46 protein-coding genes (1 of these 46 running past the window's edge) are annotated in these 57,671 nt (G+C 55.8%); 21 read left to right on the forward strand and 25 right to left on the reverse strand.

Going from position 1 to position 57,671, the window contains the following annotated elements; genetic code table 11:
- The 4 genes from LCM21_RS07250 to LCM21_RS07265 form a co-directional block, all read right to left on the reverse strand.
- Positions 1–1,212 carry the 5' portion of an FAD-binding oxidoreductase gene (locus tag LCM21_RS07250; RefSeq protein WP_224889999.1) on the reverse strand. The gene continues 204 nt to the left of window position 1, outside the view, so the window shows 1,212 of its 1,416 coding nt (coding positions 1–1,212); it begins with the start codon at positions 1,210–1,212; its stop codon lies beyond the left edge, outside the window.
- Positions 1,213–1,319: 107 nt separating this feature from the next.
- The gene (locus tag LCM21_RS07255) at positions 1,320–1,577 is read right to left on the reverse strand and encodes a DUF4242 domain-containing protein (protein WP_224890000.1); all 258 of its coding nucleotides are present in this window, start codon (positions 1,575–1,577) and stop codon (positions 1,320–1,322) included.
- 30 nt (positions 1,578–1,607) lie between these two features.
- Positions 1,608–5,147: an ATP-binding protein gene (locus tag LCM21_RS07260; protein ID WP_224890001.1), complete on the reverse strand. Its 3,540-nt coding sequence runs from the start codon at positions 5,145–5,147 to the stop codon at positions 1,608–1,610.
- 69 nt (positions 5,148–5,216) lie between these two features.
- Positions 5,217–6,530: a hypothetical protein gene (locus LCM21_RS07265; protein WP_224890002.1), complete on the reverse strand. Its 1,314-nt coding sequence runs from the start codon at positions 6,528–6,530 to the stop codon at positions 5,217–5,219.
- Between the two features lie 1,236 nt (positions 6,531–7,766).
- Here LCM21_RS07265 and LCM21_RS07270 point away from each other — a divergent pair.
- A complete protein-coding gene (locus tag LCM21_RS07270) occupies positions 7,767–8,411 on the forward strand; it encodes a GNAT family N-acetyltransferase (protein ID WP_224890003.1) in 645 nt (214 codons plus the stop codon).
- 147 nt (positions 8,412–8,558) lie between these two features.
- A complete protein-coding gene (locus LCM21_RS07275) occupies positions 8,559–10,301 on the forward strand; it encodes an adenylate/guanylate cyclase domain-containing protein (protein ID WP_224890004.1) in 1,743 nt (580 codons plus the stop codon).
- 60 nt (positions 10,302–10,361) lie between these two features.
- Here the strand turns inward: LCM21_RS07275 and LCM21_RS07280 are convergent, their stop codons facing one another.
- The 12 genes from LCM21_RS07280 to LCM21_RS07335 all read right to left on the reverse strand — a co-directional run bounded on the left by LCM21_RS07280 (position 10,362) and on the right by LCM21_RS07335 (position 26,298).
- Positions 10,362–10,973, reverse strand: coding sequence for a hypothetical protein (locus LCM21_RS07280; protein ID WP_224890005.1), 612 nt, complete (start codon positions 10,971–10,973; stop codon positions 10,362–10,364).
- Between the two features lie 107 nt (positions 10,974–11,080).
- Positions 11,081–12,376 (reverse strand): gluzincin family metallopeptidase, encoded by a 1,296-nt coding sequence (locus tag LCM21_RS07285; protein WP_224890006.1) that lies wholly within the window; start codon positions 12,374–12,376, stop codon positions 11,081–11,083.
- Between the two features lie 41 nt (positions 12,377–12,417).
- The gene (locus LCM21_RS07290) at positions 12,418–13,728 is read right to left on the reverse strand and encodes a TfuA-like protein (protein WP_224890007.1); all 1,311 of its coding nucleotides are present in this window, start codon (positions 13,726–13,728) and stop codon (positions 12,418–12,420) included.
- Complete coding sequence (locus LCM21_RS07295) at positions 13,725–14,930, reverse strand: YcaO-like family protein (RefSeq protein WP_224890008.1); 1,206 nt, start codon at positions 14,928–14,930, stop codon at positions 13,725–13,727. The genes LCM21_RS07290 and LCM21_RS07295 overlap by 4 nt, the downstream gene beginning before the upstream one ends.
- 488 nt (positions 14,931–15,418) lie before the next feature.
- A complete protein-coding gene (arcC, locus tag LCM21_RS07300) occupies positions 15,419–16,357 on the reverse strand; it encodes a carbamate kinase (RefSeq protein ID WP_224890009.1) in 939 nt (312 codons plus the stop codon).
- A 3-nt stretch (positions 16,358–16,360) separates the two neighbouring features.
- Positions 16,361–17,359, reverse strand: coding sequence for an ornithine carbamoyltransferase (gene argF / locus LCM21_RS07305; protein WP_068333151.1), 999 nt, complete (start codon positions 17,357–17,359; stop codon positions 16,361–16,363).
- Between the two features lie 53 nt (positions 17,360–17,412).
- Positions 17,413–18,639 carry an arginine deiminase gene (locus tag LCM21_RS07310; RefSeq protein ID WP_224890010.1) on the reverse strand — a complete coding sequence of 409 codons (1,227 nt, stop codon included), beginning with the start codon at positions 18,637–18,639 and terminating at the stop codon, positions 17,413–17,415.
- Between the two features lie 2 nt (positions 18,640–18,641).
- Positions 18,642–20,015 (reverse strand): amino acid permease, encoded by a 1,374-nt coding sequence (locus LCM21_RS07315; RefSeq protein ID WP_224890011.1) that lies wholly within the window; start codon positions 20,013–20,015, stop codon positions 18,642–18,644.
- A gap of 9 nt (positions 20,016–20,024) precedes the next feature.
- Positions 20,025–21,512: a YfcC family protein gene (locus LCM21_RS07320; protein ID WP_224890012.1), complete on the reverse strand. Its 1,488-nt coding sequence runs from the start codon at positions 21,510–21,512 to the stop codon at positions 20,025–20,027.
- A gap of 485 nt (positions 21,513–21,997) precedes the next feature.
- Positions 21,998–23,785, reverse strand: a complete 1,788-nt coding sequence (locus LCM21_RS07325) for a CHASE2 domain-containing protein (protein WP_224890013.1) — start codon at positions 23,783–23,785, stop codon at positions 21,998–22,000.
- A gap of 53 nt (positions 23,786–23,838) precedes the next feature.
- Entirely contained in the window at positions 23,839–24,465 is a 627-nt protein-coding gene (locus LCM21_RS07330; RefSeq protein ID WP_224890014.1) for a FecR domain-containing protein, read from the reverse strand.
- 252 nt (positions 24,466–24,717) lie between these two features.
- The gene (locus LCM21_RS07335; RefSeq protein WP_224890015.1) at positions 24,718–26,298 is read right to left on the reverse strand and encodes an FMN-binding glutamate synthase family protein; all 1,581 of its coding nucleotides are present in this window, start codon (positions 26,296–26,298) and stop codon (positions 24,718–24,720) included.
- A gap of 197 nt (positions 26,299–26,495) precedes the next feature.
- Between LCM21_RS07335 and LCM21_RS07340 the strand changes: the two genes are divergently transcribed.
- Together LCM21_RS07340 and LCM21_RS07345 are read left to right on the forward strand one after the other, a co-directional pair.
- Positions 26,496–26,903: a fluoride efflux transporter FluC gene (locus LCM21_RS07340; RefSeq protein ID WP_224890016.1), complete on the forward strand. Its 408-nt coding sequence runs from the start codon at positions 26,496–26,498 to the stop codon at positions 26,901–26,903.
- Positions 26,900–27,331 (forward strand): fluoride efflux transporter FluC, encoded by a 432-nt coding sequence (locus LCM21_RS07345; RefSeq protein ID WP_224890017.1) that lies wholly within the window; start codon positions 26,900–26,902, stop codon positions 27,329–27,331. The genes LCM21_RS07340 and LCM21_RS07345 overlap by 4 nt, the downstream gene beginning before the upstream one ends.
- A 32-nt stretch (positions 27,332–27,363) precedes the next feature.
- On the opposite strand, the gene LCM21_RS07350 is transcribed toward LCM21_RS07345, so the two are convergent.
- The 4 genes from LCM21_RS07350 to LCM21_RS07365 are packed head-to-tail and all read right to left on the reverse strand — an operon-like array spanning position 27,364 to position 31,355.
- Complete coding sequence (locus LCM21_RS07350) at positions 27,364–27,690, reverse strand: cytochrome o ubiquinol oxidase subunit IV (RefSeq protein WP_068333178.1); 327 nt, start codon at positions 27,688–27,690, stop codon at positions 27,364–27,366.
- Positions 27,683–28,315, reverse strand: coding sequence for a cytochrome c oxidase subunit 3 (locus LCM21_RS07355; RefSeq protein ID WP_224890018.1), 633 nt, complete (start codon positions 28,313–28,315; stop codon positions 27,683–27,685). The genes LCM21_RS07350 and LCM21_RS07355 overlap by 8 nt, the downstream gene beginning before the upstream one ends.
- Positions 28,312–30,396: a cbb3-type cytochrome c oxidase subunit I gene (locus LCM21_RS07360; RefSeq protein ID WP_224890019.1), complete on the reverse strand. Its 2,085-nt coding sequence runs from the start codon at positions 30,394–30,396 to the stop codon at positions 28,312–28,314. The genes LCM21_RS07355 and LCM21_RS07360 overlap by 4 nt, the downstream gene beginning before the upstream one ends.
- Positions 30,393–31,355 carry a cytochrome ubiquinol oxidase subunit II gene (locus tag LCM21_RS07365; RefSeq protein ID WP_224890020.1) on the reverse strand — a complete coding sequence of 321 codons (963 nt, stop codon included), beginning with the start codon at positions 31,353–31,355 and terminating at the stop codon, positions 30,393–30,395. Before LCM21_RS07365 ends, LCM21_RS07360 begins: the two co-directional genes overlap by 4 nt.
- A 186-nt stretch (positions 31,356–31,541) precedes the next feature.
- Between LCM21_RS07365 and LCM21_RS07370 the strand changes: the two genes are divergently transcribed.
- The 7 genes from LCM21_RS07370 (at position 31,542) to LCM21_RS07400 (ending at position 41,031) form a co-directional block, all read left to right on the forward strand.
- Positions 31,542–32,777, forward strand: coding sequence for a lytic murein transglycosylase (locus LCM21_RS07370; RefSeq protein ID WP_224890021.1), 1,236 nt, complete (start codon positions 31,542–31,544; stop codon positions 32,775–32,777).
- A gap of 397 nt (positions 32,778–33,174) precedes the next feature.
- Positions 33,175–34,803 (forward strand): peptide ABC transporter substrate-binding protein, encoded by a 1,629-nt coding sequence (locus LCM21_RS07375; RefSeq protein WP_224890022.1) that lies wholly within the window; start codon positions 33,175–33,177, stop codon positions 34,801–34,803.
- A 66-nt stretch (positions 34,804–34,869) separates the two neighbouring features.
- Positions 34,870–35,793, forward strand: coding sequence for an oligopeptide ABC transporter permease OppB (gene oppB, locus LCM21_RS07380; protein WP_068333192.1), 924 nt, complete (start codon positions 34,870–34,872; stop codon positions 35,791–35,793).
- An 11-nt stretch (positions 35,794–35,804) separates the two neighbouring features.
- On the forward strand, positions 35,805–36,734 hold the full coding sequence (locus LCM21_RS07385; protein ID WP_224890023.1) for an ABC transporter permease subunit: 930 nt from the start codon (positions 35,805–35,807) through the stop codon (positions 36,732–36,734).
- 1 nt (position 36,735) lies between these two features.
- Positions 36,736–38,541, forward strand: coding sequence for an ABC transporter ATP-binding protein (locus tag LCM21_RS07390; RefSeq protein WP_224890024.1), 1,806 nt, complete (start codon positions 36,736–36,738; stop codon positions 38,539–38,541).
- A 307-nt stretch (positions 38,542–38,848) separates the two neighbouring features.
- A complete protein-coding gene (gene galU / locus LCM21_RS07395) occupies positions 38,849–39,742 on the forward strand; it encodes a UTP--glucose-1-phosphate uridylyltransferase GalU (RefSeq protein ID WP_224890025.1) in 894 nt (297 codons plus the stop codon).
- Between the two features lie 212 nt (positions 39,743–39,954).
- On the forward strand, positions 39,955–41,031 hold the full coding sequence (locus LCM21_RS07400) for a DUF2793 domain-containing protein (RefSeq protein WP_224890026.1): 1,077 nt from the start codon (positions 39,955–39,957) through the stop codon (positions 41,029–41,031).
- Positions 41,032–41,064: 33 nt separating this feature from the next.
- Here the strand turns inward: LCM21_RS07400 and fcl are convergent, their stop codons facing one another.
- The 3 genes from fcl to LCM21_RS07415 form a co-directional block, all read right to left on the reverse strand.
- Positions 41,065–42,042 carry a GDP-L-fucose synthase gene (gene fcl / locus LCM21_RS07405; protein ID WP_224890027.1) on the reverse strand — a complete coding sequence of 326 codons (978 nt, stop codon included), beginning with the start codon at positions 42,040–42,042 and terminating at the stop codon, positions 41,065–41,067.
- Between the two features lie 10 nt (positions 42,043–42,052).
- Positions 42,053–43,177 carry a GDP-mannose 4,6-dehydratase gene (gmd, locus tag LCM21_RS07410; RefSeq protein WP_224890028.1) on the reverse strand — a complete coding sequence of 375 codons (1,125 nt, stop codon included), beginning with the start codon at positions 43,175–43,177 and terminating at the stop codon, positions 42,053–42,055.
- 205 nt (positions 43,178–43,382) lie between these two features.
- Positions 43,383–44,264 (reverse strand): phytanoyl-CoA dioxygenase family protein, encoded by an 882-nt coding sequence (locus tag LCM21_RS07415; protein WP_224890029.1) that lies wholly within the window; start codon positions 44,262–44,264, stop codon positions 43,383–43,385.
- A 103-nt stretch (positions 44,265–44,367) separates the two neighbouring features.
- Between LCM21_RS07415 and LCM21_RS07420 the strand changes: the two genes are divergently transcribed.
- A complete protein-coding gene (locus tag LCM21_RS07420) occupies positions 44,368–45,258 on the forward strand; it encodes a LysR family transcriptional regulator (RefSeq protein ID WP_224890030.1) in 891 nt (296 codons plus the stop codon).
- On the opposite strand, the gene LCM21_RS07425 is transcribed toward LCM21_RS07420, so the two are convergent.
- Positions 45,231–46,310: a helix-turn-helix domain-containing protein gene (locus LCM21_RS07425; RefSeq protein ID WP_224890031.1), complete on the reverse strand. Its 1,080-nt coding sequence runs from the start codon at positions 46,308–46,310 to the stop codon at positions 45,231–45,233. The genes LCM21_RS07420 and LCM21_RS07425 overlap by 28 nt on opposite strands.
- Before the next feature lie 249 nt (positions 46,311–46,559).
- Between LCM21_RS07425 and LCM21_RS07430 the strand changes: the two genes are divergently transcribed.
- From LCM21_RS07430 to LCM21_RS07445, 4 genes are all read left to right on the forward strand, one after another.
- Positions 46,560–47,591 carry an Ldh family oxidoreductase gene (locus LCM21_RS07430; protein WP_224890032.1) on the forward strand — a complete coding sequence of 344 codons (1,032 nt, stop codon included), beginning with the start codon at positions 46,560–46,562 and terminating at the stop codon, positions 47,589–47,591.
- 50 nt (positions 47,592–47,641) lie between these two features.
- Entirely contained in the window at positions 47,642–49,963 is a 2,322-nt protein-coding gene (locus LCM21_RS07435; RefSeq protein ID WP_224890033.1) for a Tex family protein, read from the forward strand.
- Between the two features lie 378 nt (positions 49,964–50,341).
- Entirely contained in the window at positions 50,342–51,100 is a 759-nt protein-coding gene (locus LCM21_RS07440) for a DUF4198 domain-containing protein (RefSeq protein ID WP_224890034.1), read from the forward strand.
- A 520-nt stretch (positions 51,101–51,620) separates the two neighbouring features.
- Positions 51,621–52,559, forward strand: coding sequence for a DMT family transporter (locus LCM21_RS07445; RefSeq protein ID WP_224890035.1), 939 nt, complete (start codon positions 51,621–51,623; stop codon positions 52,557–52,559).
- Positions 52,560–52,625: 66 nt separating this feature from the next.
- On the opposite strand, the gene LCM21_RS07450 is transcribed toward LCM21_RS07445, so the two are convergent.
- Positions 52,626–53,648, reverse strand: a complete 1,023-nt coding sequence (locus LCM21_RS07450; RefSeq protein ID WP_224890036.1) for a permease — start codon at positions 53,646–53,648, stop codon at positions 52,626–52,628.
- Positions 53,649–53,733: 85 nt separating this feature from the next.
- On the opposite strand from LCM21_RS07450, the gene LCM21_RS07455 reads away from it, so the two are divergent.
- From LCM21_RS07455 to LCM21_RS07475, 5 genes are all read left to right on the forward strand, one after another.
- Entirely contained in the window at positions 53,734–54,591 is an 858-nt protein-coding gene (locus tag LCM21_RS07455) for a LysR family transcriptional regulator (protein ID WP_224890037.1), read from the forward strand.
- Between the two features lie 417 nt (positions 54,592–55,008).
- Positions 55,009–55,902: a MotA/TolQ/ExbB proton channel family protein gene (locus LCM21_RS07460; protein WP_082677387.1), complete on the forward strand. Its 894-nt coding sequence runs from the start codon at positions 55,009–55,011 to the stop codon at positions 55,900–55,902.
- 3 nt (positions 55,903–55,905) lie between these two features.
- Positions 55,906–56,280: an ExbD/TolR family protein gene (locus tag LCM21_RS07465; protein ID WP_224890038.1), complete on the forward strand. Its 375-nt coding sequence runs from the start codon at positions 55,906–55,908 to the stop codon at positions 56,278–56,280.
- Between the two features lie 5 nt (positions 56,281–56,285).
- A complete protein-coding gene (locus LCM21_RS07470) occupies positions 56,286–56,669 on the forward strand; it encodes an ExbD/TolR family protein (protein WP_224890039.1) in 384 nt (127 codons plus the stop codon).
- Positions 56,666–57,595, forward strand: a complete 930-nt coding sequence (locus LCM21_RS07475; RefSeq protein WP_224890040.1) for a cell envelope integrity TolA family protein — start codon at positions 56,666–56,668, stop codon at positions 57,593–57,595. The genes LCM21_RS07470 and LCM21_RS07475 overlap by 4 nt, the downstream gene beginning before the upstream one ends.
- The last annotated feature ends 76 nt before the right edge of the window (positions 57,596–57,671 follow it).

Below are 57,671 nucleotides of genomic sequence, written 5' to 3' on the forward strand. Positions count from 1 at the left end.
GTCGTCCTTGGCGGGGTCTTCCCACCGAGTGTGCACATTCATGATGAAATGCGCCGATCGTTCCGGATACGCCGTTGCATCGGGGGCTACACGGGCCATTGCACCGCCGACATGAGCGATGAAAACCTCGGATGCCGGATCAGGCAGGGTCGCAATCCCTTCAAGCAGCTCCGAGATCGCTTTGGCGGGCAGGGTGCTGAAATCATGGCTTTTCCAATAGTTCCGCGCGCCCTCTGTCAACAGCGGGTCAAACGCCGCCTGCCAGTCGACAAACGCGTGGGGTGAGATCACATCCGCAATTGGATCGCCAAGGCTGCGCAATCCTTCAAGGGCCGCTTCACCATCTGCTATCGGGCCTGCATAGCACGCCGCAAAAATCAGCACCTCGCGCCCGTGCCATTCTTCGGGCAGAAAGGGGAGAGGAGGGGCTTTTCGCATCACGCTCCAGACGGTCAGTTCATCTGGCGCAGCGTCGGCTATACGGGCGTATTCCGCCAGCAGGCCGGGCGCTTCCTCAATCGGGTGGACCACAAGCCCCGATAGGACCTCGGGTCCAAGGGGGTGCAATTGAAACTCGAACGAGGTCACCACGCCAAAATTACCGCCCCCACCGCGAATGGCCCAAAACAGATCAGGGTGGCTGCTGTCTGACGCAGTCACAATGGATCCGTCTGCCGTGATCACTTCGGCGGATATCAAATTGTCGATGGTCATGCCGAATTTGCGGGTCGTCCAGCCGAATCCCCCGCCAAGGGTCAGGCCAGCGATCCCCGTGGTGCCATTGATCCCAACCGGCACCACCAACCCACGCGCCTGTGTTTCGCGGTCAACATCGGCCAGTACAGCACCAGGTGCCACGCGTGCCGTTCTGGTGTGTGGATCAACATGAACCGACCGCATATGCGACAGGTCAAGCATGACCGCATCATCGGCAACAGCGTGACCTGCAATCTGGTGGCCACCGGACCGAACAGACATAATCAGCCCGGTCTCACGCACGAAATTCACTGCCTTCTGCACGTCGCTGGCACCGAGGGCACGGATAACAAAACCAGGGCGTCTGTCGACGATACTGTTCCAGGTTACACGCGCTGCATCATAGTCTGGGCTACCCGGCAAAAAAACCGATCCCCTGAGTGATGCGTCCAGCGAGTCCAGAGCGGACTGGTTAACGGTGGCCGAGTGACCATCCAACGTTCTTAGATCAAACATGAATGAAAACCTTCCGTGAATAGGGAAGATTTCTTGTCCGACTGCCTCACTACGGTTGCATAGGCTTAGCGCTCACCTGTTTCCGGTGATACCGCGCAGTGACCGTGTCAGGCAAAGATACCTGGGTCGACCTGATCCACGGGTGTGATGACGTCCGCGGGTATATTAAGCCGCTCAGCCGCCCGGCGCAGGCTTTCTTCATCGGGCGCTTCATAGAGGCAATAAGTCTTGCGTTTATCGGCGCTGAGAAATGAGAAGATCCATTCAACGCCAGTGTCATCGTTTATTTCTTTGATGTGAATCTTGTCGTCGTCGCTGATATCAAGCTGTTCGGCGAAATTCCGTTCTATGATATACCTAGGCATATGCACCCCCCAGAGCATGCAGACAGGGTTTTAACTCACCGGTCCTTCTAGTTTTGATCTTAGGGAAACCATACCCAATTTCTGTGCTGTTGCCAACGCATCGGCTTCCAGAACCAGCGCTTGCTCATGATCCTGCTTGCGACCCCGCTGTCTTAAAGCCCGCGCAAAGGCCGCTTTGCTGTGTGCAATCCAGGGCGGGCAGACCATGGCTGTGTCGATCTCAATGGCTTTTGTGAACATATGTTCGGCAGTTGACCAATCACCCAACACGGCAGACAGACTACCCAAACGCCGTGCGGCCGAACCTGTGCATACGGTCGTTGCCCCCGCCGTTATCGTCATATCCTCGAACGGCGACAGCATATCCCGCAATGTCTGTGCATGTGGCTTGTTGTCAACAGCAACGCAGATATCCGCCAGATAAGACAATGTTGTCGAATACATCGCATCAAGTGGCAGTGTGAAACCATTCTCTGCAATCTCGTTCAGAATACGTTCTGCGGGCTCCTTATAGCCAAGTTCAGCCGCAATCAGGCCGAAACCGGGTCTCCAGGCCTGATCGCTTGGGCTGTCGGACATAAGTTGCTTGATGACGGGCGCAACCTCGTGCAATCGGTTCTGTTCGCGGCGGATGGTGAACATCTGAACCCCAAAAACACCCTCGACATGTTTACCGTGCGTTTGCCTGCCAATTCGGACGGCCTCATTTGCGAATTTTTCGGCCTGCTCGAACTCGCCATCCATGATCGAAACCATGGCGCGCGCGTGGGTCTGTACCCAGTAGAGATGCCTGTGATTGTCCTTTTGAGAAATCTCGGTCAGCAAGTCCAACGAATTGTCCATCAACGCCCTGTCGGCCATTTCTGCACCAACAAACAAGCTGAGCGTTCGATCGCGACCCTGATCGATTGAGCCCAGTTTTTCGGCCACCGCGTGCATGGCTTCAAGGTTTTCACGCCAATTGCGTGCCTCATGTGCGCGACGTGCGATAAACGGCGCACCAAATTGCGTCATCATGACAGAAAACTGGGCCTTGTTGTCACCGAGCCGCGCAGCCAGTTCCATCGATTGCTGGCCAAAACGCGCGCCTTCAGCGTGCTGACCTATGAACATGCAGGCCCGCGCCAGTTGACTTAGAAGCCGGCATTTTCGAACCTCATCCCGTTCGGGCAGGTTTTGCAACGCGTCCAGACAAAGATCTATGGCTTCGCCATGGCGCTGACCGGACATCATACAGGCATCAGCAAAGAAATCGGCGACATCTGCGGCCAACTCCACATTGCTGATCGCACGGGCAGCATCTGATGCCTTTTTGAGAATACTGATCCCTTCCTGCAGCCGACCAACGCTGTCCAGGCTTCGCCCGATCAGAACTTGCCCGCGGATCGTTTCAATCGAATTCTCTCCCCCCAGTTTCTGTGCCGCGTTCAAGGCCTCTTGTGCATTCGCCATCGCTTCGTGACTTGCTGAGCGCGCCAAGGCCATTTCGGTGGCAGATTGCCAGCGTGGAAAGGCGGCTGCCCAATCTTCGGCCTGCGTCAGGTGATGCGCAACAAGTTCCGGGCGGCGCGCGATCTCGGCCCCGCGCAGGTGTATCAATGCGTTGGCCACTGCTGCGTGCTGTCTGCGACGTGTGCTGCTGAGCATCGATTGATAGGCGGTATCGCGGATCAGGGCGTGGCGAAAAACAAAATGATCCTTGTTGTGTCCGCTTTCGAAAATCAGCCCGGATTTGCAAAGCTCATCCAACCCGGCGTGCACGGTGGTCGCATCTGCACCCATGGCAGCTTGCAGCAAAGCAGGTTCAAACTCACGGCCGATGACGGCCCCGGTCAAAGCAACTTGTTTAGCTCCGGATGAAACGGCGTCCAGCCGCGCCATCAACGCCCCTTTAAGTGAGGAGGGAACAGCGATCTGTCCTTTGCCGTCCGAGGCCATGACGGCGCGAGTCAGCTCTTCGACGAACAGGGGTACTCCATCTGTCTTTTCGACAATCAGGTCCACCAGATGGTCGTCAGGCTCTTTCCCCAAGATATTTCGGATCAAATTGGCAACATGACCCGTGTCAAACCGGCGCAAATTCAACGTCTGTACGTGGGCATCCCCGTCGCCGCGTTCCAGATCCCATCCCGGGCGATGCGTAATCAGCATCATGAGGGGCAAATCGGCACAAATAGACTTAAACCGATGCAGCAAAGCGCTTGTTGAAGGGTCAATCCAATGGGCATCTTCGACACATAGGATAACTGGACGAACGACCGAGCGCGCTTTGACCGCGTTGATCAGGGTCTGAATTGTCATGTCCCGCTGTTCCTGTGGCGACAGGCTTAGCACTTCTTGCGCCAACTCACTGCCGGGGGCGACCAGTGCTGCAAACACTGGCAGCACATTCTCCAGCTCGATCCCCGGTCGGGTTTCCAACATGGCGCGAACATGGTCCAGAACCTGATCATCCTCGTAGTCCGGGCCAACACCGGCATCCTGCGAAATACGCTCCGCGACCGGATGAAACGGGCTGCTGGTCATGTAAGGCGAACAATTCAGCCGTATGATGTCTGCCTCAGCCTCGATTTCGGGTTCCGTCAAAAACTCTTCGGTCAGACGTGACTTGCCGATGCCGGCCTCGCCCGCAAGCAATACAACTTCACCAAACCCACCCTTTGCGCGTTGCCAGATCTGGTGCAGAATGCCCTTTTCAGAGTCCCGCCCGATCAGAGTGCTGCTGGCATCATCATGATGTACGGCGCGAAAGCGGCTTTCCGCGCTCCGCTCTGCCACAACCTTCAACAGGGTACGGGGGCTGTCGAACCCTTTCAGCGAAACGCTTCCCAAGGATGAGAACTTGAAAATGCTGTGCAGTGCAGCTTCGGTTTCTTCTTTCGGAACAACAATCGTGTTTGGCGCCGCTTTTTCTTGTATCCGGGCCGCCAGGTTCAGAATTGGCCCTGTCATTGCGCCTTCTTCATAGGTGTTCTCACCGATCGTATCCCCTACGACAACATCGCCGCTGGCAATGCCGACCCGCGCAGAAAGAGGTTCGCCATCAGGGGTATGCAAGGCCTTTACCCGCTCTACCGCATCCAGCGCCGCCTTTACGGCGCGAATGGCGTGATCTTCGTAGGCCCGGGGCCAGCCGAAGAAAACCAATAATCCGTCGCCCAGGTATTTTGCGACGTAGCCGCCGTATCTCGTAACCGCGCCGGCCACTGCATCTTGATAACTCTGTAAGAGAACACGCATGTCTTCAGCGTCAAGTCGGTTCGTCAATTCGGTCGACCCCACCAGATCCGCGAACAGAACGGTCAGATGGCGACGTTCCGCAACCGAGGAGTGCTGCGTCTCTGGGCGTCCGGACGTATTGTCAGGCTCGGTAGGCGAGGGCGTATCGACATCAAAACCCTGCAACGCGGCCAATAGGATTTTTCGGTGTCCCAGCGATACACCGATTTCACGCAGGTCATCATTGGTCAGAAGGGGCAGCACACGCGCGTCGATATCGTTGCGGGCAAATGCGTCCGCATATTGCTCCAACCCGTGTTCTTTCAGCCAGTCTTCTACGTTAGAACCCATAAAGGGATCATGCGAAGGAATGGGAGTGGGATCAAGGTTTGGCCAATCCAGCTGCAACGCTGGACATCTTTAATGATGGTTCGGACGATCCAGATCGTGCCGAACGCGGGCATAGGCCTGGGCCATGGCGGTCAGCGTATGGGGCGGGCAGCCAATCGTCTGCAGGCACGAGGCGTCGATAACGCGCAGCCGTCCGCTAAAGGCGGACTCGACAACATCGTCAACGCCGCTGTGATCGGCACCCAACGTCAGCCTGTGGTAATGAAAGCCCTGACCCGGTGCCGTTTGACCCAGTTTAGTGCGAACTCCATGAGCAGTAAGCCAATCCTGGAACTGCCGAAGGGTTGGGTCTGGTTCTTTGTCCAGCGTTGGTGTTGCCTCGGTCTGGCTGGCCTTGGGGCAGTGTCGGAACTGTACCTGGGTCTTCGGAGTCCACAGACGGATCGGTTGCACAAAGTCGAATATCCGGCCAATCCGCCGCCCGCGGAAGTGCGGACCCAGCCCGAAATTTGTCGTTAGCAAACTGATCGGGGCCTGCGAAACCGCATAGACCGAGGCGAACAGATCGCAGCGCCCGCCGTTCTTCATCGTGACGGTCAGAGCATTGAAGTTCCCGTTGTTTGCATAGCTGTACGTCGGCCCAAGAATACGGTCGAGCCGGAAGCAGTTTATGGTGTACGGAGCGTGATCGCGAAATCCGATCTCTGACACCTCTGGGATGCTGCGGGCCAAGGCGGCGGCTGTTCCCAGGACACCCGCTGCCAGAAACACGCGTCGTGCACGCACCTGGGTGCCTCCGCCAAGGTCGAGGCGCAGGTAATCTTGTTCAGCTTCGATCTGCTGCACGCGGCCGGACAGAACTTCGACACTCGTGATCTCTTGCAGGCGCTTTTCGATGGCCAGCGCCATGGCGTTTAGCTGACTGTCCGGGGCATCCTTGGTTCCAACCAGCAGGCGAGGGGCGCTGGCTTCAAAATCGCTATCCAGGCTTTTTTGTTGCGTACCACCTATAACCTCGAGATCCGCCTGAACTGCATCGCACGCAGCTTTGTAAGCTTTCCAGGTTTTCAGGAACAGGCTCTGGCCCCATGGGTCGTCGCTGCCGTAAACTTGCAACTGCTTGCCCCAGTAGTTAGCCAGACCACCCACCTCGGCGGCGGCATACATGGGGGGTGCATCACCTGATACCGGCAAGCGATCCGCCAAACAGGCCGGTTTTTGCCGCTCAAAAGCCACTGAAACTACTTTTGCAGGGCCGCCCTTTAGCGGGTCCGGCGTCGCGCCGGTTATGACAGCCACCGACCCAGAGAAGCTCCGTAACGCGGTCAGCGCGGCGTACCCCGCCGGCCCTGCGCCTATCAATGCAACATCAAAAACGCGCATCGCTTAACCTATTGCCCCTACAACTGAGTCGCCTGGTCACAGTTGTGATTGCGGTTCGTTCATTACCGGGGTGCAACGGGGCATATCTAATTGAAATCAGCACCGGACAAGCGCGTTTTGGTAAAACCGAAGCAATATTTGGCATTCTGGACAAGGATGTTTGGGACCGAACCCGGCGGGCTGAGCATCTTGTTTTTTGCATTACAGACAGAGACCCTCCGCCAATCTGACCCCAGATACCGAGGTCCTTATGAAAGCATCGACACGAATTCCCCGCCGGATGCGAAAATAGCACTCGGGCTGAGCAGGATAAACAAACGCACACATCCCCAAAACAGATAAGACGCAGCAACTGTAGTATTTTGTTCCTATTTTGACTGAGTCCAGCACAAAATTACGCCAGCCCAGTTGCCCTAATCAAGCGTAGGCTTTTTTTCCTGCATTATCTTGCCAATTGACCAAGATATGACCGTTCATCAAACGCAGTCTCGTGCAAAACAGGATTATGGATGAATTGTTTCCGGTGGTTTTGGAAAAGACTGTGGCCGTTAGGTTCGGTGATCCGAAGGACGCCGAGGCCCAGTTGGATTGCATGAATCATGGCGATGCTGCCGAGCTGTGCGGAAAACGTGTCTTCAGGGCCGGTATCCTGCGCCTCGTGCATCCATCTTCGTCGACAAGGTGCGGCATAACAGCGTGCTGGTGATGGATCAGAGTTGGAGCCATCCTTCGTTGGCCGTGTGACGACGCCAGGGGTATGAAATTATCGAACGGCACTGAGTTCCGCCGGTCCTCGGGTGTTTGCACCAACGATTTGAACCGCGGGCTTGCCTGAAACAACAACCTGCGCGTCTGATCCCGGAATATCTCGGTTCAATCCGGCCATCGCGTCGAAATGTCTCCACCCGGCTACATAAAAACAGTGGTGGTAATCCCAAAGAGGGCGTCCTTGAGGCGATGAAACTCTTAACCAGCGGAAAAACTGATTCCTTGGCCATACCGGGTCTGAGTCCCGGCAACCGTCATCGATTGACTATGAGTCCTGAACCTTACACGGCTGAATATTATTCTATTCGTGGTTGATAGGATTGTTTGCAAAGCCAGGTCATCCACCTTCCACTTATTGGAGTCTCTGCCTTAAGCATTTTGGTTTTCTCATTTCGTGTTTTATTCCTATCTGTGCTAATGTCTAAGATAGTGTAAATTTTCAGATATTCATTTAAGGTAGTTGACCCGGTGGAAGACCAGTCTGATCGCGTATTCAGGATGCGCCCGCTAGAAAAGGCCGATTTAGAGGTTATCTCTCCTTGGTTTCAAGAAATTGAGGATCTTGGCCGATTTGACAGAACATCAAGGGTTCCGCTCAACCTGGCGCAGACCGAGGACGCTTGGCGTGATGCTTTCAATCCCTCTGGCAACAGTGGCAAATGTTGGTTCGTCGTTCAGTCCGAAAGCGGTGAAATTCTGGGAATGAGCGGGCTTGAGGCCATTTCTCCGATCAACCGTGACGCTGTAATTGCGATGTTTGTCGCAAAATCAGCGCGACGGCTTGGTCTTGGGATCAGGGCCACGGCACTGCTTGGGGACTTTGCGTTTCGCCAGCTTGGTCTGAACCGATTGACCTCTTATTACAGGCAGGACAACACGATCAGTCGCGACCTCGTAGAGCGCATGGGATGCCAGGTTGAAGGGGTCTTGCGTCAGGCGTGGTATTCAGACGGAACATTTCACGATATGGTTGTGGTTGGTCTTCTAAGGCAAGACTGGATGGACCGGCGCTTGACCCTGGCGAAAGAGCTTAAATCGGACACAGTAGTAACATTCGGGTCATACGGGTGCCCGCTCTGGTCTTGGCCACCACAGGTTGATAAGTTTGACTAAACAAGTTTGACATTATCAAATGCGGATATTGGGGTGTGATTTTGCTCTCAGAATGCAAAAGCACTTTTTGATACAAATTATCGTAGGGTTCAATTGCACCCCCTGAGGCGAGTTATGAATGTGAACACCACGAGTCCGAACTCTTCCATGACGCAGAAACTGGGCGCAGTCTTGTTTGCCGACGTCGTAGGATATTCGCGCCTGATGAGCGAAAATGAGTTGGATACATATAACGCGCTGAAATCATTGATTTCACAACTCGAACAAAGCTGTGCTCGTTTCCAGGGCCGGGTGGTTGAGGTGCGCGGCGATGGCATCCTGGCCCTGTTCGAAACCGCCACCAGCGCCGTTGAATTCGGGGTTGAGCTGCACCGCATCGCCAGCCAGCACAACCAGACGCGCCCCGAAACCCAGCGAATCAAGTTTCGTGCAGGCGTCCATCTGGGCGAAATTCTGATCGACGATCGCGGCATTCATGGCGACAATGTAAATATCGCCGCCCGCCTACAGGAAATTGCCGAACCTGAACGGGTATATGTCAGTTCTGCCGTCTACGACCAGGTCTGCAACAGGTTGCGCTATGGCTATGAGTTCCTGGGACCAAAACAGCTCAAGAACATTCTTGCGCCTGTATCGACCTATTGTGTCCGCAGCGAAGTCGCCGGGGCCACCATGGCGGGAACCATGCGGCCCGGCATGCCCGGCGATATTCTTGAACGCCCGGATACACCTTCGGTCGCTGTATTGCCATTTGCCAGCCACGGCGGGGACGAAACAGATAGCTGGATCGCCGAAGGTCTGACTGATGACATCATCATGAACCTGTCCAAATTCCGCAATCTGTTCGTGATTGCTCGGAACTCATCTTTTTTCTTTAAAACACAGGCTATGCCGCCGAAGGAGGCCGCGCAAAAGCTGAATGTGCGCTACGTCGCGCGCGGCAGCGTGCGCCGTTCGGCCAGTCGCATCCGAATCACCGCAGAACTGGTCGATGCCAGCACTGAGCGGACGATCTGGGGCGAACGGTTTGACCGCAAAATTGACGATATCTTTGATATTTTGGACGAGGTGACGGAATGCATAGTTGCCGCAACTGCAGTGATGATCGAGTCACATGAAAAGCAACGGATGATCCAGTCGGCTCCATCCGACCTTGAGGCGTATGGCTCTGTCCTTCAGGGTCAACACCACATTTTCAAGTACACAAGAAACGACAACCGAAAGGCGCAGGATTTCTACAAAAACGCGCTTGAACGAGATGAAGGTTATGCGCGCGCTGCTGCCGCTCTGTCACGCACGCTGAACATCGATTGGCGCTATTCCTGGACCGAGGACCCCTCGGAAGCCCTCAACCAAGCCTTGACCTTTGCACAACGCGCGATCGAACTCGATCCGACCGATGCACGTGGTTTTGGAGAGTTGGGCTATGTGCACCTTTACCGCAAGGAACATGACGCCGCGATTCAATCGTACCAGCGGGCTTTGGCGTTGAACCCGAATGACGCGGACATGCACTCGGACTTTGCTGATGCTTTGGCGCATTCCGGAGACAACGAAACGGCGATCACGCATATCCAGCAGGCGATGCGCCTGAACCCGTATTTCCCTGACCAGTACCTGTGGCATCTGGGCGGTGCGTATTACAATTTGCGCCGGTACGAAGACGTGATCGAAACCGTCAACAAAATGAACAACCCGACCGAAGGTCAGCGGATGTTGGCTGCCAGTTACGCGCAGCTTGGTCAAACAGAGCTGGCCCGTCAGATCGCCGAGAAACACCGGGCCGTGCACCCCAATTTCTCGCTCAAACGGTGGGGTTCGGTTCTGCCCGACCGGCTGGAGGAAGACACCCAGCACTTTGTCGAAGGTTTGAAAAAGGCCGGATTCTAACGACCCACAAAAAAGGGCGCGTCAATCGCGCGCCCGTTTCTTTTGCTGCGAAGGCAAGATTCAATCGCCACCGCGCGCCTTGGCACCGCTGACTTTCGCCCCGCTTACCTTGGCGCCACTGACTTTTGCACCGGAAACTTTCGCCCCGCTCACCTTTGCACCCGAAACCTTGGCTCCGCTGATCGCCGGGCTATCAAAACCGAAATAGATATCCAGCAAGACTTGCTCGAACTGACCGGTCATAACGTCCATACGCATTGTCTGGTCGGCTTTGTCATACCGCCAGACCCTGATGTCGTCGGCCATTTGATAATCCGCTGCTGCCACGCCGCCCAAGCCGGGCTCTTGCGGCGCTCGGGAGGCGTGATTGGGCGGTTCATTCGTTTTGGCGACTTCTTCTCCGTCGCCATGCACCATAAAAATCACGGGCTCAGGCAAATCGTAGTAAGTGCCCTCAAACGCGAATCCGTAAATCTTTGCAAATCGAGGCTTATCATTACCCTGAACCGCAAACTGCTTATCCAAATGTTTGTTATCGCCCTTACCGCCTTTTGGAACGCGGTTGTAAATCAAGTCTGATAGCTCACGTCCGTAAATCAGCACTTCAGAAAAACTGAGTAATGTCTCTGCCATAAACTCATCTCCCATCTGCGGGTTCAGAAGTTTGGTCACTGAACCCCCCCTCAATAAGACCCAGCTGTAAACCGGATCAGAAAATCCAAAAAATCATCCCGTTACTAGATGCCATGAAACCGCTTAAAAATAAAGATTTTTCCGTTTCAGTCGGGCACTTGCGTTCGGACCGAATTTGAATGGCTGTCCTCATTGGGGTCGGGCAGGCGCGGACCTGCCGTTGTCAGGCCGATATCGCGCATACGGAAGTTGCCTTCGATGATGCGGCGAAAAGCGCCTCCTGTGACCTCCTGATCCACGGCAAGCAAAGCCTTTTCAACCCCGAAATAGCTGAGCATGTCCGCGTCAAGCATTTCCCACGCATCTGCCAGATACGACCCAAGGAAATCGCGCGCTTCAAGCAGTGCAATGCGGAATCCTTCGGGATTTTCGGCATAACGCTTATCAAAAATGCCCTGCATGACGCGGCTGTAATCAGGCGAGCCTTCAAGCTGATCCGACAGGTCTTCTTCCTCGGCGGTGATCAGACCGTGCACCAGCAGCCGTTCGTGGTAAATGTCGACAAAAACATCGAACATCGCGCCGGTCAAGGGCTCAGAGAGGTCATGCTCGCTTGACCATCCGGCGGCAAAATCCGAAAGTGGGCGATCATTGGCCGCAATGCGTATTTGGGCATTGTCTGAAAGCTCGGCAAATCGGCTTAGGCGGTTGAACGTGTAAAGGTTCCCTCGCGTGTTTTCCAGCAGCGCGTCAATCACCGATCCGAAATGCAAAGACGCAAGCAGCGCCACCAGATCAGCTGCGGATTCATGAAACCCATAATACTCGCCCCCGGCATCTCCGTCTGTCGGCATCCCGATCACGCTGTAGATTATGGCGTGGCCAATCTCATGTGCGACGACATCGAAGTTCAGGCTATAGGGGCGGTATTCGTTGCCGTGCTCATGCGTCCCCCCGGTTTCCAAAAACCCCCAACCGATATGAGCGTTGTCGAGGCTGGGCAGAAGCGACAGTTCAAGACGGTCGAAGTCACGGGCAAAATGCCATGGGATCGGGCGGTCAAAATATCCCTGCCAGACATCCATCGTGAAATGCGCAGAGCCAAACAGATGCGCGGCCTCAAAGGCGGGGTCTGTCGGGTCGATATGGATAAAATTACCGAACTCATCCGGCATGGCGGGAGGCTGGATATAGCCATCCCAAGGCGGCAGATACATTCCCGGGCCACCCGGTCCCGGCACGATCGCGCCATAGGGTGTGGATTTGCCAACGGGGTTGACCGTGTACATTCGCGGCCCCGATGGCCCAGGCCCGATACTGCCCTGTGGCGCCGAGATTTCGACCAATTCCAAGGGTGCATCCGGTTCCAAAAAGGGCGATTGCGGGTAAAGCAAGAACCGAGTTCCGGGTTCTTCCTGTTCGATTTGTTCGGGGTTAGTCACTGAACACCCTCCCGTTGCGTGCCCGTTAAAATCCCTTACCGTTATTCTGCGGCTCCGGCATCGGCACCTTTATTACAATACAAAAACTCTGCTTTTATCAGTTCAAACAAGGCGTCGCGCCCAGCCAGACCGAGCGCTTGCGCGTATGCGTCCAAATCATCGGGCACTTCTTGGTCAAGACGGTATTCAAAGTACCACATCAGCGCACGAAGACGATCCACCCCCGGCGACCCAATCGGACGTACTGAGCCATGCTTGTTGGCGGCACGATCCCGCAGGTTTGAGTATTGGTCTGTCCGGCGTAACTCTGACAAGAGTTGCGTCTGGAGTTGATCCGCCCGCGACGCGATAGCGGCCTCGACCCGCGCGGTGTCGGCAAGCATCTCCTCATAGCTTTCGGGGTTTAGGTCGTTTGCCTTGATCCAGCCCATCAGATCTGATCGCCGCGACAGACCTGTATCCGCTCTGTGATCGGTCATCAACCGGACCAAATCGTCGCGCGTCGGAGTATATTGGCACCTAGCCGCATCCTCGCGCGCAAGCAAAGCTAGGGCCGCGCGATCCCGGTATCGGGCGTACAGCTCGGGGTTTAGTCGCAACTCGTCAATTACCGATTGGTCAGAGTCCGGCTTACCGGCATCCACCCGTGCACGCAACGCTTTCCACATCAGTGTTGGTTCGGTGCGCGTTGGTTTTGGAAGGGGCAGGGGGGAGGTACTCAGATGGTCGGCCATTCGCGTCAACATTGCACGGGCATCCTCGGCCTTGGCGTCGATACGACCAGTCGGCAACCAATCGTTGAATTCCGCCACACCCGGCAAGTCCTTTGCCATTGCGATAATCTCGGCCCAGATACGCTGGCGGTACTGCATCGTTTTGGCAGTGCGTACAATTTCTGCCGCCGTTTCCGAGGGCAACAAGCCTGAAGCCTGCGCCTGTGCCACCGTCGCTCGGATCGATACCATCGGTTCGCTAAGCGGCTGAAATCCCAGTTCGGCGGGGCTGTGCAATACCGCAACCTCGTCATCATCATGTAGAACACCGTTGTAGAAATCTTCGAAGATGCGCCCAACTCCGATCATCCCGAAATCGGCCAGTTCAGCGGCGCGCAGAGCACCCATGCTGGCACTGCCAAAAACAGGTATTTCTTGCTCTATGGCCCATAGAATTTCCTTGTGCCAAACCGATGGGACGCCTTCGAAATACCCGTCTATGATCCCAATGGCAGACGGGTTTTGTTGAGCTACACGGTACACATCACCCTGCCGGACGGGCGGCAGAATAGTGGCGTCCAGATGGCCTGCTACAGTTTCGGGCGAAAGTGTTGGGCCCACGAAAACCACCGCAGTCATGCCAGACCTTCCCGAATACGCTGCGCCCGCGGGCCGGGGACATAGTCCGTATCATCATGCGGTGCCTCAAGCCCGGGAATAACGGCCCGGACCACGGCGACGTCGTATTCCGGGCGCGATAGATCAACTGTCACAACTTGCGAAAGATTCGCCGAGGAAAGGCGCTCCAGTATCAGACCCAGGTCATTTTCAAAGGTCTCGGTCACGTGCGATGGGCAATCGCGAAAGTTTTGATCAGCTTGGGTGCTTTCAATCAGATCTCGGACATACCGGCCCCGTTCCATTTTGGCCTGATTGGTGAATTCTTCGGGGTCCAGATCGTCCCGCGCACCCGAGATATAGGTCAGCCGCGTCTGTGCTGCCTCCGTCAAGGCCCGTAGCAAGGCGATGGCCCGATCCGGGTGGCAACCATCCCCGATGCCAATATGGCCGACTTGTCCACCGCCTTCGCAAATCACGCAGCGAAAGCTGGCGATGCCGATATCCGATGTCGTGTTCCAAAGCCCAATCTCCAACCCGGCTGCGGCCATCATTTCCATGGCCTTTTGGCAACGCGGATCATCAACGCTCGCCGGATCAAGACGCGATTGTCCCGCGCGATGATGCCAGAGCGTTGTCGCATCCCGTTCGATCAGTTCACAGATGGCATGGCAGCTTGCCTCAGTCAGGTTGTTCCCCGAGGCCAATCCGTTGGTTGTGCGGGGGAAGGTCGCCTGACCGCCAACCGGAGCGCTGGTATAGTCGGTATCGACCATTTCAAGCGGAACCCAGCACGCCGACCCTGCACAAAGATCATGCCCCTGTACCCACAACATATTGGCATGCGGATCAAACTGCCGACCTGTCACACGCGGCAGCCCTGCCACGTCAACCACGGTCGTGTCCTCGGAAAGCTCGGCATATCTGGCGAGGCGCTGCGGTAGCCGTACGCGTTCTGCATGCCACGACTCGATTGCCTCCATCACGCCCGAGGCTTCAGCCGCGCGCAGGGACAGGCCCTTACCCAAAGAAACCGCAACCGACCGGGAATTGGGTCGGGCGACCATCACCGTCGGTAATCCGATCCGATCCAGACCGGTCAGATTGGCAATACGTGTGATGCCCATTTCCTTCAGAAACGGTTTTACGATTTCCAATGTCTGCTCGGGATCGCGCAACCGATGCGTGTCCAGCACGTATTGCTTTTGCGATCCATCGGGCATGCTACGGGCCTTGTTTGTGAATATTTGAACCCAAATTGAAAATACTATCGACGATTCAGTCTGTTAGCGTTCAAGATGATGGAACATACCCGTTTGGTCAACTGTTGCGGTATTCAGCTTGGCGACCGCTGGACGTTCTGCGCGTCGTAACGAGACCGTTTCTTTTTCAGATTGGGCGAAGGTCTACTGTCCGATTTCGACTTCTGCGTGCTGCTGATTAGCATGTTCCACACATATTAAAGAGATACGCCTTCAAAAAATTAACATAATCTTCCTTATGAGCAAAAATTTGAAGTAGCAATTCCTAAATCTTAGCCATGAGCAATACAGCAGTGTCACTCTGGTCTGTAATTGTAACATGCAGAGAAATCGAGCGTGGGATGGGCGATCGCCTAAAGGTAAACGTCGAAATACATTCCAGAGCCGGCGAAATACCCTTGTTGATTGCTCCGGTTTGGTTGGATCAGCCAGTCAGACGTCAGTCACATCTAATGAAAATGAGTATCTCCCGCATTGTTGGACACAGTCGTCCCTTTTTCTCCATTCACCGCCGCGGGCACATCGGCCAACGAACAGATGATGGCGCGGCCTCCGGTAGACCTTGCAAAATCTTGGGCCGCTTGAACCTTTGGACCCATGGAACCTGCCGGGAAATCAAATGCGTCAAGTGCATCAGGCGTGATGGACTTGATGCCTTTTTGATCAGGTGTCCCCCAATCCAGATAAACCGCGTCAGTATCTGTGGCGATGACAAAAAAGTCGGCTTTGAGGTTTTGGGCAAGCAGGCAAGATGCAAAATCCTTGTCTATAACGGCTTCGACACCCACCAGTTTTCGTTCACCACGTTGTTCGTACATCGTAGGAATCCCCCCACCACCGGCGGCAATCACCGTCGCACCTTTTTCCAGGATCCAGCGGATCGGTTCGATTTGAAAGATGCGTTTCGGTTTTGGTGAAGGCACCACACGGCGCCAGTAGTCTCCGTCCGGCTTTACGGTCCAACCTTTTTCGGCTGCTTCTTTCTTGGCTTCGGCTTCGGAATAAACCTGGCCAATAAACTTGGTCGGGTTGTCAAAGGCCGGATCATCCGGGTCGACCTCGATCATTGTCAGTAAAGTGGCAATATGATGCTCGAATGGCAGGATGTTGCCCAGTTCCTGTTCGACCATGTAACCGATCATGCCCATCGTTTCGCCGACAAGCACGTCAAGCGGGTATTCCTTGACATCAGTATACATGATTTCCTGAAGGGCCAGCATGCCGACCTGCGGCCCGTTCCCATGAGTGATAACGGTCTCGTGCGCTTCGCACAGGGGGGCAAGGGCTTTGGCGGCAATCCTAGCGTTCTTGCGCTGATTGTCCGCCGTCATTTCCTCACCCCGCTTGAGAAGCGCGTTGCCGCCCAGTGCTACAACAACGCGTCCCATGGATCAGGCTCCAAGTGTGGCGACAAGGATCGCCTTGATTGTATGCATCCGATTTTCAGCTTGCTCAAAAGCTATGTTCATATCGCTTTCAAAAACCTCCTCGGTCACTTCCATTTCCGAAATGCCGAATTGCTCATGGATATCCTGGCCCACTTTTGTTTCAAGGTTATGGAAAGCGGGCAGGCAATGCATGAACTTGACGTTGGGGTTGCCGGACTTTTTCATCAGATCCATGTTGACCTGATACGGGCTCAGCAATTTGATGCGTTCGGCCCAGACCTCTTTTGCTTCACCCATCGACACCCAAACATCAGTGTGAATGAAATCCGCGCCCTCAACCGCTGAGGTATCGTCAGTAATAGTTACGCGTGCTCCGGATTTTTCGGCTCTTTTCATCGCCAGTTCGCGCACATCATCATGGGGCTGTGTTTCCTTCGGCGAAATCATGCGAACATCACACCCCATCAACGCGCCCAGCATCAGCAACGAGTTGCCCATGTTAGAGCGGCAATCACCGGAATAAGCGTAGACGATATCCTTACGTGGTTTATCAGCGTGCTCGATCATGGTCAGCATGTCGGCCAGCATCTGCGTCGGATGCCAATCATCGGTCAGACCATTATACACGGGCACGCCAGAGTATTCAGAAAGCTCCTCGACCATTTTCTGTCCAGCACCGCGGAACTCGATTCCGTCGAACATGCGTCCAAGCACACGGGCTGTATCCTTCATGGATTCCTTGTGGCCGATCTGCGACCCCGACGGATCAAGATATGTAATGTTCGCGCCTTGGTCATAGGCAGCTACCTCGAAAGCACAGCGGGTACGGGTCGAGGTTTTCTCGAATATCAGGCAGATGTTCTTACCGTTCAACGACGGCTGTTCGGCACGGGCGTATTTCGCGCGTTTCAGGTCGCGGGCCAAATCCAGAAGGTACAACATTTCACGTTGGCTGAAGTCCGCGATTTTCAAATAGCTGCGGCCCTTTAGATTGAATGCCATTTTATTTCTCCCTATCGAAAAAGGTGACGCACAAACTGGCGCCGAATTGAAACTCAGTACGCCGGGTCGCGGTCGATCGGGCAGGTCATGCAATGCCCCCCACCCCGGCCACGGCCCAATTCTTGACCCGAGATCTCGATCACCTCGATACCCGCATCCCGCATCTTGCCGTTGGTAAACGTGTTGCGCGCATAGCCCACGACAACGCCGGGTGACAAAGCAACGACATTATTGCCATCGTCCCACTGTTCGCGTTCGGCCTGAAACTCGTTGCCGCCGGTTGAAATCACTTCGAGCGAATTCAGGCCCAGAGCCTCTTTGTAGACGTCGAACAAATGACCCTTTTCGACACGGATATCCAAGTCTCCACGCTCTCCGGGCCGGATCGAGATGCAGGTGATCTGATCCGCAACTTCCGAAAATGCAGTTACCTTGTCGTGGTCCAAGCAGGTAAATACCGTGTCCAGATGCATGGCGGCCCGGCTTTTTGGCATGGCACATGCAACCACACGCTGTGCCCCGCCTTTTTCGAACAGAGATTTGGAAACCTGAGCAACCGCCTGCCGGGTCGTGCGTTCCCCCATGCCGATGAACACGGTGCCATTTCCAACGGGCTGAACATCGCCGCCTTCGACCGAGGCATGGGCAAAATCTTCGTCGCTGTCGCCCCACCAGATTTCAAAGTCGGCTTCCTTGAACATCGGGTGGAACTTGTAAACCGTTCGCATGATCAGCGTTTCCGGCTTGCGGGCTGGCCAGAACATCGGGTTCGTGGTCACGCCGTTAAATATCCAGCAGGACGGGTCACGCTGGAACTGCGCATTCGGGATTGCAGGCAGTATAAAATCGCCCAGCGAAATCAGGTCTTTGAATTGCTCGTCAATCATGCCCTGCGGCAGGTCCGCGAAGATGATGCCGCCCAGCATGTGCCGGGCCAGCAGCTTGGCATCCATCTCGTTTAGCCAGGCACGCATCTCGGTAGAAAAGCCCAATCCTACCATGTTGGGGGTAACCAAACGATCCAAAAGAAAAGCGCGTGCGCCTGGATCTTTCGCAATTGCCTGAGCCAACAGATCCTGAATGTCGTAAACTTCGACCCCGCGTTCGCGCATCAACGAGCAGAACTCGGCATGGTCCTTCCGGGCCTGTTCGACCCAGATGACGTCATCGAACAACAGCTCTTCGCAGTTGCGTGGTGTCAGGCGGTCATGCGCAAGGGATGGGCGCGAAACGATCACCTTGTTGAGCTTTCCGATCTCGGAATGAACGCCAAGCTTCATGGCTACTCTCCTTTTGAAACTGAATTTTTCTGAATGTCTTCAAAACCTTTGGCCTGAGTCCAGCGGACCCAGACGTGGATAGGGACGCCCGCAAGAAGAAGGACCGAGCCCAGTAAAACAGTTTCAGCACCGGACCCGATGAACGCCCAAACCGAGTAGATGAATCCAAGCCCGCCCAGTACGACAACTTTTGCCAACTCTGGGCCACGCAGAAGTTCCCCACCATTGAGACGGATCATGATTTCGGCAACCGCGCAAATGGCATAGGGAAGAAGGCTGGCAACAACGGCAAGCAAGATGACAAAGTTGAAAGCCGCGACCAGACCTTGCGCAAAGTTCAGGATAATCAGTATGGATGCCAGCACATTCGACAGGATCAATGCATTGGCCGGGGTGCCGAATTTGGATTTTTGACCCAAGGCAGCAGGAAAAACACGATCCAATGCCGCGCCATATGGGACCTGCCCGCTGAGAAGCGTAAAGCCGTTAAGGGTGCCAAATGTCGAAATCACTGCGCCACAGGCCACGAGGATGCCGCCGAGCGTTCCAAACATCACCTCGCCGACTGCGGCTAGCGGGGCTGCCGAAACGCCCAGGGTTTCCGCTGGGAGGACCCCCATCGAAACGGCCGTAACGGATATATACACACATGCGGCAATGATGACGCCTATGACGGTGGCGCGTGGAATGGTTTTTTCGGGCTCAATTACATCGCCGGACGGAACGGTGGCGGACTCGAGCCCCAGATAAGCCCAAAGAGTCAAAGCCGCAGCCGCCGATATCGCGGAGACTGCAGTTGTCCCGCTCTGATTGACCGGCACGTAGTTTTCGGGATTGATCCAAAAGATGCCCAGCGTACCAATCAGGATAAGCGGTACGAGCTTGAGCACGGTGGTTACAATCTGAACCAGCCCGGCCTCCTCGACCCCACGAATGTTGATCAAAGTCAGTGACCAGATAGCGACCAATGCCGTTGCAAGCCCGTACATCGGAACTTCGGCGATGATCGGAAACAAGAACCCAAGGTATCCCACCAAAGCCACTGCGACAGCGGCATTTCCGGTCCATAGCGCGATCCAATATCCCCACGCGATGATGAAGCCCGCAAAGTCGCCAAAGGCTTCCTGCGAGTATGCGTAGGGACCGCCCGGCTTGGAGACGACACGCGACAATCGACCAAAGATGATTGCCAGAACCAGTGCCCCTGCCGAGGTCAGAATCCATCCGCCTATCGCAATTGGACCAAATGGCGCGAGAGATGCCGGAAGCAGGAAAACTCCGGACCCGATCATGTTTCCCACCACCAGAGCGATGCAAGCCGTCAGCCCGAGTGCTCCGGAGGTTGAAGTTGCTTCTGGTATGGGGCGATCGTTCATGACGCCAGCTCAGTTCGCGATGGTTTCAGACGTCTCTGTCGCGGGTCCATCAATGCCCGGGTCAGCCAACGCTCCAACCGTGAGTGCGGCGCAGATGATGACCGCGAGTATTACCAACAAAGGGAATACAAACCTTAGCCATCGATCATAGGAAACCCGCCCGATCGCTAACCCGCCCATGACAACGGCGAAGGTTGGGTTGAACAGGTTCACCCATCCGTTGGCTGATTGATAGGCAGTCACCACAAGGTCGCGTCCTACTCCGGCGAAATCTGCAAGCGGCGCCATGATTGGCATGGACAAGGTCGCAAGCCCCGAAGATGACGGAACGAGGAACGACATCAAAACTTGAATGCCGAACATGGCGTTGATAAAGGCAAACTCGCTCAGGCCAGTGACAAAGCCTTCGGCCCCGGCAAGGATCGTGTCCGTGATCTTACCGGCGTCCATGACCACAACGACACCCCGAGCGACACCGATGATCAGGGCAACCCCAAGCAGGTCCCGAGCGCCATCCACGAAAGTTTCGACAAACGTGGCCTCATCCATACGCGAGCCTTCGTCGAATTTTCCGACCCACCAGACAATGATCGACATGACAAGAAACAGGCCGGACATTTCCCCCATCCACCACCCCAGGGCGACCACACCGTAAATCATGATGGCAAACGTCAAGCCAAACAGGGCCAGCAATACGGACCGCGTCGACGTCATTTCGGGGAAGGCATCATTGCCTTCAGATCCTTTCAGAAAATGCGTTCTGTTCTCTTCGGCCTGATCCGCGACCACCGAAGCAGATGGATCAGCCTTCACCCGGGTCGCATAACGCATGACATAGGCGATCCCGGCTGCAAGGCACAGCACCAGGATGATAAACCGTAAAACGATCCCGTCAGTAAACGGGATACCGGCGCCCTGAGAGGCCACGACAGTCGCGAACGCATTGAAGGTCGAGCCCAGCGTACCAATTCCTGCGCCCAGCAAGATCACAGCCACACCCGTAAGCGAGTCATAACCCGCACGTATGAAAACCGGAATGATCAAGGCATAGAAAGCCAGCGACTCTTCCGCCATACCGTAGCTGGTTCCGCCAAAGGCAAATGCGGCCATCAGGATCGGGATCATCAGGATTTCGCGACCAGCGAGTTTGTGCAGCAGCCACCCGATACCAGCATCAATTGCACCGGTTTTGGTCACGACCATCAGAAACCCACCAATTATCAACACAAAAAGTGCCACATCAATTGCGGCGCTGGACGAACTGCCCAGAATGCCTGGGTCGTACATGCCCGCGATTGGAGCAAGAATAATTGATGTAATCCCTTGGGGGTTGGGCTCGACTTCGCGATAGGTGCCCGGCACGGGGGCTTCGCTGCCAAGTGCCTCGTTCATCTGACGTTCGTATTCGCCTGCAGGTATAATCCATGTCAGAATTGCAACGACGGCTATCAACACAAACAAGATTGTAAACGCCGTTGGAAACTTGAACTTGGACATGACGACCTCGAACGGTTTTAAATTTGTCTAGTCGTATTTCTTTGCATTTTTATAAAATGTTTTATCAATGTGAAAAGTTCCCGAGGATAAAGTCAACAACTAACAAGATACTCAGAAGGTTGGTATTGCTGGTCTCGACCCTTGATCCTTGAGGATGGTCTGCCCTGCCCTGACGCCCGACGATCCTGCTATTTGTGAAATGAAATGCCTTAATCGCTATCGGCAGGGTGGTGATGCCGTCTCGACAGTGCCGCAAATCACAACGCTGAACCTCTCTGCCTTTTGCAGGCTCAAGGGATTGGCCATTTGCCTTTGGTCTTCGGCTATTCGGATTGGGACGGGCCCGTGCGTTATTGCGGTAAATCGAGTTCCAAACCGCAGAAATTCTCGGTTGCACCCGTCAAGGCTGGAGCAGAGGGTATTCATATCATTAGCGCCCAGTTGACGTGGACTTTTGCCGGTTAGGTCTTTGCCATAATCCCGCGTCAATTTACCGGAGGAGGACACGTCCACACGCCAATCGGCGCGTGCCGTCCGCGCAGCGTGTGTTCACCGGTGTTCCGCATCCCAGCATTGACAGCCCAAGACCGAGTTTCCGGATTGGCCTCAACAAGCGCATTGGAAAGTGCTATTGCAGCCTTTTGGGATTTTGCAAAGTCTTGCAGGCGGCTGGCTGTATTGACGACATCGCCGCTCACGGTCACTTGCCTGTGACGTCTGCCACCGACAACCCCGGCTTTGACGGGTCCGCTATGTCCACCTACGCGCAACCCCAGTCCAGGCCACTTGGGGCTGGCACGAACAGCGGCGTATAAGGCATCAATAAATCGCAACGCCTGTATCGCATCGTTTGGTTGGGGGTCTGGCAGCCCGAACACGACCATGGCTCCGTCGCCGGCAAAATACGCGATAATCCCGCCCAAAGGATCTACGGCCTGTTCGACAAGTTCGTGAAAGACGCGCAAAAATTCAGCTGTTCCTTCTGGTCCAAGGCTTTCTGAATGCGCGGTAAAGCCCTCTACATCGACGAACAGGACAACAGCGGGTCGTGCCGTCGCCTCGAAACGGGGCTCGGACGCACTGGCAAGCCGTTCAACAATCAAAGGCGATTGGTACAAAGCCAGATTGGCGGCCCGTCGCCGGTGCTGCAATAGCCGGAGCCCACCACCGCAACCGACGCCAAGAAAAAGGGAAAGAAAAACCGTGGTCGCATCCAGCCACCACCCAGCGTTAAATGCGGCTTGCAAGACGATCATGATCGCCAAGGCCAGGGCACCGGTTGCCACGACCACAAACCACGGTCGGTCCATCCCTGCGGTAATGAAGCCAAGAACAGATGCGGTAAGCGCCAAAGCGATATCCATCATCCACGAGGTAGCATCGCGGCGCAGAAACCTTTGTTCGATAATATTTGCTGCCAGCGTCGCATGCAGCTCTGCTCCGGGAAAAGCTGAATCGAAAGGCGTCGCGTGCCTGTCCCCGAACCCGGTCGCTGATGCACCAAGAAACACCACCTTGCCGTCCAGCTCTGCCTCGTTGACAGCAGCGACTGAAAAGGTCGGTATCGTGCCTGCCTCGCCGTAATACACCAAGGGAATTGCGCCTTGTCTGTCCAGTTGAACGAAAGTGTCACCGACAGACAAAAGCCCGCCAGTGCGGAACGTTCGCAGTTGCAAGCCCGATTGATCAGCCGCTTTTGCGACGGCTGAAACTGCAAGTGACGGGTGCCAAGAAGTGCCCTTTTTAGTCAGAAATGGTGTTGCGGCGTCAATTCTGCGCACTGAGCCATCGGACTCATGCTGTATGATCACGTGCCCAAGTGTTGTTTCGCTGCGCAAGGTCTCTGCCGGCACCAGCGCGGGTAATGGATTACGATAAGCCGAATTTACAAGTACACTGAAATCGCCACCATCGAGATCTTGCAAGGGCCTTCCCGAGTTTGCCTCGGCAACAGCCAGTATCGCATCGGTTTCCGACAAAACTCTGGCAAGATCCTCGTCGCCCTCACGTGGTTCCACCAACAGGAAATCCAAGGCAATCACCTTCGCTCCGGCTTCGGAAATATCTGAAATTGCCGCTGCCAGCGCTGCGCGCGGTGGTGGAAACTTGCCAAGCTGAGAAACCGCCAGATCGTCAAACGTAACTATGGCAACATTCGGTGGGGATTTCGTTTCCCCGCGCCAAATAAACCGAGCGTCGAGCAAGCGCCCTTCGATCCCCTGCCAGAACGCGTTCCGATCACCCGGATGCCAAAGGGCAAGGGCCAAGCTCAACAGCGTAACAAATGCGCCGACAATGCGCCTTTCGAACGAAAACTTGTCGCGCCCTACCAATCCGAGCCAAGCAAAGCATCAAACTGATCAATGCGCGCCTGCCCCCAAGCTGTGACATTTCCCATCGTGCCAGACGGCGACACATCTATCCCTTCGCCGGGGTCAAGTCGCTTGTTTTCCCCATTAGCGAAGACAAAGACGATACCTTCGCGCGCAAAAACTGCACTCGCTCGGTCCTTCACCTGCATAGCCCACTCCGTAGAGCGCACGGCCGCGACTGCCGAGGGCGTGCGTACCTGCACTCCGTTTCCGGCATCGCTGGAGAACAGAAAGCCAGCAATACCGTCGATTAAGCGTAGGCCAAATGGTCGCGATCCCCCCGATAAAAGGCCAAACACTTCTACTTCGCTATCAGGGCCCAAAACAATCTTTAGACCGCCGGAACAGCTCATTGTTATACGCGCACCGGCTTCGGTGCGTAGTATTGCGTTTCGCCCCAATCCCAGCCCGACAGATGCAGGGCGCGCATTTGCACCTCGGTCCGACACCTCTGTTATGCCGTCGACATGCTGCACGACACAAACACGTGGGTCTGGCGCGACAGTCTGCGCAACGACAGGAACCGCGCTCCCAATCGAAACTGCCACAAGAATGGTGGACAACAGGCTACGAGTTTGCATCTTGGCCCCTCAGTTACAGGCTTGTTGGAAGGATGAAGAGTGGTGGGCGCAAGGTCAACTGCCTGTGATCTTGAGATCGGCTGGCGCGGTCCTGTTTCATGTATCCGCAAAGGGGATAAACCTTGACCTAATGTCCCGTCTACCACCGGTCCACGACGAATGGCCGGCTATTATATTTCCAAACCCATTGGATTTACTTACGTCCGGACCGGGCTGTTTCATGGCTAAGCCATAGCGGTAAGCGCCGATGGCTTAAAAATGTTGCGCTGAAGCCGTTTTCCAATCCTCAGCAAACACGTCTGGGACTGGACCGTTCAGCAAGACGCCTTCGTCAACAAACGCATAAAGGTCGGCATAAGACCGTTCCGTTTCATCTGCCGTGCGACGGTGGATGTCGCCCGGATGAAGGTCCGCGACCTTTTCCTTGCCCATGGCCCCAAGGAGCTCACGAAAGCTCTTTAAGGTGGCGTCATGATACCGGTGCACCCGCTTACGCTTTTGCGGCACATTCACCGCCCGGCCCCGGATCGGGTCTTGCGTTGCCACACCCGACGGGCAGCGGTTCGTATTGCAATGCAGCGCCTGAATACAGCCCACAGCAAACATCATTGCACGCGCGGCGTTGCACATATCGGCACCAAGCGCAAACTTCTCGACCATGTCGTACCCGGTGGCCACTTTGCCTGAGCAGATGATCCGGATCTTGTCGCGCAGACCAACCCCGCGCAAGCAATTGTTGACGAAGATCAGCGCTTCGTTCAGCGGCGTACCCAGTCGGTTGGTAAATTCAACCGGAGCCGCTCCAGTACCTCCTTCGGCACCGTCAACAGTGATGAAATCAGGCAGGATTCCCGTTTCAAGCATCGCCTTGCATATCGCCATGAACTCAGAAGACCGGCCGATGCACAGTTTGAACCCGATGGGTTTCCCGCCTGACATTTCGCGTAAGTGCTGAACGAAGTGCATCAGCCCCGTTGGGCCTTCGAAAGCCGAATGTGTTGGTGGTGAAATAACATCCTGATGCTGTGGCACGCCGCGAATAAAAGCGATCTCTTCGTCAACCTTGGCCGCAGGCAGTACTCCACCATGAGATGGCTTGGCACCTTGTGAAAGTTTGATCTCAATCGCCTTGACCACATCCATTTGTGCCTTCTCGGCGAACTTATCCTTATCGAACCCGCCGTCTGGCGTGCGGCATCCAAAGTAACCGGTGCCGATCTGCCAAATGATATCACCACCCTCGGCCAAATGATGCGGCGACAGACCACCCTCACCCGTATTATGAGCAAAACCGCCATCCTTCGCACCGCCGTTCAACGCACGGATCGCATTTGCGCTGAGCGCGCCAAAACTCATGGCTGAAACGTTCAGGCGCGAAGCGTTGTAAGGCTTGGTGCATTGCGGCCCACCAAGCATGACACGTTCCTCACTTTCCGGCACGTCCTTGGGCGCGAGCGAGTGGTTCGCCCGGTGATAGCCCGCTGACAGGATATCGTACTGGGTGCCAAAGGCCTGCGTATCCATTTGCCCTTTGGCGCGGGAATACACAAGGCTACGGATGATCCGGTTGTACGGGCGGCCGTTTTCGTTGGTTTCCACGAAATACTGGCGGATTTCTGGGCTGACGAATTCCAGCATGTAACGGAAGTGGCCCAAAACAGGATAATTGTTCAGTACATTGTGCTTGGTGGTCAGCATGTCGTACATGCCAACTATGGCGTAGGGGATGAGAACAGCCAAAAGCCAGTAGGCGGGCGGCCAGTAAAACCCCAGCAGCAAGGTCAGCGGCAGACAAACGAAACTGAGAAAGTAATAGAGTCTGCGTACAACCATGTTGTGCTCTCCCAAGGTGTCGCCGGATTGGCTTGTGACAAGCGTGGATCAAATCGGCGTTTGATTGCAAGCATTTGTGTCCGGCAATATACGATTGGGCCGGTTTGCGATATGCCCACGGATATTGACCACTGTTGATCCGCCGAGCGGCAGTATATATGCCAAAACAACGACGAATTTGGGCAGGATGATTGACCGTGACACAGACCTCACCCACCGTCCGGACCACGGCTATCATGTTCGCCGCCGTCTTTGTGGGTGGCGCAATAGGATCGCTGCTGCGCGAAGCGTTCTCGGCACAAATTCCCGGCGCTTCGATCCTGACGGCGACATTTGGTATCAATGTTGTCGCCTGCTTCATTCTCGGCTGGCTGTATGCAGTACGAAACCGCGTACACGCGCATGTCGTTCATCTTGGGGCGGTTGGTTTTTGCGGCGGGCTGTCCACGTTTTCGTCCTTTGTGGCTGAATTGGAACGCTTGGCTATTTCGAACCTTTGGGGTGCTGTGTCTGCTGCAGGGTTGGAGATTGCCATCGGCCTCGGCGCCGCGATGTTGGGTGAGGGTTTGGGGCGGCGGTTGCACGACCAGCAGGTGCCGGAATGAGCCAATTTTATCTTCATGCCATGTTCGGGCTGGGTGGTGGTCTTGGCGCTGTGCTACGCCATTGGATTGCCTTGCGGGTCCGGCATGACCTGCCTTTTGCAACCTTGATCGTGAATGTTCTGGGAAGTCTTCTACTGGGACTTTGGGTCGGATATCTGGGCGGGCCAGTCGACATGGGCGAAGAAGAAAAGCGGCTGGTTTTTGGTTTTTGTGGCGGGTTCACGACGTTCTCAAGCTTTGCATACCAGTCGCTTGAACTTCGGCGTCAGCGCACGATTATGCTGGCTGCCGGGAATATTCTGCTTAGCCTTGGTTTGTGTTGGTTTGCGTTTTGGCTAGGTCTCGTGATGATAAGCTGGGGAGTAGACCCACAGTTTGCGCTTCGGTACTCGGCCACCTGCAGAGTGTTGGCGGAAGCCGCGTTTTGAAAGACAGCGAACGCCTGCTCTGACGCGTTTTGTTACATTGGGTAAGTATGCATACGTACCGCAAGATTTCCCATGATCCAGACGGTCCCGAGTATGATGATTAGAAGGACCAGCACCGAGAACAGAATCAGGTCAAGGTCTTCACGGCTGCTGCGGCGACGGTCGATATGCAGGAAATAGACCAGTTGCACGACCAGTTGCGCCAACCCTAGCATCGCGATAGCAAGGTATACGCCTTTGGTCTCAATCCCGAACACGTAGGCGATTGTAAAAACCGTCCCAGTCAGCAGAAGAGAGCCGCCATAACCGATCACATAGCGCCGTTGCTCGCGCCGGTGCATCTCGCTGCGCTTATCCATAGGCCAGACCTCCGAAGTAAACGATGGTGATGATGCCGATCCAGATCAGATCGAGGAAATGCCAGAACAGTGCAAGCCGCACTACGCGCGACATCACAAGGTCGGTCAGACCAAAAACCCGCAGCTGAATGCCAAGAACGACAAGCCACAGGCACCCCGCAGCCACGTGCAACCCGTGCAACGGAACCAAACCATAAAACGCGGACAGAAACCCGCTGCGCTGAGGGATGCCTCCCTTTTCGGCCATGTCCATGAAATCGCGGATTTCCAGCACCAAAAAGCAAATTCCCAACATAAGCGTGACGCTGAACCAGAACACGATCCGCCACCGGGGCAGATTGTATTTCAGTGCAAGCATCGCGAGGCCCACGGTCAGGCTGCTGGTCAGCAAGATCAGGGTCTGGGCAAATACGCTGGTCATGTTGAACAGATCATGTGGGCCGGGCCCGCCAGCCTGCGCGTCGATCATGGTGATGTAGATCGCGAACATCAGCCCGAAGTAGACCAGATCGCTCATTAGAAAGACCCAGAAGCCGAAGGTGACGACTTCGCTAGCCTTGTCGGCACTGGCATGACGTCGCCCCAGGTTCAGGCCCGGGTAGCTATGGGTTGGTGCACGCTTCATGTCACTGCCTTCAGATCAGGCCGGGCGAGACCGCGGTTTTCCGGGGTAGTTTCGTGATCGCGATCGACAGGTGCAGCAGTGTTCACCAAATCCAGCCAGGCCTCATGCTGTATGCGAACCTCTGCGGCGGGAATGACCTCTTCGGTATCCAGCTGGAAGGTCCAGAGGGTGAAGGACAAAAGCATCAGCACCGTCACCAGCGCGGCCAGCCACCAAATCCACCAGACCAAAGCAAACATCCAGATACCGCTGAGAACACATATAGCAAACCCAATCCCGGTGTTGCGTGGCATCGAAATGTCTTCGTACTGGTCGGGGCTCGGATAGGCTTCGCCCCGCTCTTTGGCGGCGGCAAAGTCGTCCCGGTCTGTGATCTGTGGGATAACAGCGAAATTATAGGGCGGCGGCGGTGCCGGAATTGACCATTCCAGCGTGCGCGCATCCCAGGGATCGCCAACGGGCACTTGGGTTTTCTCGCGGTCGCGGATGCTGACCCACAATTGAATGATCACTGAGAACAGAGCTGACAGGATCACGAACGCACCAACAACGGCGACGATCATGAAAGGGTGGAAACTGGGGTCTTCCCAACTGTACGACCTACGCGGCATTCCCATGAGGCCAACAAAATAAAGCGGCAGGAAGGTCAGCATGAATCCGACGGTCCACAACACCACCGAGATACGGCCCCAAGCCTCGTTCAGGCGAAAGCCGAAAGCCTTGGGAAACCAGTAATTGTATCCGGCCAGCAACCCGAACAGTACACCGGGCAGCAGAACGTTATGGAAATGGGCAACCAGGAACAGCGTGTTGTGCACCTGATAGTCAACCGTAGGGTTGGCAAGGATCACACCTGACAAACCGCCAATGACAAACAGCATCAGGAACGCCAAACCGTACAACATAGGTACCGAAAACCGGATACGACCACGGTACAGCGTCGCCATCCAGTCATAGACTTTGACCCCGGTCGGGATCGCAATCAACATGGTGGCGATGCCAAACACCGCGTTGATCAGAGCGCTTTGGCCCATAGTAAAGAAATGGTGCAGCCAGACGGTAAATGACAGAACGGCGATGCACATGGTTGCGATGACCAAAGAGTTGTAGCCGTACAGTCGCTTGGCCGAAAACGTGGCAAAAACCTCGGAAAAAATACCATAGGCAGGCAGGACAAGCAGGTATACCTCGGGGTGGCCGAACAACCAGAACAAGTTGGCATAATTCATCATGTTACCGCCCAGGTCGTTGGTAAAGAAGTGAAAATCCAGATACCTGTCTGCGGCCAGCATCAGCGCCGCCACACCAAGCGGCGGCATGGCAAAGACGATCAGGATCGAGCTGCTGATGATCGTCCAGCAATAGATCGGCAGCCGCATGAACGTCATGCCAGCTGCGCGCAGTTTATAGATCGTAACCGCAAAGTTGATCCCGGTCAGCGTGGTTCCGATGCCGGAAACGACGATGGCCCAAATCCAATAGTCCGGACCCACTCCGGGGTTGAAAGCCGCGCCCGTGTAAGGCGGATAGGCCGTCCAGCCACCGGTTGAGAAATGCCCCACGACCAACGACACCATCAGCATCATGCCAGCCGATACCGTGAGGCCAAGGCTGATCTGGTTCATCACTGGAAAGGCTACATCCCGCGCACCGATCATCAGTGGTATCAGAAAATTCGCAATGCCAAAGACAAAGGGAACAGCGACAAAGAAAATCATGATAGTGCCGTGCGTGCTGAACAACTCGGCGAAATGTTCGGCTTCTAGGAAACCCTCGCCCGGTCCTGCCGCCTGTTGGGCACGCATGACAACGCCCTCCAGCACGCCACGTGCCAGCATGACAATGGCGAAGACGATATACATGATCCCGATTTTCTTATGGTCTACGCTGGTCAACCAGTTGCGCCATAGCGGCCCCCACAATCGGAACCAGGTCAGCAACCCGACGACTGCGATGACCCCAACAATCACAATGCCTGCGGCTGCGTTCGCCACGATCTCATTGGCATTGGGGTCTTTCATTAAACCAGCAATCGGGAAAGAGTCCCAGGTCAGGCGGCCAAAGAAACCGGTTTCGGTCATTGCGCACCCTTCTTGCCAAACTGAGCGGTGCCCGGTTGCTGATCAACCGGCAGCGGCTGCCCTCCGTGATAGCGGTGAAGGATGGACTGGAACAGATCACCATCTTCAAGCGTAAAGTATAACGCACGCTCTGGCATTTTTGCGGTCCCAAGCGCGGCTTGAACCTCATCCCGGTCGGTGCGCATGGCAAGGGTCCGATAGGTTTCGGCAGTAAGGGGAATACCATTGGCACGAACCCCTTCGACCCAGGCATCAAACTCATTGGGTTGCATCGCAAGGGTCTGAAACTTCTGCTTGGTAAATCCGCGCCCGCTATATTGCGTGTTTTCGCCCTGCATCGTCTTGGGTGTGTCCGCAACGAGATGCAGTTTGGTCGTCATTCCCGGCATGGCGTAGATCTGACCGGCCAAGGCGGGGATCATAAAGGACTGCATCACCGTATCCGTGGTCAACGTCATCGCGACCTGTTGTTTGATTGGGATGCCCAACTCACCGACACTGGCAATGCCAAGATCCGGGTAGATGAACAGCCATTTCCAATCCAGACCGACGACTTGAACATCCAAAGCCGGTGTATCACCAAAACCGCTTGAGTATGGGTCCAGGCGGTGCGTGGCCTTCCATAAGTAGAACGACAAGAGCGCCACGATGACGACCGGGACACCCCACATTACGAATTCCAGCGTGGCCGAGAAGTCCCAATCGGGCCTGTACTGTGCATCCCCGCCCTGACGCCGCCTGTATCGCAGGGCAATGAGCGGCACCAGAACCAGTACCGGGATCACTGCAATCAGGATGAGGGCGGTCGCCCGCAGCAAATGAGTCTTCTGAGCCGCTGCAATCGGCCCTTGAGGATTCAAAAAACTGTCACTGGCCCATGAGACCTGCCCGGAGACGACCACAAGCACAACCGCAGCCGATCCTGCCCATAGCCATGCTGAAGGTCTGAGTAAGGCCACGCCAGTTCATCCTCTGAAGCCTTCGTTTCTGCCAACTATCGGCAGGGACGCCAGTTTTCTCAAGGTTTTTCCTGACGTCTCGGTTTTTCGCGCACGCTGTGGGGCAGCCCTTGAAGAAGCGAATACTTAAGAGCGTGCCAATGACGCGGTTGACACACCCTCATAGTCCAATGACATATTCCAACAATGCGTTGGATCGTTTTCGCCTTTTGCCTGACATGCCTTCTGACAGACGCGCGCGCAGAGGATCGTTCTGCGGTTGAGGGTCAGTTCCAAATCTGGCTACAGGAAACGGTCTGGCCGCGGGCCAAGGCCAAGGGCGTTTCTCGGCTGACGATGCAGCGGGCCTTTGAGGGCGTGACGCTCAACTGGAAGTTGCCTGATCTTGTACCGCCGGGGTCAATTGCCAAAACGCCCCAACAGCAAAAACAGGCCGAGTTCGGAGCGCCTGGGCGATATTTCAATGCAAACTCGATTCAAGGCGCTACTGCGGTTGGTCGGCAAATGGCCCGGCGTCACGCGAACTTCCTTGCGCAGGTCGAGGCGGAAACGGGTGTACCCGGAAGGATCATTCTTGCGATTTGGGGACGCGAGAGCGGATATGGCCAAGTAGCCATCCGGCACGACGCCTTTCAGGTGTTGGGTACAAAGGGATTCATGAGCACCCGGTCGGCATATTTCACCGAAGAATTGATCGCAGCACTGCAGATCGCACAAGCCGGCCACGCACCGCCGGGAAGACTCAAAAGCAGCTGGGCAGGCGCGTTTGGTCAACCGCAATTCATGCCATCGAACGTTCTGACCTACGCAGTGGACGGGAACCGGGACGGGCGGCTCGATATCTGGGGATCGACTGAGGATACAATTGCATCCATCGGGAATTTTCTGTCGGCGCATGGTTGGGTTGCCGGAAGGGATTGGGGGTTTGAAGTATCGGTTCCAGCTCACGTTTCCTGCGCATTAGAGGGACCGGACCAAGGGCGGTCCATTCAGGACTGGGTCGACATAGGAGTAACCCGCGTCTCGGGTAAGCCATTTCCCCAGCACGAATTACAAGGTGAAGGGTATTTAAAGATGCCCGCCGGACGCTATGGGCCAGCCTTTATCGTCACACCGAATTTCTATGTGCTGAAAGACTACAATAAAAGCGATCTTTATGCGTTGTTTGTGGGTCATGTCGGCGACCGCATTCAATTCGGCGTCCAAGATTTCAATACGGGCTGGGACAACATCGGCACCCTGTACCGATCTGACATCGCCGCTATGCAAAAGTCGCTTGAAAGCCAAGGGCATGATGTCGGCGGTATAGATGGGTTGCCCGGGTACAAGACCCGACGCTCAATCGGGCGGTGGCAGGAGGGCAAAGGGCAACCGCCGACCTGCTTTCCAAAACAGGGTATGAAAGCCGCCCTCACACAATAGCGATTCGCCCGTTTCTCTTGTTTTTGCCGACCATCGCTGCATTTCCCTCGGGTCAAGTTTGAACATGCGCCTTCACGAAAGTGTCACGATCAAGTCAAGTTTCCTTATTTAATTTCAGCACTAACGCCGGTTTCGCTCACTATCCACCTATAGTTGCTTTAATTGCAGGCAGCATCTTTATCCCGATTTGAAATAGTGTCACCTTCTGCGCCAGTGAGAGGCGACTTTCGCAAACACGTTCCTGACTGCAAACCAAATGACTGTGATGCGGTGTTCAGTGCGATCTGAAAAAGCAAAATCTGAATCCGTGTCAGTCCTGTTCAAGGTCGGACAAACATGGTGGCAGCGGCCATCCTGAATGGCGCGCGCATTGCCACCTAATAAATGGGAGACAAAAATGAAAAAGTATATTCGGACATCTCTGGCGGGGCTAATGACTTCGACCATGATCACCGGTGCCGCCTTTGCCGCTGGCACTCACCCGGAAACTGGCGAAGCGCTGGCCGAAGACCAGACCTTTATCTATCGCCTTGGGGATGAGCACAGTTCGGTCGACCCGCAGGTTGTCGAAGATACCTATGGCGCCGAAATCACACGTGATTTGTTCGAAGGCCTGATGAATCAGGACGAAGACGGCAACCTGGTTCCGGGCGTTGCCACAGGCTATACAACCAACGACACCAAGGATGTGTACACCTTCACCCTGCGTGACAACGCCAAGTGGTCCAATGGCGACCCGGTGACCGCTGGTGACTTTGTCTATGCATGGAAACGTGCCGTCGACCCCGAACTGTCGTCACCCTATGCCTGGTTCATGGAACTGATGTCGATTGAAAACGCCGCCGAAATTATCGCCGGTGAAAAGCCGATTGACGAGCTGGGCGTCAAGGCAATCGACGATCACACACTGGAAGTCACGCTCAGCGCGCCGCTGCCGTATTTCCCGCAGATGACCACGCATTCTACCACCTTCCCGGCTCCGCAGAAGGTCATTGAGGAACATGGCGACGCCTGGACCCGCCCCGAAAATATCGTGTCGAATGGTGCCTACATCCTGACCGAGCACGTGCCGCAGGAACGTTCGGTTCGTGAACGGAACGAAATGTACTGGGACAACGAGAACACAATTCTCGACAAAGTGGTCGCGCTGATCATCAATGACGAAAACGTTGCCTTGACGCGTTATCTGGCTGGTGAGTTGGACCGTACCGAAGTTCCAGCAGGCCAATTCCCCCGCCTTAGCCAAGAGCATCCGGACGAAGCGATCAGCTTTCCGCGCCTGTGCAACTATTACTACACCTTCAACCTGACGGAAGATGGCCCCGAGGCCTTCAAGGACCCGAACGTGCGTCAGGCTCTGTCGCTGGCGGTGGATCGTGCAATCATCACTGAAAAAGTAATGGCAGGGGGTCAGCCGCAGGCCTATACATTCGCGCCCGAAGCAACAGCAGGGTTTACCGTTCCCGAGGTTGAGATGGCCTCAATGACCCAAGCCGAGCGGGATGAGCTGGCCAAGGAATTGCTGGCCGGTGCCGGGTATGGCCCGGATAATCCGCTGAGCTTTGAAATGGTCTACAATACCAACGAAGACCATAAAAAGGTCGCAGTTGCTGTTAGCCAGATGTGGAAGCAGAAGCTGGGTGTGAATGTCGAACTGGCCAATATGGAATGGAAAGTGTTCCTGGAAGAGCGCGGCAACCAGAACTTCGAACTGGCCCGTGGCGCATGGTGCGGCGATTATAACGAAGCTTCGACCTTCCTGGATCTGCTGCAGTCGGATTCAGGCTATAACGACGGCAAATTCAGCAATGCCCGTGTTGACGAGTTGCTAGCGCAGGCCAAAACTGCTGATGATCCGGCGCCTCTGTACACCGAGGTTGAGCGCATCATCGCACAGGAAACTCCTGTGATCCCGATCTACCACTATGCGGGTGTTTACATGATGGACACCGATGTCGGGAATTGGCCTATCAACAATGTCGAGCAAAACTGGTACTCGAAAAACCTCTACAAACTTGCTGAATAATCGTCTTTGAACCACGCCCTGTCCCGGAAGCATCCGGGGCAGGGCCAATAAACATGGGGGCATGAAATGCTTGCCTATAGTCTGCGGCGGCTGCTGGTTGCCATTCCGACGATCCTGCTGCTGATCGTCGCCTGTTTCTTTCTGATGCACTTTGCGCCTGGTGGGCCATTCACGTCTGAGCGACCTCTGCCGCCGGCGGTTCTGGCGAATATCGAAGCGCGGTACGGGCTGGACCAACCACTGTGGAAGCAGTTGTGGGACTACCTTTACAATATCGTCGTGCATTTCGACTTTGGCCCGTCCTTCAAGTTCAAGGACCGGGACGTCAATGACATCATCGCCCAGGGTTTTCCGATCTCGCTGACTTACGGGTCGCTGTCGTTCCTCGTCGCGACGTCCGTTGGTGTCGGTCTAGGAATTGCCGCGGCGATCAAGCACAACAGTTGGATCGACTATTTCGCTGTGGGGCTGGGCATCGCGGCCCAAGCGCTGCCGAACTTCATCATGGGCCCGATCCTGATCCTGACCTTTACCCTATGGCTGGGATGGTTGCCGGGCGGTGGATGGAACGGAGGGCAATGGCCGTACCTCATTATGCCCGTGATTGCGCTTGCGACGTCATACATGGGATCCATCGCGCGGATAACGCGATCTTCGATGCTTGAGGTGCTGAACTCGAACTTCATCCGCACCGCGCGGGCCAAGGGTCTGCCAACCAGAACCGTGATCTGGCGTCACGCGTTGAAACCAACGCTGTTGCCGGTCGTGTCATACCTTGGGCCGGTTTTTGTTTATGTGCTGACAGGTTCTGTTTTCGTCGACATCTACTTTTCGACCGGCGGGCTGGGGCAAGCCTATGTCGGCTCGGCCCTGTCGCGAGACTATGCCGTGCTGCTGGGGGTCACGATCCTTTATGGCGCGTTGACTGTCGTCGTGAACCTGCTGACGGACCTGGCCTACGCCTGGTTCGATCCGAAAATTCGGTATTGAGGGGCGAACCAATGCTAGGAAAATCACAAAAAGCCGCCCATCTGGCCGAAAGTGTCACCGACTACACGGTTATTCAGGGGCGCTCGCTGTGGCAGGACGCTCGGATGCGGTTTGTTCGCAACAAGGCCGCAATGGCCAGCGTTTTCGTTCTAAGCTTGATCGTTTTGTTCACGATAATTGGACCGTACTTCGCCGTTTGGGACAATGAAGAAATCGACTGGAACGTCATGGGGGACGTGCGCGGGATGGGGATGCCATCCCTCGAAACCGGGCATTTTTTCGGTGTCGATGATCTGGGACGCGACCTTTACAGCCGCGTCATTCAGGCAACGACCACATCGCTTTTGGTTGGCCTCATCGGGGCGGCCACGGCGCTGATCGTCGGCACCTGTTACGGCATCGCCGCCGGTTACATTGGTGGGCGTGTCGACAGTGTAATGATGCGCTTTGTCGATATTCTTCTGGCGATCCCAGCAACCTTGATCATCATCCTGCTGCTGGTCGTGGCGGGGCGGTCATTTTTCATGTTGTTTCTCGCTCTTGGCGCGGTCGGCTGGCTGACCATGTCACGGATCGTTCGAGGGCAAACTCTGACGCTGAAGAACCGCGAGTTCATCGAGGCTGCCCGCGCCGCCGGCGTAAGCGAATTCACGATTATGTATCGTCATATCCTACCCAATCTATTGGGGGTGGTGATCGTCTATGCCTCGCTTCTGGTGCCTGAGATGATCCTTACCGAAAGCTTCATCTCGTTTCTGGGTCTGGGTATCTCAGAGCCCTACACCTCGTTGGGTAGGCTGATCGCCGAAGGTGCCGGGACGATGGCCTATGGAACCTTGTGGCAGCTTATGTTCCCCCTGACATTCTATGTCGCAATCATCATCTCGATGTTCTTCATCGGCGATGGTCTGCGTGACGCACTGGACCCGAAGGATCGCTGATATGAGCCTGTTTTCCATAAAAGACCTGAGCGTCCAGTTCGAAACTCCGGACGGCGTTGTCGAGGCTGTCAAAGGGATCAGCTTCGACATCAACCCGGGCGAATGCCTTGGCATCGTCGGCGAAAGCGGATCGGGCAAAAGCCAGACTTTCATGGCCGCGATGGGGCTGTTGCCGCCAGCGGGACGGGCCGAAGGCTCGGCCATGCTGAACGGGAAGGAGATCTTGAACCTGCCCGTTGGCAAGCTGAACAAGATCCGTGGTTCGGATGTGGGCATGATCTTTCAGGACCCGCTAACCGCTTTGACCCCGCATCTGCGGATCGGTCAGCAAATGCGCGAAGTTCTGCAAGTGCATGAAGGGCTACAAGGCTCTGCCGCGCGACAGCGATGCCTTGAATGGCTTGACCGTGTGCGTATCCCCGAGGCAAAACGGCGTCTTGATCAATACCCGCATGAGCTTTCGGGCGGGATGCGCCAGCGCGTGATGATTGCCATGTCCATGCTGTGCAATCCAAAACTGCTGATCGCGGACGAGCCAACCACTGCGCTCGATGTCACGGTTCAGGCCGACATTCTGGACTTGATGGTGCGGCTGCAAAAAGACGAAGGCACCGCGATTGCCCTGATTACACATGACATGGGCGTCGTCGCACGGATGTGTGACCGGATACAGGTCATGCGTCTGGGTCAGTTTGTCGAGGCCGGAGACGCGCGCGAAATCTTCCGCGCGCCAAAGCACGAATACACTCGAACTCTGCTTGAGGCGATGCCGCGCATTGATGCAGGCGATGCGCCCAAAGCGCTGGAGAAGACCGAAGAACCTCTGCTGAAGGTCGACGACGTCAAAGTCCATTTCCCGATCCATGTCTCGGGCGGGCTGTTCGGCCACAAGGTGCCGTTGAAGGCCGTGGATGGCGTGAGTTTTGACATCCGCAAGGGCGAAACGCTGGGCGTTGTGGGTGAATCCGGTTGCGGCAAATCCACCCTCGCCCGGGCCGTGCTGCAACTGATTGAACCCAGTGCGGGGAATGTCAGCTGGTTGGGACATCCTATCGTCGGGTTGAAGCGGGCCGAACTGAACAAGTACCGCAAGGACCTTCAGATCGTGTTCCAGGACCCGCTGGCCAGCCTTGACCCGAGGATGACGATTTCTGCCTCGATCGCGGAACCTCTGAAAACCTATCGCCCTGACCTGACGGATCGCGAACGCAAGGACATGGTCGCGGAGATGATGGAGCGGGTGGGCTTACAATCCAACATGATCAACCGATATCCGCATGAATTGTCCGGCGGGCAAAACCAAAGAGTCGGCATTGCCCGGGCAATGATCAACAAACCCAAATTGATTATCTGCGACGAAGCGGTTTCGGCGCTAGACGTGTCCATTCAGGCGCAAATCGTGGAATTGTTGCGAGAATTGCAACAAGAGTTCGGGCTGTCGATGATTTTTATCAGCCATGATCTTTCTGTGGTGCGGGCGGTCTCGAACCGGATCATGGTCCTTTATCTTGGTCGGATTGTCGAACTTGGGGATGGCGAAGTAATTTGCTCTGATCCGATCCACCCCTACACCAAGTCCCTGATCTCGGCCGTTCCAATACCGGACCCCGACGTCGAACGCACGCGGCGACGGTTGAAGCTGCCTGGTGAGCTGCCCTCGCCCATGGATCCCAAGGCTGCATTGCGGTTTCTGCCCAGTCGTTTAGCTGCGGGTCAGTCCGATTATGTCCCCCAATTGAGCGAGGTGAGACCGGATCACTTTGTGGCCGAACACGATCCGCTGGATGCCATTTTGAGCGGTGTTTGAGCGCCCTGCCCCGAAGCTAATTTGCACAGCTTCGGGGCGTCTTCGGTCCTGCTTTCAGAACGGTAGTTAGTAGAACGACCTCCGTACGCCAAAACTTGATGCATTCATTTGCCGCATATCGCAGCAAAACACCGCTGGCTTTTCGTGACCGAAACGTGATCGTTTTGACTTCTACCCCCTTGGGTGGCACCATCTTTGGGAAATTTGCACGGGTTGATTGTGGGCGTTGATTGTTAGCAGTACAGCCCCTAAGAGGTCCGCGTGGGACACTAACCAACGACACTGTTCTACTAGCTTGAGAGGTCATATGGTACGCAAGGTCACAAAGGCGATCTTTCCGGTCGCAGGGCTTGGCACCCGGTTCCTGCCCGCAACGAAGTCCGTTCCGAAAGAGATCATGACTTTGGTCGACCGCCCGCTGGTGCAGTACGCTATCGACGAGGCTCGTGCTGCCGGCATCACTGAATTCATTTTTGTTACGTCACGCGGCAAGTCCGCACTTGAAGACTATTTTGATCACAACCTGGTTCTTGAACAGGAGCTGAAAGCCAAAGGCAAAGATGACCTGCTGGAGACGTTGAGCGCCACCAATATGGAAAGCGGGGCAATAGCCTATATTCGCCAACACAAGGCACTGGGATTGGGCCATGCAGTCTGGTGTGCCCGTCGCCTGATTGGTGATGAACCTTTTGCGGTAATGCTGCCTGACGACGTGATAGCCGCCGACAAACCATGTCTGCAACAAATGGTCGAAGCCTACGAGGAAACTGGCGGCAACATGGTTGCAGCCATGGAGGTCCCTTTGGAAAAAACCAGTGCATACGGTGTGCTGGATGTGGGTGAAAATATTGGCCCTGTCGTACGCGCGCGGGGCATGGTCGAAAAACCAAAACCGGAAGAGGCCCCCTCGAACCTTGCCGTTATCGGTCGCTATGTGCTGGGTCCGTCGGTTTTGTATAATCTGAACCAGATGAAAAAAGGCAGTGGTGGAGAGATTCAGCTGACCGATGCCATCGCCGAAGACATTGGCAACGGCGTGCCGGTCTTTGGATACAAGTTCGATGGTCAGCGGTTCGATTGCGGCTCGAAATCTGGGTTCTTGCAAGCAACTGTTGCATTTGCCCTAGCCCGAAGCGACCTGCGCGAAGACCTGAGCCAATATTTGCATGATATTGTCGCTACAGGGCAAGCTGCTGAGTAATACACGCATTCTCCACGGCAAACGCTTGTTTTCGGCGAATGCAGATAATTTACTGACGGGCTAAGGCGTTCTGCGACTTGGCCTATTTTTTGGCCTGCAAAAGAATAACAAAAGGTTCCAAAGGCGTGCGTTCCGGTCAGGCGGGATTCATCCATCGCCCGGCAATGTGGCGCGCAATTCAATTGTCGCACCGAAAGCACTGGAGGACGCCCTTGTCACAGAACTCACCCCGATTGAACCTACCGTTTTTGCAACCATCGCAGGCACAGAAACACGTGACCCATAACGAGGCATTGCGGCAGTTGGATCTTGTTACCCAGCTTAGCCTGGCCTCGACAAACGCATCGACCCCGCCGGCCGTTCCTGATCAGGGTGAGGTTCACGCACTCGGTTCTGCTCCGACCGGGGATTGGACGGGCCAGGCCGGGATGCTTGCCGCGTGGCTGGACAACGCCTGGCATTTTGTCGCCCCCCGCATCGGCTGGCGCGCGTGGGATGAAACCAACGGGCAACTGACCGTCTGGGATGGCAGCGCGTGGATTGAGCCTCCGGCTGCGACGCAGAATCTTGATGGCGTGGGTATTGCGGCCAGCTTTGACAGCACGAACCGCCTGTCCGTGAGGTCTCCTGCGACGTTGCTCAGCCATGAAGGCGGTGGGCATCAGCTAAAAATCAACAAGTCCAGCGCAGGCGAAACAGCGTCTTTGCTGTTTCAGTCCAACTGGACCGGTCACGCCGAGATGGGTTTGTCAGGCAATACGGGCTTTTCGATCAAGGTCTCGCCTGACGGCGGCACCTGGACCGACGCGCTTCGCTTTGACCCGACCACGGGTGCCGCAAGCGGTGCCGCCGTTCAGAACAGCCCTGACGACACAACTGTTGGTCGCCTGATGCGGGCGGATTTCGGCTATGGTCCGGGTAACCTTGTCGGTCTCGTATCGGAAAGCGGCGGCGCGCCGACCGGTGCCGTGATCGAGCGTGGTTCGACCTCAAACGGAGACTACGTGCGATTTGCGGATGGAACACAAATTTGCACTGCAAAGCTGCCTGCAACGGGATGTGCAAATGCTGACGGGGCGTTGTTTACAAGCAACGCCGCAGTCTGGGTTTTTCCGATTGCTTTCGCATCCGGCCCGGCAGTTTCGGTTAGCGGCGGAGGTGGGGCAAGCACGCGGTTCATCGGCTTTGATGCCCCGACAGAGACAGAGGTGGGCTTCAAGGTCATGGCAACCACACTTGATACAACAGCACTGGCCCCAACGGGCGTCGCAATAGGCCGCTGGTTCTGATCTCAAATTCTGCTCGGGCGCTTGTCCGGGCAGTTACTTAGCCCGCAGATCCGCATCTGCCTGATCAAGGAACCAGGCATAAGTTTCTCGAATACCGTCTTCCAACCCGATGCGCGCGCGCCAACCCATCTCGGCCAGACGGGACACGTCCATCAATTTGCGTAGGGTGCCATCTGGTTTGCTGACATCCTGCGTAATGCGCCCGGTAAAGCCGGTCGTTTTAGCCACCAAAGCCGCGAGTTCCGCAATAGAGATATCCTCACCACAGCCCACATTAATGTGGCTCAGCATCGGCTGGGTGTTTGCTTCGTAAACGTCGCGCGGAAGGTCGAGTACGAACAACGATGCCTCGGCCATGTCATCCACATGCAGGAATTCACGGCGGGGTTTTCCGGTACCCCAGATCACGACCTCTGCCAGCCCGTCCCGCTTTGCCTCGTGAAAACGGCGGATCAGGGCGGGCAGGACGTGGCTGTTTTCAGGGTGGAAATTGTCGCCGGGACCATACAGGTTCGTCGGCATGACCGAGCGGTAGTCGACCCCATGCTGCCGGTTATAGCTTTCACACAGCTTGATCCCAGCAATCTTAGCCACTGCGTACGGCTCGTTTGTGGGCTCCAGAACGCCGGTCAGCAGAGCGTCTTCTCGCATCGGTTGCGTCGCAGCACGCGGATAGATGCAAGAGCTACCCAACTGCAGTAGGTTCTTTACCCCCGCCGCAAACGCCTGATGGATCACGTTACATTCAATCATCAGGTTGTCGTAGATGAAATCCGCCGGGTAGGTGTTGTTTGCGTGAATTCCACCAACCTTGGCGGCGGCAAGGATCACCACATCTGGACGCTCGGCCTGCATGAAGTCCCGCACGGCGGCCTGATCTGTCAGGTTCAATTCAGCATGGGTGCGGGTTATCAGTTCAAGCGCGTCACCCGCGGCCTGACGATCCTGCAAACGGCGCAGAATTGCACCGCCGACCATCCCGCGGTGGCCTGCTACATAGATCTTGCGCATGGCGCTCTCCTCAACCGTTTTCCAGGCTTACAGGCAATTCATACCCATGCTCTTTCAACAGCGCATGGCGTTTGGCGGTTTTCAGATCTTCGACGACCATCTCGGCGCACATTTCCTGCACCGTCAATTCAGGCTCCCAGCCCAACTTGGTTTTGGCGTTCGACGGATCACCCAGCAGCGTCTCGACCTCGGCAGGGCGGAAATACTGCGGATCAATGCGCATGATCACATCCCCCGGTTTGAGCGCCGGAGCATTTTCGCCCTGTATCGCTTTTACAGTCGCAATTTCATCGACCCCCTCGCCCGTGAATTCCAACGTGATACCAAGCTCTGCAGCCGACCATTCGATAAACTGCCGCACCGAGTATTGCACGCCGGTCGCGATCACGAAGTCTTCGGGTTTTTCCTGCTGCAGCATTAGCCACTGCATCCGTACATAGTCTTTTGCGTGGCCCCAATCGCGCAGACTGTCGATATTGCCCATGTAAAGACAGTCCTCTAGGCCCTGTGCGATATTTGCCAGCCCGCGGGTGATTTTGCGGGTCACGAATGTCTCACCACGGCGCGGGCTTTCGTGATTGAACAGAATACCGTTGCAGGCATAGATGCCATACGCTTCGCGATAGTTCACGGTGATCCAGTAGGAATACAGCTTGGCAACCGCGTAAGGCGAACGTGGGTGGAACGGTGTTGTTTCGCGCTGCGGAATCTCCTGCACCAGACCATAGAGTTCCGAGGTCGAAGCCTGATAGAACCGTGTCTTCTTCTCCAGCCCCAGAAACCGGATCGCTTCCAGCAAGCGCAATGTGCCAATGGCATCAACATCGGCCGTGTATTCCGGCGATTCAAAACTGACCGCAACATGCGACTGCGCGCCCAAGTTATACACTTCGTCCGGCTGCACCTCTTGGATGATCCGGGTAAGATTCGACGTGTCGCTCAGATCCCCGTAGTGCAGATGCAGTTTCGGGTTCGGGACATGCGGGTCCTGATAAATGTGGTCGATCCGCTGCGTATTGAATGAAGACGCCCGGCGTTTGATCCCGTGAACCTCGTATCCTTTCTCAAGCAAAAATTCTGCAAGATAAGATCCGTCCTGCCCGGTAATGCCGGTAATCAACGCCTTTTTTGTCATCTTCTTTTCCCGCGGAATCCATTTTGAAGCATTGCCATCCCAAAAACAGCAAGACGTCCAAGAATGCAACCCAAGGCTATGAACACCACGAGTGTCAGCGGCTGTTTACTGCCTGTAAACCCATCAAGAAGTTTGACCGATAAGATAGCTTTCACAAGACATGAAAGGACAGGCCGGTTCGGCCTGCACGGTCGCTCAGGGCGTGTCAGGTCCCTCCGTATAACGGGACAGCGTTTTTTGCACCATCCGCCAACGCTTTGCTCTGATCGCGGCGCACCTGTTCATACAAGGCCAGTGACTGCTCTGAAAACAGTTCTTGCGGAGGGTTAACCGCCACAAAGTTCGACTGCCCGTCCCGACCGCGTGCCAGCATCGCATAGTCGCGATCGGCAACCAATTGCCTCGCATTCGGGTTGAGATACCGGATTGCCAAACCAATGCGGCGGTCATCGGACCGGTTGGGCCCCGACCCATGGATGGTCAACCCGTGATGCAGCGACATTTGACCGGGTGCCAATTCAATATGGGTTTTTTCCTCTTCTGCGACCTCAACAGCAATTTCCTGCCCCCGCGATAACAGGTTTGTGTCAGAATACGTGTCGGTGTGCGGAAGGATCGGGTTCTTGTGGCTGCCCCGAACGAAATCCATGCATCCGCTTGCGACCGTGGCGGGCGAAAGCGCGATCCAGGCTGTCACCTGATCCGGAGTTTCGCCCATGCCCCAATAGGTCAGATCCTGATGCATGCCCACCGTGTGTTCGGTATGGGCCTCTTTGACAAAAAACTCGGCGGACCAAACCATGATGTCAGGTCCCAAAATGTGCTCAACCACGTCCAGAACCCTTATATCCAAGGCGATCTGAGCGGCCAGCGGTATCACAAGGTGAGCATTGACGCGTTTGTAAGTGTTCAGCGGCAGCGGCAGATCGGCAGACAGCCAGTCACGCTCAAGCTGTTCGAATTCTGCGCGGATCTCAGCGGTTTCTGCTTCCGAGAAAACCGTCAAGGGAAATAGATAACCGTCTTCCCAGTACTGCGCGGTTTGGTCGGCTGTCAGGGCGTGTGAAGATTGAGCGGTTTGCAGCATGGTGAACCTCATGAGATCTGGTCCACCCAGCATAAACCGAGATAATTACAAAGCAGCGTGGCACCTCTTGCCGGTAAGGCTAAGTTCAGCTTAGCCTGCCTGCATGTCGTCCCGTATCCCTTCCCTCAACTGGCTCCGTGTATTCGAGGCTGCCGCGCGGACCGAAAGCTTTGCCCGAGCCGCCACGCAGTTGAACATGTCAGCGGCCGCTGTCAGCCAGCAGGTCAAAGCGCTGGAATCCCGGCTGGGAACGCCGTTGTTTCACCGTCACGCACATGCGGTAACGCTGACCAAGGCTGGCAGGGCCTATCTGCCGTCCGTTCAACAATCCCTACTCATGCTGGAAACCGCAACCACAGGCCTTTTCGGGGAAACCCGCGAGCAGCGGCTTTTCGTACAGTCCGTTCTGCTTTATGCCCATGGGGTTCTTGCCAATGGCCTGCCCGATTTCCGCGCAGCACATCCGCAGATCGGTTTGTCTCTGACCACTGGTAACCTGTTATCGGATTTCGCCAACCAATTCACCGATTTGCAGATCGTGTTCGGGAACCCGAGCCTATTTGGTGCGGAAAGCGATCCATTGATGCACGAACACTTGTATCCGGTTGCTAAACCTGAGGTCGCCGCGCAGATACGTCAGCCCCAAGACCTGTTCCAATTCCCTTTGATCGAGGTTTCGACCCATCGTGCAAGTTGGCCGCATCTGTTCGAAACTCTGCGTATGCCCACCGGTCAGTCGCGGTATTTTTTCGCTGACAATTCGATCATGGCGGCCGAGCTATCAGCCAGCGGAGGAGGCATCGCCCTGGCCCGCGCGCCTGCATCGGATCGGATTATGCGCCTGTCCGGCCTTGTTCCCTGCCTGCCCGACATTCACGTTGCAGGGCAAGAGGCGTATCACTTGGCCTACCCATCCCGCACAGCCTTGCGACCACCCGCGCGCGCCTTTCGCGACTGGTTGCTGGATCACAGCGCGGCGGTCCAAACCCGGTAACGCCCTTGACCCGTCACCTCACGGATCAGGCCGCGTCGGGTGAAACGGTCAATGTTGCGTTGCACTGCTGCACGCGACGCCTTTGTCAATTCTTCGGCCAACGGCGCGGACACCATCGGCCACGCTGTGAGGACGTCGATCAACAAGGGCGGTGTCCTGCCACTAAGCCCAGCGGTTGCCGCGCGGGCGCGCTGTTCCCATGCGCTGACACGATCCAGGTGCATCAAAGCCGCCAAAGCTGCCTGCCCTGCCCCGCGAATCCACGCAGCAAGCTTTTCTTCAACTTCGCCCACTCCGCGCAAAGCGCCCGGGCCAGACAGCGCCAAGGGCATGAATTTTGCCCCGCCCCGCCCCATGGAGGCCGCGTGACGCGCCGCAATAATCGCCGCCTCAGTATCCTGTCCAATCCCCGGGGACAGAGCACGCCAGGCGTGAAACCCGATCGCCGCCTGCGTGACCGGGTGTAATCCTTCGGCATTTCGCATCACCTCGGCCAGATCGGCCACGGCTTCGGGGATATCGTCGATACCTTGCGCGAGGCGATCCAGAAAGGCAGTAAGCCCCGAGTCCCATCCCCCGTCCGAAGGGCCAGGACCGGATGTCAGCCGACGCACCGCCCATCCTGCCCGGAACAAGGCCTGAACGTCGTCTCCGGTTGCACCGATCCGCAAGCCAGTCCACAGGGCAAGACGGTCCACGCTGATCCGGTCGCCGGTCCACCAGCCCAGGTCAGACACATCCATCAAGGCTAGTCGATGGGTCCATCCATCCGGCCCGGCCCTTAGCCGTTCATCCAAAGCGCCAAAGATCGCCGCCAGATCGGCCAGCTCGAAAGACAGTTCCGCTTGCGCTGCGCGCCAGTCTCGGGGATCGAATAGCAATCGCCGATCGGCCATCGGACCGGGAGGTTGAAAATCCTCAATCCGCTCTTCATCCTCGGGCGGCAGAAACCATAGATCGTCATCCTCTGGCGGATCTACATCATAAATACTGCGAGGGCTGATATTGTCGGCCTCTTCGTCCGGATCAGGTGTGACGGGCTTGATAGTCATGGCCCTATATTTCGGGGATTTAGGCTGGTTCACAAGGCGTTTTTGCCGACCATTATGAAAGGGATTGTGTCAAAAATTCCCGCTGACAACATGCCGTGTGCCGTTCGGATGACCCGCAGATCGCCTGTCCGGTCAGTCAATATCAGGCGAAGTCTCAGAAATGATCACGTATCTTATGGAAATCTTGTTCCCTTTTCCCGCCCTGCCGCGTTATCCCTTGTCGCGCACACGGCAGAGGAGGTGTAGGGCATGAGCGAGACTGTCAAACTGACATTGGATGAAGTTCGGGCGCTCAGCCTGTCTATCCTGACCAAGTCCGGGTTTGGGCCCGAGCATGCCGCAGCTATCGCCGATACGTTGACCACCTGCCAGACCGACGATTGTCAGTCTCACGGTCTGTTCCGTCTGTTCATGTGTCATGACACCATGAAGTCAGGCAAGGTCGACGGACACGCTGCCCCGGTCCTGACGCTGTCGAACAATGCCATTGTTCGGGTGGACGCAAATGCGGGGATGTCCTTATTGGCGTTTGAAAAGGCGCTGCCGCTCTTGATTGAAAAGACCCGCGCCAATGGTATTGCCGCCATGGCGATCAACCGTTGCTTTCACTTCTCGGCCCTTTGGCCTGAGGTGGAACGCCTGTCCTCGGTCGGTCTTGCAGCGATGGCGATGGTCCCCAGCCATTCTTGGGTTGCTCCTGCGGGTGGCACGCGCGGCAGCCTTGGCACCAACCCGTTGGCCTTCAGCTGGCCGCGCAGTGGCAAAGACCCGTTCACCTTTGATTTTGCCACCAGCGCCTTTGCCCGCGGTGAAATCGAACTCTACCGCCGTGCTGGAAAGCCCCTGCCAGAGGGTGTCGCCATTGACAAACACGGCAATCCGACCACCGACCCACAAGCGGCAATGGATGGCGCGATGCTGACGTTTGGCAGCTATAAAGGTTCGGCCTTGTCGATCATGATCGAGTTGCTGGCAGGCCCCCTGATCGACGACCTTACCAGCCTTGAGAGCATGGAGTTTGCCCAAGGTGCAGGCGGCGCGCCGTATCACGGCGAAATCATCCTTGCGTTCGACCCTGCGCAGTTCAGCGGCGGCCGGGTGTCCGACAACGACGCCCGCGCCGAGCGTTTGTTTGCCGACATTACCGATCAGGGGGCCCGCCTGCCCTCGCAACGGCGGTTCGCTGCGCGGGCGCGGAACACCGAACGCGGATATGTCGAAATCGCCAAAACTCTGTATGATGATCTGCAAGCATTGGCCGAAGACGTCCGGGCAGTGTAAAACCCTCTTCCCCTTGGTGATGCGGCTGGCTAAGAAGTCCGTCCAGTCATATGCAGGAGGCCCCCTTGGACCGCATCGCCCGCACCATTGCCACCGAGATCAACGCCCGCCCGGAACAGGTCGGTGCCGCGGTGAAACTGCTGGACGAAGGGGCCACCGTGCCCTTTGTCGCCCGCTACCGCAAAGAGGTGACAGGTGGCCTCGACGATACGCAACTGCGGACGCTTTCTGACCGCCTGACCTATCTGCGGGAATTGGACGCGCGGCGCGAAACCATCCTTGGTTCAATCAAGGATCAGGGCAAGTTGACCGACGATTTGGCCCGGTCCATCGCGCAGGCTGAAACCAAGGCGCAGTTGGAAGATATCTACCTGCCCTACAAACCCAAGCGTCGCACGAAGGCGATGATCGCGCGGGAAAACGGGCTCGAGCCGCTGGCCGATGCCATTCTGGCCGATCGCTCAGCCGAGCCCGAGGGGATGGCGCAGCAATATGTTACCGAGGCTGTGCCAACCACCAAAGACGCGCTGAACGGTGCACGGGACATCATCACGGAACGTCTGACCGAGAACGCCGAACTTTTAGGAGAGCTGCGCAGCTTCATGCAGCGTGAAGCTTTACTGACATCCAAGGTGATCGACGGCAAGGAACAGGAAGGCGCGAAGTTCAGCGATTACTTTAACCACTCAGAGCTTTGGGCCAAGACCCCCTCCCATCGTGCGCTGGCGATGCTGCGTGCATCGAAAGAGGGAATAGTCACGCTCGATATTGCGCCAGAGCCTGAAACTGGGGCCGCCCGGGCCGAGGCCATCGTTGCGGCCCATCTGCAAACGCGTGGTGACGGGCCTGGCGATGTCTGGCTGCGCAAAGTGGCTGGGTGGACCTGGCGGGTAAAGCTGTCTCTGTCCATGATGGTTGAACTTATGGCCGATCTGCGCAGCCGTGCGCAGGAAGAGGCCATTCAGGTTTTCTCGCGCAACTTAAAAGATTTGTTGTTTGCCGCGCCTGCGGGGCCTCGGGCGACATTGGGTTTGGACCCTGGTATTCGCACAGGCGTCAAAGCAGCGGTTGTCGACGCCACGGGCAAGGTAATTGCGACCGATACGCTTTATCCCTTCCAGCCCAAGAATGACCTGCGCGGCGCACAGGCGACCATTCTGAACCTGATTGCCGCTCATAAGATCGAGTTGATCGCAATCGGCAACGGCACGGCCAGCCGCGAAACCGAGAAGATGGTGGCTGACACCCTAAAACTGTTGCCCAAGACTGCGACCGCGCCCACCAAGGTTGTCGTGTCCGAGGCCGGTGCATCGGTGTATTCTGCCTCAGAACTGGCAGCGCGCGAGTTTCCCGATCTCGACGTGTCGTTGCGCGGGGCGGTTTCGATCGCGCGCCGGTTGCAGGATCCACTGGCCGAGCTGGTTAAGATCGAACCTAAATCCATCGGGGTCGGCCAGTATCAACATGACGTGGATCAGCACAGGCTTTCGCAATCTCTTGCCTCAGTTATCGAAGACGTGGTGAACGCGGTGGGTGTCGATCTGAATACGGCGTCTGCCCCCCTGCTCTCGCATGTCTCGGGCCTTGGGCCGGGGCTGGCCGAGGCCATCGTGATGCACCGCGATACGAACGGTGCGTTTCAATCGCGCAAAGAACTGCTGAAGGTGGCACGCCTTGGCCCGCGCGCCTTTCAGCAATGCGCGGGTTTCTTGCGCATCCGTGATGGGCAAGAGCCGCTGGACGCATCCTCGGTTCACCCCGAGGCCTATGACGTCGCGCGTCGGGTTGTTTCGGCTTGCGGCCGGCACATCCGTCAAATCATGGGCCATGAGGGTGCGTTGAAAGGCTTGCGCGCTGAGCAGTTTGTTAACGACACCTTTGGCCTGCCAACCGTACAGGATATTTTCGCAGAATTGGAAAAACCGGGCCGTGATCCCCGCCCCGGTTTTGTCACCGCGTCTTTCACCGATGGCGTCGAGAACATTACCGATCTCAAACCTGGAATGGTGCTTGAGGGAACTGTGACAAATGTCGCGGCATTCGGCGCGTTTGTCGATATCGGGGTACATCAGGACGGGCTGGTTCATGTCAGCCAATTGGCGGATCGGTTCGTCAAGGACCCGCACGAGGTGGTTAAAACCGGCCAAGTGGTGAAGGTGACCGTTGTCGAGGTGGATGTGGCCCGCAAACGGATTGGCCTGACTATGCGCAAGGACGGAGGGAGGTCCGCGCACGAAGACCGGGCAAGCCGGGGCGCAAAAAAGAATGTCTCGCAGTCAAAACCCAACAGACCACAACACGCAAAATCTGCCAACGCAGCGCAAAACAATGCTATTGCCGATGCGTTGAAGTCAGCACTGAAGAACCAATGATCTGTTGCAAAGTTTTGCCAAGGGTCGTCTAAGCTTTCACGGGAAATCCGCGCGTTCCGTCAACTGGCGGGACGCGATCTTAGCCCTCCCCCGTCCGTGCAATTTTTACCGTCGCGGCGCAGAGCGCAGGACGCAGCAAGACGGCTGACACTGATCAAAGGTTTTGGGCCTTGTGGTTAGCATATTGCGCAATTCCATTGCCCAACGACCAGTTTTCTTTGACCCCCTCCACGATGTTGAAGAAAACATCCTCGGCGCGCATGCCCCTTCGCCTTACCCTGATAGAAGGTTCAACGCTTGCCGTAAGCATTGAACCGCAGGGCGGTTCACCTACCGGAGCACCAACCGGCGCCGTCATCGCAGTAGGAGCATTGCAGGATGTATAATCTCGTCTCGGCCATTCTTTGGCTTTGCATAGGTGCTTTGCCGGTTACGGCCCATGAAATGTGGATCGAGGCCCCCGCAATGACTTCGCCTGAAGGCCACTATACAACACCCGTTGTCTTCATTGGCGAAGAACTCGAAGGAAAACGCTATGTCTTTGATCCGGTCAAGTTTGAACAGGCCATCTGGGCCGGACCAGAGACAACAAGTGATTTACGTTTAAACACGCGATCACAGGGGGACGTGCGACTTGATGCATTTGGGGATGGGTTGCATATCCTCGCATTGCAAAGCTATCCGGGCAAACACTTGTATCCGACCGAGAGCGCGTTTCTGAAGTTTGTACGATCTGTCGGGCTTGAAGGCCGTGTGAACACTGCCCAACCAAGCGTCACAGAGGACGGGTACGTTCACGAATCTTACCAGCGCTACGCAAAGACGCTCGTAGGTTTCGATGGCAAGAACCAGTCTGACAAACGCATAGGGCTGGAAAAGGAGTGGGTGCGCGAGCAAGTCGGGTTCCGGCTCTACTCTGGGCGAAAGACTGTCGAAAACCAGCCTGCTTGGCTGTATTGCCGCCCGTCAGACGGCGGAGAGGTGAAAACAGCCCTGCTGGAAACTGACGATACTGGCCTCGTACATGCTGAGCTTCCTGCGCAATCTCAATGTTTGTTGAATGCGGTCATGCTCCGCCAACAAGCCGATGGCAGTTGGTTCAGCGAATGGGTTTCGACCTTCTTTGATACCAAATAACGGATTGTGCAACCTGCATCAGGACCGCTGGTGCGTTGTATGACGACGCAACCGCCGCATATGGCGGGCAGAAGATGGGAAACGGCCGCAGAAGTGATCGTACCGGACTTTGGCCCGTCACGAAGTCTATACCCTACAAGAAACTCACAAGCCAGTTGCGTGATATTCGGAATTCAAATTTCTGAAATTGGAAGGACCCATTTCTAAAGTTCCGACGGTGACCTTATATGTGATGTGACGCATTCGAGGACAAACCGCTGCACAGGGGTTTGTCGCCTCGCTCGCGATGCGACTGTTAAAGAACCCCACGTGAGGGAGTAATGCACGTTTTGAATTGGTCGAAGATTGTGTCAGTTTGCGCTGCCTACGCAGAGGGTCGCGGTACCGACTTTGAAGCTCCTACCAACGCTAGAATATTTTTCATTCTATGGCTTGCAACTGACAAAGCCTTTCTGTCCGTGGCCTGGAATGCCGGTAGTGGCAACAGATACGCTGCCCCCTTCGGACAGTGTTGCGCTTGATGGTATCAGAACCTCAACCATCTACAGGCTCTTCACGATCAGGGTCGTACATCCGAGCAGCGATCTGGACATTGCTGGGCGCGCTATTCTTTGCCTTGATGAATGCGGCAGCCAAGCATCTTGGCGTTTCAGGTCAGCAATCTGCATCAGGGGTCAAAGACACGATGCAGACGATGCCAGTTTTCCAGATCACCTTTGCACGCTATGCCGTCGCGGCCTTGGTCATGCTGCCGTTCATGTTTTCCCGGCTCACACGGTTCAATATCGTGTCACCATCGCGGTATCTTGTCCGGACAATCGCGGGATTTGGGGGGATCGCACTCATGTTTGCAGCGATTCAAACAATCCCGCTCGCGTCTGCGACTGCGATTGGTTTCACTAGCCCGATCTTTGCGATGGTGTTTTCCGCGCTTTTCTTACAAGAACGTGTACCGAAACTCAGGTGGTGGGCAGCAGCTATCGGTCTTGTTGGCGCATTGATCATCGCGTCACCGTCTTCCGGTGTCGCAATCGGTGGTGCTATCATTGCGCTTGCTGCGGCGGCATTCATGGGCGCTGAGATCGTCAGCGTGAAATGGTTGGCTGAAACGACGGACGGGCCGGTTACCATATTGTTTTTCAGCAATCTTACGGGCGTCTTCGTTTCGGCGGTGTTCATGCTTTCGGACTTTGTTTGGCCCGCGCTGGATCAAGCTATTGTTCTGGTGCTGCTTGGTTCAGTCGCGATCCTTGGCCAGGCCTGCTTTATCCGCGCGGCAAAGCTTGCGGACGCAAACTTCCTGGCCCCGTTCTTCTACGTCTCTCTGTTCTACGCGGCAGTCATCGGATACGTCGTATTCAATGAAACACTGTCGTGGCCCGTTGTCATCGGGTGCCTGATCATACTGGCAAGCGCCGCAGTCATGCTGATGGCTGGGAAGAAAACTCCGTTCAGATAAACAAGTTTGCTATCATCACCTTAGGCCTCTGAGATTTTATGGGCCTCTGCAGCATCCGTGCGAATTTCACATCACCCAGCCGAACACATACCCCGCCAGAAGTGATCCCAGAACCGCGAGCAGAAGGTAAAGCAAGAACGGTTTAGGCTTGAGAATGGGCGCAATCGCCAGTGCCCCCCAAATACTGACAACACCGCCCGAGATCAGGAAGGCCATGGCGGCACCGGGTGACATTCCGTTGTCAAGCAATCCACGCGTCAACGGCAACGCCGCGTACCCATCCACATAGGCCGGGGCACCGATGAAAACTGCAACCGGTATCGACCACCACTGATCCTCACCCACATAATCAGCAAGCGACCCCGGGGTCAGCGTCGCGTTCAAAGCATACTCTGCCGCGAAGGCGGGGATCAGACAGATCAGGATGAGCCGCGTCGTCGCCCGGATTTGAACAAAAAAGGACCGTTGGCGCGACTCTGTTCGCCAAACCCACGGATCAAAGGTTTCTTCACCGCCACAGCGCGCAGCGCTGAGTTGTCGCGCCAGACCGTTGTCGCGCAGCGCGTTCAGCGCCCACGGCGATCCGGCAAACAGTCCTGTTATTGCGCCGCCGAACAAACCCAACCCTACCGCCGCAAGGGATTTGCCAATTGCAAAGCTCAGGCCGAGGGTCGCAGCCGTTGTTGCAAGCATTGCTGGGTCTGTTATCGGAGAGGACAACCAAAACGCCATAATCGGGGCAAGCGGTACACCTGCCGCCAACAACCCTGCCATCAAGGGCAGTACAGTCACACCGCAGACGGGTGTAATGGCACCAATCAGGGATGCAGCCACCACGGTTCGAACCGTCTTTCCCTCGAACGCCTTGGATATGTGTGCATCCGCTCCGCTGGCGATGATCCATGCTGCAACAAGAATTCCCGGAATGACGATCGGGGCGACGACAACAAGGCTCCAGAAAACGAATCTTGCAACGCTCCCGATGTGGTCCGGCCAGGTAAGTCCAAGCGCCGCTAAAAGTACAAATGACAGGCCCCAAAGGACATATTTCCTTGGCGATTTCTTAAAATCAGCAGTGATGTCGGTCATTAGCTTCCCCTTCGGCATTGAAAAGTAGTAACGAGACTGCCATTTGAGAAACGCATAATTCTAATTTCGGCTATCGAGAAAACGAATGGAGCATCTGGACAGCGATTTATTGCGCACCTTTGTCGCCGTGGCGGAAGCCGGCAGTGTTACCGACGGTGCCAGCCGCATTTTTCGATCTCAATCCGCCACCAGCCTTCAGATAAAGCGTCTTGAGTCCATTCTCGGGCAACCGGTCTTTGAACGGCACGGGCGTGGAGTTTCGCTGAGCGATACTGGCCGTCAATTGTTGCCGGTCGCGCGGGACGTGAAAGAACGCCTTGACACGCTGCTGCAAGAAATCTCGCTCAATGCGGTAACCGGGAAACTGCGCCTTGGCATACCGGACGATCACGGCAAGGCGAAGCTGACCGAAATCATAGCCACATTCACCCGGCAGCATCCGAAAGTGGAATTAGAGGTAACTTGCGCATCAAGCACGGGATTTCTGGACGCGCTGGCGAAAAGATCGCTGGACCTTGCAATTTATGAAGTGGAAAATCCGGCGCAAAATGAAGAGGTTCTATTCGAAGATCCGACGTCCTGGGTATCATCCGTGCATAGGGATTTTACCACAGAGAGCGTCCTGCCAGTAGCCTTGTTCGACCACGCTTGCTGGTGGCGTGACGCGGCGGTAAAATCCTTGAATGAAAGGAAAAAACCCTATCGGGTGGTGTATTCAAGCCCAAGCGTCCATGGCGTCATGGCTGCAGTTGAAGCGGGGATTGCGGTCAGTCTGATGGGCCGATCCGCGCTTCATCCTGGTCTTTCCACTGTAAGCAATTCGTTGGGCTTCGGTCAGGTGCCGACATCGAAACTTGTCATGGCGGCAAGCAACTCGCGGGATACCGGGCCTCGGGACGCCATGAAAGCAGCTATTCGCAACACATTCATGGCTACCACTTAAAAGGTAGTCGAGGCGAAGATTCTGGTATCACTTTGTTTGGAGCTCCACCGAGTGATCCATTTGTAATTAATTTGATAACTCGAACAAGGTCATGGGCCAACCGACCCCGTCGCAGGGCCTTTCATAACCTCTCGCAGGTCGAATTCTTTTGAACAAAGTTGTCTCTCTACTTGTTCTTGGTGTCGATAATTCATCTTTGATTTGCTTTGCACTCATTGAATGCCGGGATACAGCGGCCCTCGATTTCTTGACAAGAATAGTCAAGTTGACTATCGCAACGCCTGCAAACAAAGCCAGTCCAGTATTTAGGCAAGCAGGACTTGCAGGGCCCACCGCACATTTGGCAACAACGGTGATGTGGTCGATGGTGCGAATACATTCAGCACATCTGAGGTGAAAAGAGGGGCACGGCAAGTTATGATAGTCACAACATGGGCGCGCTCAATGGTTGCAATCGCGGTTCTGTGCACGGGCGCTGCGCATGCCCAGGAAACTTCTGTCTTGCCCACGGAACAACAAGTACCACCTGAGGTGTCCCTAACAGAGCAGCCCAAAGCTGTAAATCCTGCGGAAATTTTGATTAATCTGGGTGAGGATGCGACAGGGGAAACTCTGACACAAGACAATCAACAGCAAGTTCCGAGTGAACCTGTTTTCCAAGCTGAACAAGCCGTAAAGCGGATGATGGACTTCCTTCGAAACGGTGGCCCGGCGATTTGGGCCATTTCCGCCCTTTCGGTTGTTACGCTTGCGCTTATCCTTTGGAAAACCTGGCGATTGGCGCTTGTCGGCGCATGGTCGCACGGCAAGGCGATCGATGCGGTCGAAGCCTTTGAGCGGGGGGACAAAGCACAAGCGCTAGGGTTTGTAGAAGGACGCCGCGGAATTCGGTCGCGGGTTGTGGAAACGACACTCAAGAGTTTCGAAGGCCTGCCCGAAGACAGCGTAAGAGAAGAAACCGCACGTGTTGCCAAGCGAGAACTGGCATCGGCGAGGGTCGGCTTGGGTGCACTGGAACTGATTTCGACAATTGCACCGCTATTGGGCCTTCTGGGCACAGTGCTTGGCATGATTGCCGCGTTTCAGGCGCTGCAGGCAGCAGGGTCGCAAGCTGACCCGGCATTGTTGGCCGGTGGCATCTGGGAGGCGTTGCTGACCACCGCCGCTGGCATGGCTGTGGCGATACCCGCATCTGCGTCGCTGACATGGTTTGAGGCAGTCATCGAACGTATGCGAAGAGATGTCGAAGACAATGCAACGCGCATTTTTATTGCGGCCCGCCCAGACAAAATAAGTATAGCGGCAGCGTGAGTCATGAATCTTACCGAACCCGCTCGTCCCCGGCGCAAACCCAGCCTGACCCCCATGATCGACGTGGTCTTTTTGCTGTTGGTGTTTTTCATGTTGGCATCCCGTTTTGGCGTTGAAGCGATGTTGCCCCTGCCCTTGGCCTCGTCCGGAGGGGCAAGTTACAACGGTCCGCCCCGCCTTGTGGATATTTTGCCGGATGGTGTGATGTTGAATGGGCAGCCGGTTGCTAACCTGCCTGAGGCACTCAAGCCATTGATTACGCAGCCCACGGACCTGATCATCCTACGCGGAAAGGACGATGCGACCCTGCAGCGTGTGGTTACAGTCACCGAACAGCTGCGTGCGGCGGGGTTCACATCGCTGGTATTGGTGGAATAAGCGGGATGGATCTGAACGAACCACCAAAGAAGCGACGTGCCGAATCCATCGTGCCGATGATTAACGTGGTTTTTCTGCTGTTGATTTTCTTTTTGATGACATCACAGCTGTTGCGCCCCGAACCATTCGACGTCACCCCGCCAGAGGCTGCCACCCAGGCCGAGGTGAAAGCCCAGCCGATTTTGTTTGTCACCTCTGAGGGGCGGCTGTCTTTTGACGGCGCCGAGGGCGAGGATGCAATTGCCGCCATCGCCGCGCAAAGCCGTGCATCGGATGTCATCCAGATTCGTGCTGATGCAAATCTAAAAGCCGCTGCGTTTGCGCGAATTCTACAAAACCTTGCTGCTGTCGGGCTGTCCCGCGTTGAACTCGTGGTGTCAAAGAAATGAGCCGGGGGATCGAAATTGCCGTTTTTGTCGCCCTTGCGCTGTCCATCCACGTCATGTTGTTCGGCCTGAGGCCCACAGGCGGAGTTGAGGCCGGTGGCGTCGATGGTGATGCTACTATCTCGATCGAAGGGGCTACATCCGCCATAACAGAGATGGTCGAACAGTGGGAACGCCCTGTTCCCCAAATTCCACAGCCGACCAATGCACCTTTTTTACCTGACCCTTTGGAGTCCCTCCAGCCTCCCAATCTTGAGCTTCCCGAAGCTCCGCGCGCTGATCTGAAAATTGCTGCATTGCCTACGCTTGAACCGGATGAGTTGAATCTTGATATTCCGCAACCACCTCCACCGCCGACCGAACCCCAATTCGAAGTTGAAGAAGCCGCAACACAGGAGCCTGACCCACTTTCGCCCCCGCCCGAGCGTGGACTATCGGAGCTTGCTCCTGAGTCGTCTCCAAGGCCGTCGGAGCGGCCCGAACGGCGGGTAAAAAAGGAACCTGAACCGCAAGCTGAAGCAGCACAGAAAGCCGATCAACCCAGTGCGGGACGCGCAGCCCAAAAGGCCGCTGGGACAGGAGGTAGCGCCCAAGCCGGCAATTCCGGTTCGGCGCAGACAACAACTGCATCAACTGGAAAGCAGAAAGAGCTTGAGGCAATCTGGGGGGCTAAAATTCGATCACGGATTGAGCGGGCCAAGCGCTATCCACGCGGCGCGCGCGAGCCAGGCGAAGTCAGTTTGACAATATCCATAGGCAGCGATGGTCGTCTTTTGGCTGTCAACGTTGTCCGGTCGTCAGGAAACCCAGAACTCGATCAAGCCGCCGTGGCCGCAGTTCAGCGCGCTGGCAGGTTCCCGGCTGCACCAAGGGGGCTGGCGGGCGACTCGTTTACATTCAGTTTGAGTGTCATGCTCCAGAGGAATTAGGTCTGGCGAAAAGGTAACCTGACCGACCGAGTAATTTCCGACTCAACGATGGAAGGTAAACCGATAGCGGCCGAAG

The sequence above is a fragment of the Ruegeria profundi genome, assembly GCF_020171505.1.
Taxonomy (GTDB): domain Bacteria; phylum Pseudomonadota; class Alphaproteobacteria; order Rhodobacterales; family Rhodobacteraceae; genus Ruegeria; species Ruegeria profundi.

What these genes read in the sequence shown, in the direction of transcription:
- LCM21_RS07255 (WP_224890000.1), bottom strand. Translation starts at nt 1,577, where the DNA reads ATGCCTAGGTATATCATAGAACGGAATTTCGCCGAACAGCTTGATATC.
- LCM21_RS07260 (WP_224890001.1), bottom strand. Translation starts at nt 5,147, where the DNA reads ATGGGTTCTAACGTAGAAGACTGGCTGAAAGAACACGGGTTGGAGCAA.
- LCM21_RS07265 (WP_224890002.1), bottom strand. Translation starts at nt 6,530, where the DNA reads ATGCGCGTTTTTGATGTTGCATTGATAGGCGCAGGGCCGGCGGGGTAC.
- LCM21_RS07275 (WP_224890004.1), top strand. Translation starts at nt 8,559, where the DNA reads ATGACGCAGAAACTGGGCGCAGTCTTGTTTGCCGACGTCGTAGGATAT.
- LCM21_RS07290 (WP_224890007.1), bottom strand. Translation starts at nt 13,728, where the DNA reads ATGACTGCGGTGGTTTTCGTGGGCCCAACACTTTCGCCCGAAACTGTA.
- LCM21_RS07295 (WP_224890008.1), bottom strand. Translation starts at nt 14,930, where the DNA reads ATGCCCGATGGATCGCAAAAGCAATACGTGCTGGACACGCATCGGTTG.
- arcC (WP_224890009.1), bottom strand. Translation starts at nt 16,357, where the DNA reads ATGGGACGCGTTGTTGTAGCACTGGGCGGCAACGCGCTTCTCAAGCGG.
- argF (WP_068333151.1), bottom strand. Translation starts at nt 17,359, where the DNA reads ATGGCATTCAATCTAAAGGGCCGCAGCTATTTGAAAATCGCGGACTTC.
- LCM21_RS07310 (WP_224890010.1), bottom strand. Translation starts at nt 18,639, where the DNA reads ATGAAGCTTGGCGTTCATTCCGAGATCGGAAAGCTCAACAAGGTGATC.
- LCM21_RS07315 (WP_224890011.1), bottom strand. Translation starts at nt 20,015, where the DNA reads ATGAACGATCGCCCCATACCAGAAGCAACTTCAACCTCCGGAGCACTC.
- LCM21_RS07320 (WP_224890012.1), bottom strand. Translation starts at nt 21,512, where the DNA reads ATGTCCAAGTTCAAGTTTCCAACGGCGTTTACAATCTTGTTTGTGTTG.
- LCM21_RS07330 (WP_224890014.1), bottom strand. Translation starts at nt 24,465, where the DNA reads ATGCAAACTCGTAGCCTGTTGTCCACCATTCTTGTGGCAGTTTCGATT.
- LCM21_RS07335 (WP_224890015.1), bottom strand. Translation starts at nt 26,298, where the DNA reads ATGGTTGTACGCAGACTCTATTACTTTCTCAGTTTCGTTTGTCTGCCG.
- LCM21_RS07345 (WP_224890017.1), top strand. Translation starts at nt 26,900, where the DNA reads ATGAGCCAATTTTATCTTCATGCCATGTTCGGGCTGGGTGGTGGTCTT.
- LCM21_RS07350 (WP_068333178.1), bottom strand. Translation starts at nt 27,690, where the DNA reads ATGGATAAGCGCAGCGAGATGCACCGGCGCGAGCAACGGCGCTATGTG.
- LCM21_RS07355 (WP_224890018.1), bottom strand. Translation starts at nt 28,315, where the DNA reads ATGAAGCGTGCACCAACCCATAGCTACCCGGGCCTGAACCTGGGGCGA.
- LCM21_RS07360 (WP_224890019.1), bottom strand. Translation starts at nt 30,396, where the DNA reads ATGACCGAAACCGGTTTCTTTGGCCGCCTGACCTGGGACTCTTTCCCG.
- LCM21_RS07370 (WP_224890021.1), top strand. Translation starts at nt 31,542, where the DNA reads ATGCGTTGGATCGTTTTCGCCTTTTGCCTGACATGCCTTCTGACAGAC.
- LCM21_RS07375 (WP_224890022.1), top strand. Translation starts at nt 33,175, where the DNA reads ATGAAAAAGTATATTCGGACATCTCTGGCGGGGCTAATGACTTCGACC.
- oppB (WP_068333192.1), top strand. Translation starts at nt 34,870, where the DNA reads ATGCTTGCCTATAGTCTGCGGCGGCTGCTGGTTGCCATTCCGACGATC.
- LCM21_RS07385 (WP_224890023.1), top strand. Translation starts at nt 35,805, where the DNA reads ATGCTAGGAAAATCACAAAAAGCCGCCCATCTGGCCGAAAGTGTCACC.
- LCM21_RS07390 (WP_224890024.1), top strand. Translation starts at nt 36,736, where the DNA reads ATGAGCCTGTTTTCCATAAAAGACCTGAGCGTCCAGTTCGAAACTCCG.
- galU (WP_224890025.1), top strand. Translation starts at nt 38,849, where the DNA reads ATGGTACGCAAGGTCACAAAGGCGATCTTTCCGGTCGCAGGGCTTGGC.
- fcl (WP_224890027.1), bottom strand. Translation starts at nt 42,042, where the DNA reads ATGCGCAAGATCTATGTAGCAGGCCACCGCGGGATGGTCGGCGGTGCA.
- gmd (WP_224890028.1), bottom strand. Translation starts at nt 43,177, where the DNA reads ATGACAAAAAAGGCGTTGATTACCGGCATTACCGGGCAGGACGGATCT.
- LCM21_RS07415 (WP_224890029.1), bottom strand. Translation starts at nt 44,264, where the DNA reads ATGCTGCAAACCGCTCAATCTTCACACGCCCTGACAGCCGACCAAACC.
- LCM21_RS07420 (WP_224890030.1), top strand. Translation starts at nt 44,368, where the DNA reads ATGTCGTCCCGTATCCCTTCCCTCAACTGGCTCCGTGTATTCGAGGCT.
- LCM21_RS07425 (WP_224890031.1), bottom strand. Translation starts at nt 46,310, where the DNA reads ATGACTATCAAGCCCGTCACACCTGATCCGGACGAAGAGGCCGACAAT.
- LCM21_RS07430 (WP_224890032.1), top strand. Translation starts at nt 46,560, where the DNA reads ATGAGCGAGACTGTCAAACTGACATTGGATGAAGTTCGGGCGCTCAGC.
- LCM21_RS07435 (WP_224890033.1), top strand. Translation starts at nt 47,642, where the DNA reads ATGCAGGAGGCCCCCTTGGACCGCATCGCCCGCACCATTGCCACCGAG.
- LCM21_RS07440 (WP_224890034.1), top strand. Translation starts at nt 50,342, where the DNA reads ATGTATAATCTCGTCTCGGCCATTCTTTGGCTTTGCATAGGTGCTTTG.
- LCM21_RS07445 (WP_224890035.1), top strand. Translation starts at nt 51,621, where the DNA reads ATGGTATCAGAACCTCAACCATCTACAGGCTCTTCACGATCAGGGTCG.
- LCM21_RS07450 (WP_224890036.1), bottom strand. Translation starts at nt 53,648, where the DNA reads ATGACCGACATCACTGCTGATTTTAAGAAATCGCCAAGGAAATATGTC.
- LCM21_RS07455 (WP_224890037.1), top strand. Translation starts at nt 53,734, where the DNA reads ATGGAGCATCTGGACAGCGATTTATTGCGCACCTTTGTCGCCGTGGCG.
- LCM21_RS07460 (WP_082677387.1), top strand. Translation starts at nt 55,009, where the DNA reads ATGATAGTCACAACATGGGCGCGCTCAATGGTTGCAATCGCGGTTCTG.
- LCM21_RS07465 (WP_224890038.1), top strand. Translation starts at nt 55,906, where the DNA reads ATGAATCTTACCGAACCCGCTCGTCCCCGGCGCAAACCCAGCCTGACC.
- LCM21_RS07470 (WP_224890039.1), top strand. Translation starts at nt 56,286, where the DNA reads ATGGATCTGAACGAACCACCAAAGAAGCGACGTGCCGAATCCATCGTG.
- LCM21_RS07475 (WP_224890040.1), top strand. Translation starts at nt 56,666, where the DNA reads ATGAGCCGGGGGATCGAAATTGCCGTTTTTGTCGCCCTTGCGCTGTCC.